At 57.4% G+C, this 57,671-nt stretch carries 40 protein-coding genes (1 of these 40 running past the window's edge); 23 read left to right on the top strand and 17 right to left on the bottom strand.

What is annotated here, in order from left to right; genetic code table 11:
• Window positions 1-108, bottom strand: partial view of a LacI family transcriptional regulator gene (locus tag ABFT80_RS26190; RefSeq protein ID WP_347974892.1) — the start only. The gene continues 912 nt to the left of window position 1, outside the view; only the first 108 of its 1,020 coding nucleotides appear in the window; its start codon is at window positions 106-108; its stop codon lies off the left edge, out of view.
• Between the two features lie 221 nt (window positions 109-329).
• On the opposite strand from ABFT80_RS26190, the gene ABFT80_RS26185 reads away from it, so the two are divergent.
• The 4 genes from ABFT80_RS26185 to ABFT80_RS26170 all read left to right on the top strand — a co-directional run bounded on the left by ABFT80_RS26185 (window position 330) and on the right by ABFT80_RS26170 (window position 4,534).
• Window positions 330-1,577: an ABC transporter substrate-binding protein gene (locus ABFT80_RS26185; protein WP_347974891.1), complete on the top strand. Its 1,248-nt coding sequence runs from the start codon at window positions 330-332 to the stop codon at window positions 1,575-1,577.
• Between the two features lie 90 nt (window positions 1,578-1,667).
• Window positions 1,668-2,570 carry a carbohydrate ABC transporter permease gene (locus ABFT80_RS26180; RefSeq protein ID WP_347974890.1) on the top strand — a complete coding sequence of 301 codons (903 nt, stop codon included), beginning with the start codon at window positions 1,668-1,670 and terminating at the stop codon, window positions 2,568-2,570.
• Window positions 2,567-3,454 carry a carbohydrate ABC transporter permease gene (locus ABFT80_RS26175; protein WP_347974889.1) on the top strand — a complete coding sequence of 296 codons (888 nt, stop codon included), beginning with the start codon at window positions 2,567-2,569 and terminating at the stop codon, window positions 3,452-3,454. Before ABFT80_RS26180 ends, ABFT80_RS26175 begins: the two co-directional genes overlap by 4 nt.
• Window positions 3,455-3,457: 3 nt before the next feature.
• Entirely contained in the window at window positions 3,458-4,534 is a 1,077-nt protein-coding gene (locus ABFT80_RS26170; protein WP_347974888.1) for an ABC transporter ATP-binding protein, read from the top strand.
• Between the two features lie 151 nt (window positions 4,535-4,685).
• On the opposite strand, the gene map is transcribed toward ABFT80_RS26170, so the two are convergent.
• Entirely contained in the window at window positions 4,686-5,456 is a 771-nt protein-coding gene (gene map, locus ABFT80_RS26165; RefSeq protein WP_347974887.1) for a type I methionyl aminopeptidase, read from the bottom strand.
• A gap of 1 nt (window position 5,457) precedes the next feature.
• The gene (locus ABFT80_RS26160; RefSeq protein ID WP_347974886.1) at window positions 5,458-5,664 is read right to left on the bottom strand and encodes a ParD-like family protein; all 207 of its coding nucleotides are present in this window, start codon (window positions 5,662-5,664) and stop codon (window positions 5,458-5,460) included.
• Between the two features lie 217 nt (window positions 5,665-5,881).
• Here ABFT80_RS26160 and ABFT80_RS26155 point away from each other — a divergent pair, with 217 nt between their 5' ends.
• From ABFT80_RS26155 to ABFT80_RS26140, 4 genes are read left to right on the top strand one after another with little or no spacing between them, the layout of a single operon-like run.
• Entirely contained in the window at window positions 5,882-8,152 is a 2,271-nt protein-coding gene (locus tag ABFT80_RS26155) for an acyl-CoA dehydrogenase (protein ID WP_347974885.1), read from the top strand.
• Window positions 8,152-9,501 carry an acetyl-CoA C-acetyltransferase gene (locus ABFT80_RS26150; protein WP_347974884.1) on the top strand — a complete coding sequence of 450 codons (1,350 nt, stop codon included), beginning with the start codon at window positions 8,152-8,154 and terminating at the stop codon, window positions 9,499-9,501. Before ABFT80_RS26155 ends, ABFT80_RS26150 begins: the two co-directional genes overlap by 1 nt.
• Entirely contained in the window at window positions 9,498-11,603 is a 2,106-nt protein-coding gene (locus ABFT80_RS26145) for a 3-hydroxyacyl-CoA dehydrogenase NAD-binding domain-containing protein (protein WP_347974883.1), read from the top strand. The genes ABFT80_RS26150 and ABFT80_RS26145 overlap by 4 nt, the downstream gene beginning before the upstream one ends.
• 2 nt (window positions 11,604-11,605) lie before the next feature.
• The gene (locus tag ABFT80_RS26140) at window positions 11,606-13,474 is read left to right on the top strand and encodes an acetyl-CoA hydrolase/transferase C-terminal domain-containing protein (RefSeq protein WP_347974882.1); all 1,869 of its coding nucleotides are present in this window, start codon (window positions 11,606-11,608) and stop codon (window positions 13,472-13,474) included.
• Between the two features lie 394 nt (window positions 13,475-13,868).
• Here the strand turns inward: ABFT80_RS26140 and ABFT80_RS26135 are convergent, their stop codons facing one another.
• The 3 genes from ABFT80_RS26135 to ABFT80_RS26125 all read right to left on the bottom strand — a co-directional run bounded on the left by ABFT80_RS26135 (window position 13,869) and on the right by ABFT80_RS26125 (window position 16,963).
• Window positions 13,869-14,546, bottom strand: coding sequence for a transposase (locus ABFT80_RS26135; protein WP_347974881.1), 678 nt, complete (start codon window positions 14,544-14,546; stop codon window positions 13,869-13,871).
• Between the two features lie 276 nt (window positions 14,547-14,822).
• Entirely contained in the window at window positions 14,823-15,518 is a 696-nt protein-coding gene (locus ABFT80_RS26130) for a response regulator transcription factor (RefSeq protein WP_347974880.1), read from the bottom strand.
• A complete protein-coding gene (locus tag ABFT80_RS26125) occupies window positions 15,515-16,963 on the bottom strand; it encodes a sensor histidine kinase (protein WP_347974879.1) in 1,449 nt (482 codons plus the stop codon). Before ABFT80_RS26125 ends, ABFT80_RS26130 begins: the two co-directional genes overlap by 4 nt.
• Window positions 16,964-17,322: 359 nt before the next feature.
• Here ABFT80_RS26125 and ABFT80_RS26120 point away from each other — a divergent pair, with 359 nt between their 5' ends.
• Complete coding sequence (locus tag ABFT80_RS26120; protein WP_347974878.1) at window positions 17,323-22,398, top strand: putative Ig domain-containing protein; 5,076 nt, start codon at window positions 17,323-17,325, stop codon at window positions 22,396-22,398.
• A 117-nt stretch (window positions 22,399-22,515) separates the two neighbouring features.
• Here the strand turns inward: ABFT80_RS26120 and ABFT80_RS26115 are convergent, their stop codons facing one another.
• Window positions 22,516-23,292 carry a DeoR/GlpR family DNA-binding transcription regulator gene (locus ABFT80_RS26115; protein WP_347974877.1) on the bottom strand — a complete coding sequence of 259 codons (777 nt, stop codon included), beginning with the start codon at window positions 23,290-23,292 and terminating at the stop codon, window positions 22,516-22,518.
• Window positions 23,293-23,301: 9 nt separating this feature from the next.
• Complete coding sequence (gene hisN / locus ABFT80_RS26110) at window positions 23,302-24,102, bottom strand: histidinol-phosphatase (protein WP_347974876.1); 801 nt, start codon at window positions 24,100-24,102, stop codon at window positions 23,302-23,304.
• A 169-nt stretch (window positions 24,103-24,271) separates the two neighbouring features.
• On the opposite strand from hisN, the gene ABFT80_RS26105 reads away from it, so the two are divergent.
• The 10 genes from ABFT80_RS26105 to ABFT80_RS26060 all read left to right on the top strand — a co-directional run bounded on the left by ABFT80_RS26105 (window position 24,272) and on the right by ABFT80_RS26060 (window position 40,723).
• A complete protein-coding gene (locus tag ABFT80_RS26105) occupies window positions 24,272-25,849 on the top strand; it encodes an ABC transporter substrate-binding protein (protein WP_347974875.1) in 1,578 nt (525 codons plus the stop codon).
• Window positions 25,850-25,934: 85 nt separating this feature from the next.
• Complete coding sequence (locus ABFT80_RS26100) at window positions 25,935-26,915, top strand: ABC transporter permease (RefSeq protein ID WP_347974874.1); 981 nt, start codon at window positions 25,935-25,937, stop codon at window positions 26,913-26,915.
• Between the two features lies 1 nt (window position 26,916).
• Window positions 26,917-27,846 carry an ABC transporter permease gene (locus ABFT80_RS26095; RefSeq protein WP_347974873.1) on the top strand — a complete coding sequence of 310 codons (930 nt, stop codon included), beginning with the start codon at window positions 26,917-26,919 and terminating at the stop codon, window positions 27,844-27,846.
• Window positions 27,843-29,678: an ABC transporter ATP-binding protein gene (locus tag ABFT80_RS26090; RefSeq protein ID WP_347974872.1), complete on the top strand. Its 1,836-nt coding sequence runs from the start codon at window positions 27,843-27,845 to the stop codon at window positions 29,676-29,678. The genes ABFT80_RS26095 and ABFT80_RS26090 overlap by 4 nt, the downstream gene beginning before the upstream one ends.
• A 23-nt stretch (window positions 29,679-29,701) precedes the next feature.
• Window positions 29,702-30,982 carry a Zn-dependent hydrolase gene (locus tag ABFT80_RS26085; protein WP_347974871.1) on the top strand — a complete coding sequence of 427 codons (1,281 nt, stop codon included), beginning with the start codon at window positions 29,702-29,704 and terminating at the stop codon, window positions 30,980-30,982.
• Window positions 30,983-30,993: 11 nt separating this feature from the next.
• The gene (locus ABFT80_RS26080; RefSeq protein WP_347974870.1) at window positions 30,994-32,370 is read left to right on the top strand and encodes an amidase; all 1,377 of its coding nucleotides are present in this window, start codon (window positions 30,994-30,996) and stop codon (window positions 32,368-32,370) included.
• A gap of 76 nt (window positions 32,371-32,446) precedes the next feature.
• Window positions 32,447-33,451: a phosphotransferase family protein gene (locus ABFT80_RS26075; RefSeq protein WP_347974869.1), complete on the top strand. Its 1,005-nt coding sequence runs from the start codon at window positions 32,447-32,449 to the stop codon at window positions 33,449-33,451.
• A 43-nt stretch (window positions 33,452-33,494) separates the two neighbouring features.
• The gene (locus ABFT80_RS26070; RefSeq protein ID WP_347974868.1) at window positions 33,495-34,400 is read left to right on the top strand and encodes a choline/ethanolamine kinase family protein; all 906 of its coding nucleotides are present in this window, start codon (window positions 33,495-33,497) and stop codon (window positions 34,398-34,400) included.
• Window positions 34,401-34,612: 212 nt separating this feature from the next.
• Window positions 34,613-36,385 carry an adenylate/guanylate cyclase domain-containing protein gene (locus ABFT80_RS26065; RefSeq protein WP_347974867.1) on the top strand — a complete coding sequence of 591 codons (1,773 nt, stop codon included), beginning with the start codon at window positions 34,613-34,615 and terminating at the stop codon, window positions 36,383-36,385.
• A gap of 81 nt (window positions 36,386-36,466) precedes the next feature.
• Window positions 36,467-40,723 (top strand): cytochrome P450, encoded by a 4,257-nt coding sequence (locus ABFT80_RS26060; RefSeq protein ID WP_347974866.1) that lies wholly within the window; start codon window positions 36,467-36,469, stop codon window positions 40,721-40,723.
• A gap of 81 nt (window positions 40,724-40,804) precedes the next feature.
• Here the strand turns inward: ABFT80_RS26060 and ABFT80_RS26055 are convergent, their stop codons facing one another.
• From ABFT80_RS26055 to ABFT80_RS26015, 9 genes are all read right to left on the bottom strand, one after another.
• Window positions 40,805-41,659 carry a Crp/Fnr family transcriptional regulator gene (locus ABFT80_RS26055; protein WP_347974865.1) on the bottom strand — a complete coding sequence of 285 codons (855 nt, stop codon included), beginning with the start codon at window positions 41,657-41,659 and terminating at the stop codon, window positions 40,805-40,807.
• 12 nt (window positions 41,660-41,671) lie between these two features.
• Window positions 41,672-41,914, bottom strand: a complete 243-nt coding sequence (locus ABFT80_RS26050; protein WP_347974864.1) for a hypothetical protein — start codon at window positions 41,912-41,914, stop codon at window positions 41,672-41,674.
• A 227-nt stretch (window positions 41,915-42,141) separates the two neighbouring features.
• Window positions 42,142-42,927 (bottom strand): hypothetical protein, encoded by a 786-nt coding sequence (locus tag ABFT80_RS26045; RefSeq protein WP_347974863.1) that lies wholly within the window; start codon window positions 42,925-42,927, stop codon window positions 42,142-42,144.
• 209 nt (window positions 42,928-43,136) lie between these two features.
• Entirely contained in the window at window positions 43,137-45,374 is a 2,238-nt protein-coding gene (locus tag ABFT80_RS26040; RefSeq protein WP_347974862.1) for a tetratricopeptide repeat protein, read from the bottom strand.
• The gene (locus tag ABFT80_RS26035; RefSeq protein ID WP_455190013.1) at window positions 45,371-46,411 is read right to left on the bottom strand and encodes a glycosyl hydrolase family 8; all 1,041 of its coding nucleotides are present in this window, start codon (window positions 46,409-46,411) and stop codon (window positions 45,371-45,373) included. The genes ABFT80_RS26040 and ABFT80_RS26035 overlap by 4 nt, the downstream gene beginning before the upstream one ends.
• The gene (locus tag ABFT80_RS26030; RefSeq protein WP_347974861.1) at window positions 46,408-48,567 is read right to left on the bottom strand and encodes a cellulose biosynthesis cyclic di-GMP-binding regulatory protein BcsB; all 2,160 of its coding nucleotides are present in this window, start codon (window positions 48,565-48,567) and stop codon (window positions 46,408-46,410) included. The genes ABFT80_RS26035 and ABFT80_RS26030 overlap by 4 nt, the downstream gene beginning before the upstream one ends.
• Window positions 48,568-48,770: 203 nt before the next feature.
• A complete protein-coding gene (gene bcsA, locus ABFT80_RS26025; RefSeq protein WP_347974860.1) occupies window positions 48,771-50,966 on the bottom strand; it encodes a UDP-forming cellulose synthase catalytic subunit in 2,196 nt (731 codons plus the stop codon).
• Between the two features lie 57 nt (window positions 50,967-51,023).
• A complete protein-coding gene (gene bcsN / locus ABFT80_RS26020; RefSeq protein ID WP_347974859.1) occupies window positions 51,024-51,935 on the bottom strand; it encodes a cellulose biosynthesis protein BcsN in 912 nt (303 codons plus the stop codon).
• Window positions 51,936-52,442: 507 nt separating this feature from the next.
• Entirely contained in the window at window positions 52,443-53,351 is a 909-nt protein-coding gene (locus ABFT80_RS26015) for a hydroxymethylglutaryl-CoA lyase (protein WP_347974858.1), read from the bottom strand.
• Window positions 53,352-53,587: 236 nt separating this feature from the next.
• Between ABFT80_RS26015 and ABFT80_RS26010 the strand changes: the two genes are divergently transcribed.
• The 4 genes from ABFT80_RS26010 to ABFT80_RS25995 all read left to right on the top strand — a co-directional run.
• Complete coding sequence (locus ABFT80_RS26010; RefSeq protein WP_347974857.1) at window positions 53,588-55,006, top strand: aldehyde dehydrogenase family protein; 1,419 nt, start codon at window positions 53,588-53,590, stop codon at window positions 55,004-55,006.
• Between the two features lie 5 nt (window positions 55,007-55,011).
• Window positions 55,012-56,124, top strand: coding sequence for an iron-containing alcohol dehydrogenase (locus tag ABFT80_RS26005; protein WP_347974856.1), 1,113 nt, complete (start codon window positions 55,012-55,014; stop codon window positions 56,122-56,124).
• A gap of 29 nt (window positions 56,125-56,153) precedes the next feature.
• The gene (locus ABFT80_RS26000; RefSeq protein ID WP_347974855.1) at window positions 56,154-56,813 is read left to right on the top strand and encodes a GntR family transcriptional regulator; all 660 of its coding nucleotides are present in this window, start codon (window positions 56,154-56,156) and stop codon (window positions 56,811-56,813) included.
• 328 nt (window positions 56,814-57,141) lie between these two features.
• Window positions 57,142-57,671 (top strand): TRAP transporter substrate-binding protein (locus tag ABFT80_RS25995; protein ID WP_347974854.1); only part of this gene is annotated, 530 nt, incomplete at its 3' end.

The raw sequence follows: 57,671 nt of genomic DNA, 5'->3' as shown, positions 1-57,671 counted from the left end.
GTCCAGCGCGATCTGCGGATCATTCGCCAGCGCGCGCGAGACGGTTGCCACGGCGAGCCCCGTCATGGAGGCGAGCGTACGTAATGTGGGCCGCTCCTCTCTGGCCATCAAAGTGCCTTTCTCTGAGGTAGTAGCCTCGATTTATAACGTTCCAAATCCAGAAATTCCCGGGAGAGTCAACCGATCAGTATCCTGTTGATACAAGCAATGATATGATTTTTAAAGGAAATAATTCTTGACCGGAGATGTTCCGAGGGATTGACAGACCTCCTATTTAAAACGTTATAAATAGAGCTTGTGGGGCTTGTCCCCAATCCAGGGAGGTAGTCATGAAAAGATTTCTGCTGGCCGGTACGGCTGCTTTTGTCATTATATCCGGAGCCGCGCATGCTGAGGAAAGCGTCGAGGTTCTGCACTGGTGGACTGCTGGCGGCGAAGCTGCTGCGCTCAATGTCCTCAAGGAAGATCTCGCCTCGAAAGACGTTGCATGGAAGGACATGCCGGTTGCTGGAGGCTCCGGCGTGCAGGCGATGACGGCGCTACGCGCGCGCGTTACCGCTGGCGATCCGCCAACTGCTGTGCAAATGCTCGGCTTCGACATCAAGGATTGGGCCGAGATGGGCGTTCTCGGCAATCTCGATGATCTTGCGGCCGAACAGAAGTGGGACGAGGTCGTTCCGGCCGCACTTCAGGAATTCTCCAAATATGACGGAAAGTGGATTGCCGCTCCGGTCAATATCCACTCGACCAACTGGCTATGGGTTAACAAGGAAGCGCTCGATAAGGCTGGCGGCAAGGCGCCGGAAAACATGGATGAGCTTTTCGCGCTGCTCGACAACTTCAAGGAGCAGGGCATCACCCCGCTCGCTCACGGTGGCCAGCCATGGCAGGATGGTACGTTGTGGGAGTCTGTCGTACTGTCCGTGGGCGGTATGGATTTCTACCGCAAGGCTGTACTCGAGGCTGATGCCGAAGCGCTTGGCGGCGACAAGATGCGCGAGGTCTTCGATGACATGTCGAAGCTGCGCACCTATTTCGACGACAGCTTCTCCGGGCGCGACTGGAATCTTGCCTCGGCAATGGTGATCGAGGGCAAGGCCGGTGCGCAGCAGATGGGCGACTGGGCCAAGGGCGAATTCCTCCGTGCAGACCAGAAGCCCGGCGAAGATTTCGTCTGCATCCGCTTTCCAGGCACGCAAGGCTCGGTGTTGTTCAACTCCGACCAGTTCGTAATGTTCGAATTGGGCGACGAGGCAAAGCGCTCGGCACAGCTCAAGATGGCGTCGGCCGTCGAGGATCCGGCATTCCAGGTCGCGTTCAACACCGTCAAGGGTTCCGTTCCGGCGCGCACCGACGTTCCGGATACGGAGTTTGACGATTGCGGCAAGAAGGGCATGGCAGATCTCGCCGAAGCTGCCACCAGCAACACGCTCGCCGGTTCGCTGGCGCACGGGCACGGCCAGCCTTCTTCGGTCAAGGAAGCGGTGTTCGACGTGGTTACCCAGCATCTCAACGGTCAGCTCACCACTGACGCCGCCGTCAAGCGCCTGCCGGAAGCTGTCGCCGCTGCGAAGTAATCGCAATCCGGTTTCCGCCGGCTTGTCATCGGCCCGGGCCGCTCGAAAGAGCAGGTCCGGGTTTCCCGATATCGCGTATCCGGAGTGACGATGTCTGTATTCTCGCCCGTTTCGCCCGGCCTGATCCGACGCTTGCAGGACTGGCTGCCTCGGCTGGTTCTCGCGCCGTCTTTCGCGCTCGTAATTGTCTTCGTCTACGGTTTCATCGTCTGGACGGCGGTGATCTCGATGACAAACTCACGTATCCTACCTGTCTATAACTGGGCCGGGTTTGATGCATATCGCCGGCTGTTTGCTCAGCCAAACTGGTATGTGGCGCTGGAAAATCTCGCCATCTTCGGCACTCTCTATATCGTCGTGTGTATCTCGCTTGGCTTGTTTCTCGCAATCCTGCTTGACCAGAAGATCCGTATCGAGGGTTTTTTGAGGCCGATCTATCTCTATCCGATGGCGCTGTCATTCGTTGTCACCGGCACGGCGTGGAAATGGTTCCTCAATCCCGGCATGGGCCTGCAAAACGCCATGCGCCAGCTAGGCTGGGAAAGCTTCACCTTCGACTGGCTCGTTAATCCCAATATGGCCATCTACACCGTGGCGATCGCGGGCATCTGGCAGGCCTCGGGTTTCGTCATGGCGATGTTCCTCGCAGGGCTTCGCGGCATCGACAGCGAGATGCTGAAGGCGGCCACTGTCGACGGTGCCTCGACCTTCACCATCTATCGCCGCATCGTCATCCCACTCCTGCGCCCGGCCTTCCTTTCGGCAGTGATCGTGCTGGCGCATATGGCGATCAAATCCTACGATCTCGTCATTGCGCTGACAGGTGGCGGGCCGGGCAACGCGACAGAGCTACCCTCCACCTTTATGTATTCCTACACCTTTACGCGCAGCCAGATGGCGGTCGGCTCGGCATCGGCGATGATCATGCTGATGGGCATCGCCGCTATCATGATCCCGTATCTGTACTCCGAGTTGCGGGAGGACCGGCGATGAGCGCGCAGGACATGGCCATCGCCACTGCCGGTTCGCGCAACCGCATGAACCGCATCGTCATTTACGGTTTGCTTCTCCTGTTTGCGGCGATCTATCTGCTGCCGCTCTTCGTGATGCTGACGACTTCGTTCAAGTCGCTGGACGAGGTGAGGGGCGGCAACATCCTCGCGCTGCCGGTCAACCCAACCGCCGACGCATGGTGGCGCGCATGGGGCTCGGCCTGCATCGGCGTGACCTGCGACGGCATCAAGGGCTATTTCTGGAACTCAATCAAAATGGTGGTTCCTGCCGTTCTGATCTCGACCTTCCTTGGCGCGCTTAACGGCTATGTGCTGACAAAGTGGCGTTTCCCCGGCCACAAGATCATTTTCGGTTTGATGCTGTTTGCCTGCTTCATCCCCTTCCAGGCGGTGCTCATACCAATGGCGCGCGTGCTGGGCATGCTGGGACTGGCCAACTCCACGACAGGGCTTGTGATGGTGCACGTGGTCTACGGCATCGGGTTTACGACGCTGTTTTTCCGCAACTATTATGACGCCTTCCCGTCGGAGCTGGTGCATTCGGCACAGATGGATGGCGCGGGCTTTTTCACCATTTTCTGGCGCATCCTGCTGCCATCCTCCGCGCCGATCGTGGTGGTGACGGTCATCTACCAGTTCACGAATATCTGGAACGACTTCCTTTTCGGCGTTTCGTTCTCGTCAGGCGAGGCAGCGCCGATGACAGTGGCGCTCAACAACCTCGTCGCCTCGTCAACGGGCGTGAAGGAATACAATGTCGACATGGCCGCCGCTGTCATCGCGGCGTTGCCCACCCTCCTCGTCTATGTCCTCGCCGGACGCTATTTCATGCGCGGGCTGATGGCGGGCGCCGTTAAAGGATAAAGCATGGCTTTCATAAACATCGACCGTGTAGAACGGCACGTCGGCCAGCTCCAGATACTCAAGGGCATCGACATTTCGCTGGAAAAAGGCGGGTTCCTTGTGTTGCTTGGCCCTTCTGGCTGCGGAAAGTCGACCCTGCTCAACGCAATTGCCGGGCTGCAACCGCTGAGCGGCGGCGACATACGCATCGACGGCCACAGCATCGTCAATCTGCATCCGTCGAAACGCGACATCGCCATGGTGTTCCAGTCATACGCGCTCTATCCCAATATGACGGTGGCACAAAACATCGCGTTTCCGCTCGAGATGGCAGGCACTTCGAAGGCGCAGCGCGAAACCGAGACGCAGACAGTGGCAAAGACACTCCAGATCGGCCATCTGCTCAACCGCCGCCCGGCGCAACTTTCCGGTGGACAGCGCCAGCGCGTGGCGATGGCGCGCGCGCTCGTGCGCAAGCCGCGCCTGTTCCTGTTCGATGAGCCTCTATCCAATCTTGATGCCAAGCTGCGCGTCGAGGTGCGGGCGGAAATCAAGCGGCTGCATCAGGATACGAATGCCACGATCATCTACGTCACTCATGACCAGATAGAAGCGATGACGCTCGCCACTCAGATCGTGGTGATGAAGGACGGCGTGATCCAGCAGGCAGGTACACCCTCGGAGATTTACAATCGGCCGGCCAACATGTTCGTTGCCGATTTCATGGGGTCGCCATCGATGAACATGTTCGAGGGCGTCGTTGCGCAGGACGGCAAAAGCCTGATCCCCAACGCGCTGCCGGATCAGACGCTGCGTCTGCCGTTGCCGCAACAGCCCGGCCGCAAGGTCGTGCTCGGCATAAGGCCGGAAAAGATAGGGGGCGAAGCGATTGGCGAAAGCACGCAGCGCCTCGATCTGCCTGTCGAGATCGTCGAACCGACCGGTTCCGACGTGTTTCTGTGGCTGCGCTTTGGCAGGCAACAGCTTTCCGCCCGCTTGCCAGCCAGCGCTCAGGTCAAGCCCGGCGAGACGATCCCGGTCTGGCTCGATCTCGCCAACAGCGTCGTCTTTGACGCCGCGACAAGGGAGCGGGTGGGGTAAACGTATTCAGGCTCTTGTGAGGGCCGGAACACGAACTGTTTCGGTTGATCCGTGACTGCACTGCGAACGTCCCATCCGGTGTTCGCCTTTGGCTGGCTTTCAATATTTTCTGATTGCCGAAAAGACCAACAAGGCAGGTGCGGATCGATGATCAAACCAGCATCGGCCTCTCGTCGCGGCGCAGGGTCAGGACTTCGACACCGGTTCTCGTGACTGCGACCGTATGCTCGAATTGGGCGGAAAGCTTTCGGTCGCTGGTCACGACCGTCCATCCGTCGTTCTCGGTCGAGACCTTGCGCGTGCCTTGGTTGACCATTGGCTCGATGGTGAAGACCATACCCTCGCGCAGCTTCAAACCTGTTCCCGGCCGTCCAAAATTGAGCACCTGCGGTTCTTCGTGCATCTCACGACCGATGCCATGCCCGCAGTATTCTCGCACAACCGAGTAACCGTGTCTTTTGGCATGCCGTTCGATCGCGAACCCTATGTCGCCCAGATGGGCTCCAGGCCGGACCTGCTTTATGCCTTTCCACATCGCCTCCCGGGCGACCCGCACAAGCCGCTTCGCAGCGGGCGGGGCATTGCCAACCAGGTAGGTTTTGCTCGAATCTGCAATGAAGCCGTTCTTTTCAAGAGTGATGTCGAAATTGATGATGTCGCCATCACAGATCATCTCGCCCTCACCCGGCACACCGTGGCACACGACATGATTGATCGAGCAATTTAGGACATATTTGAAGCCATATTGCCCTTTGCTGGCCGGACGCGCGGCGAGATCCACGGTAATGAAGCGGTCGACCAGATCATTGACCTGTAAGGTCGACATGCCGGCGAGTTCCTGCCCGTCCAGCATCTCGAAGACTGACGCCAGCATCTTGCCTGATACGCGCATGAGCGCCAGTTCGTCCGGGGTCTTTACCATGTCAGGCGACCGCTGCATCCGCGAGATGCATATACGTCGCCGCGAGCTGCATCTTCACGATTTCGTTGAAGGAAAGGGTCGGATTGGCTTCAGCCAGCATGCCGATCTTCATCCAGAATTCAGCCTGCGCATTGATGGATCGGCACATCACTGTGCTGGCCCGACGGGCCTCCTCGTGCAGATCGCTGTCGATTTTCACAATGCCCATGGACATCTCATAAAGCGAATAAACATACGGACCATATATGGTTCATATGTTGTCAGGTCAATTGCTTGCTTGAACGATGCACGAAGCAATTGCTGGAGACCTCCCACGCAAGTCAAACCCTGAGTTGAGTAAACAGCTGTTTTTGGGAGTCATCCCGCAATCAGTTACAGGAACAAACTGCAGCTAACGGCATTGTCCAAATAACATTGAGGAAACCATGGGCATACGTACGTTTCGAAGAGACTACCTGACAAAGCCAATTTTTTATTGGGCGAGCAAAGTAATGCCGCCCATTTCCGAAACCGAGCGCGATGCGATCGACGCTGGGTCTGTATGGTGGGACGGAGACTTGTTTTCCGGTAACCCGGACTGGAACAAGCTTCTGGCAACCCCTCCGGCAAAGCTTTCCGATCAGGAGCAGGCATTTATGGACGGCCCTGTCCGCCAGCTTTGCGCGATGGTTGATGATTGGAAGATCGCCTGGCAGGATCACGATCTGCCGGAAGAGGTCTGGCGCTATATGCGCGACCAGAAATTCTTCGGGATGATTATTCCGGAAAAATATGGTGGACTTGGCTTTTCCAACACAATGCACTCCGAGGTCGTGCGAACCGTCTCAACCGCGAGCGTGGTTGCAGGCGTGACTGTGATGGTTCCCAATTCACTCGGACCGGGCGAGTTGCTGCTGCATTTCGGTACGGAGGAACAGAAGGATTATTGGCTACCGCGTCTGGCAGACGGGCGCGAAATCCCCTGCTTTGGCCTTACGTCCGAGGATGCGGGCTCCGATGCCGCTGCGATGACCGATATTGGCGTGGTCGAACAGGGCGAGTTTGAGGGCAAGCCGACCCTAGGTATCCGGCTGAACTTTCACAAACGTTATATCACGCTTGGTCCGATCGCCACCGTCATGGGCCTTGCTTTCAAGCTTCGCGATCCCGACAATATGCTGGGTCAGGGTGTCGATCGCGGTATCACCGTGGCACTGATACCCACGGCGACTTCGGGCGTGAGTCATGGCGAGCGGCATGTGCCGCAATTTACGCATTTTCAAAACGGACCGCTTTACGGCAAGGACGTGTTCATCCCGCTGGACTGGATTCTCGGTGGCGAGCAGCAGATCGGTCAGGGTTGGAAAATGTTGATGACGGCCCTTGCTGCCGGGCGGGGCATCTCGCTGCCTTCGCAATCGGCTGGCTCGGCGGCAATTTGCGCGCGCGCCACGGGCGCTTATGCCCGTATCCGGCGCCAGTTCAACGTTTCCATTGGTAATTTCGAGGGCGTTCGCGAACATCTCGCCGACCTGACTGCGAACGCTTATCTGATTGACGCTGCACGCCGCCTTACGATTTCGGCACTGGATGAAGGCCACAGACCCTCGGTGATCTCGGCCATCATGAAATACCACGCCACCGAGCGCATGCGCAGTTCGGTCCAGAAGGCCATGGACATTCATGGCGGCAAGACGATTATCGACGGGCCGAAGAATTATCTTGGCGGCCAGCACCGTTCCGTACCTATCGGCATCACCGTTGAAGGCGCGAATATTCTTACCCGCAATTTGATGATCTTCGGTCAGGGCGCCATTCGTTCTCATCCCTACATGCTGAAGGAATTGACGGCACTTTCGGAAGCCGACAAGGCAGCCGGTCTCGATGCTTTCGACCGCAATTTCTGGGCGCATGCGGGGCATGCCATTGCGAATGCTTTCAGGACCTGGGGCCGCGGCTGGACCGCCGGCCGCTTCGCACCGAAGCCTGAAAACGCCGCCCTGCCACATCACTGGCAGCAACTTTCCCGGCTTTCGGCGGCATTTGCGCTTCTTGCCGATCTGTCACTTCTGACGCTTGGAGGTGCGCTCAAACGCAAGGAGATGCTGTCGGCGCGGCTGGGCGATGTCCTTGCAGAACTCTATCTGCTCGGTGCTGTACTCAAGCGATACGAGGATGAAGGCAGGCAGCAGGAAGATCAGCCGATTGTCGATTACATCATGTTTCAGGGCGTCGATCGCATAGCCGTTGCCTTTGACGGTGTGCTGGCCAACCTTCCGGCACGTTGGGCAAGCTGGCTCATCCGACTCCTCGCCTTTCCTACCGGTGTGCCCTATTCGGACCCGCCGGACAGCCTTACGGATCAGGTCGCGGCGATCCTGCTGGAGCCGTCTTCCCAGCGTGAGCGCCTGACGCCAAATCTTTATCTTGGTGAAGGCCGGGACGGTCATCCGATGCGCGATCTCGAAGAGTCGTTCCTCCTCGTCGTGGCAAACGCTCCGATCGAGCAAAAGATGCGCGATGCGAAACTTCGCGATCCTGTGGAGGCGAATGAACGCGGCGTGATCACCGATGAAGAGCTTTCGCTTCTTCGCCAGGCCGATGCCGTGACATCACGGGTAGTCTCAGTAGATGCATTCCCGATGGAAGATGTCTCGCCTTTGGCGAGCCAGCACCGCAAAAACGGGAAAGGCGAACTCCACGAGGCCGCGGAGTAATGGCGGAGAAGAAGTCAGTAGCCAAGTCGGTGACGAGACGGACGAAATCAGCAAATGCGGTCAGCGGCGCAAGGCCGGTCTATATTGTCGATGGCGCGCGCACACCATTCCTGCGCGCTCGTGGCAAACCCGGACCGTTCACGCCGGTCGATCTCGCTGTTCAATGCGGCAGGCCGCTTCTCGCGCGTCAGCCCTTCGCGCCTGAGACTTTCGACACGGTTATCCTCGGTTGCGTCAACGTGATTGCCGACGAGATGAACCCTGCCAGGGTTGCCGCCCTCCGTCTTGGCATGGGCGAGGCGATGACGGCATTCACAGTGCAGATCAATTGCGGCAGCGGCATGCAGTCGATCGACACGGCGTTTCGCACCATCGAGGCCGGAAAGGCCGATCTGATACTGGCTGGCGGGGCCGAGGCGCTCAGCCATGCACCGCTTGTTCTGGGACGCGATGCGACGGAATGGTTCGGCCGTTTCGCTACCGCAAAGAGCCTCGGTCAGCGGCTCGCGGCTCTGGGCGGCCTGCGCCCGCGTTTCTTCAAGCCTGTGATCGGACTTGAACGCGGGCTGACCGATCCAATCACCGAGCTCAACATGGGCCAGACTGCCGAGGTGCTTGCGCATCTTTTCGACATTACGCGCGAGGCGGCAGACGCCTATGCGCTGGAAAGCCATAAGCGTCTTTCGCGCGCGCAGGCGGAAGGCGATCTCGATGGCGAGGTGATACAAGCAATATCGCGCGACGGCACGCTGTACGAAACAGACGATGGCGTCAGGCCGGATTCCTCCATGGAAAAGCTTGCGAAGCTCAAGCCTGTTTTCGAGCGCCCCTATGGCAAGGTGACGCCGGGCAATTCCTCGCAAATTACCGACGGCGCATCGTGGGTCGTTCTGGCTTCGGAGGCGGCTGTGGATCGGCATGGGCTTCAGCCGCTGGCTCGCATTGTCGATAGCGAATGGGCAGCACTCGACCCGTCCATCATGGGACTAGGCCCTGTGATGTCGGTAACACCTCTCTTGAAGCGTCACCAACTGACCCGCGGGGACATCGATCTTTGGGAACTCAACGAGGCTTTCGCCGCACAGGTTCTGGCATGCCTGTCAGCATGGGAGGATGAAACTTTCTGCCGGGAGGTTTTAGGATTGGACAAGCCGTTCGGCCGGATCGAACATAGACAGCTCAACGTCGATGGCGGTGCCATCAGCCTCGGCCATCCGGTAGGAACCAGCGGAAATCGTATTGTATTGCACCTTGCCAACGCGATGCGCCGTCGCGGGGACAAACGCGGCGTCGCCACTGAATGTATTGGCGGTGGCCAAGGCGGCGCAATGCTGCTGGAGGCCGTATGACGGATACTGCGGATAAAGGCGTGCGCTACGTTATGCGGGACCGCGAGATGGAGTCCGGTCCCGAATCGATCAGACATCAGCTCAATCATTGGCGGCTCGCCGTTGGACAAGACGGTATTGCGTGGCTGACGCTCGATCGTGCCGATGAAAGTACGAATACCCTTTCCGAAGAGGTGATCAGGGAACTCGACACGATGCTCGACGTCGTGGTGGAGAGCGGTCAGCGCGCGCTGGTCATCCGCTCTGCCAAGAGAGGCGGTTTCGCCGCTGGCGCCGACATCCGTGATTTTCGAGGCGTGACCGATGCTGCGCAGATCGAGACGCGGATGCATGAGGCGCACCGCATCATCGACCGTCTCGATGCGCTGACAATTCCGACCATAGCCGTGATTCATGGCCATTGCCTGGGCGGAGGGCTGGAACTCGCGCTTGCCTGCGACTATCGGATCGCAACGCCTGACGCCAAGCTTGGTTTTCCTGAAGTGTTGTTGGGAATTCATCCGGGCCTCGGCGGAACCTTTCGGCTTCCGGCATTGATCGATCCTGTTCAAGCCATGACGATGATGCTCACCGGCAAATCCGCCTATGCAGGAAAGGCGAAGCAGCTTGGTCTGGTCGACGCCGTGGCAGAGGAACGCCACGTTCGCGCTGCAGTCGAGGCTGCGGCCAACGGGCGTCTAAAACGAGGCCCGCGTGATTGGAAAGCCAAGGCCTTCGATTTCCTGGCCGTGCGGAAATTCGCAGCGAAACGCATGCGCACAGAGGCGGAGAAGCAGGCACCATCGCAGCATTATCCTGCGCCATACAGGCTTATTGCCAATTGGCAGGAACATGCGCACGATCGGCCTGCCATGCAGGCATCAGAGGTCCGTTCGTTTTCAGAATTGCTTGCGGGCGAGACGGCCCAGAACCTGATACGCGTCTTTTTCCTCCGAGAAGGCCTGCGTGCCAGAGGAAAGGGAGATAGCAGGATCGAGCATGTCCATGTCATCGGAGCGGGCACGATGGGCGCGGAGATCGCCGCTTGGTGCGCGTCGCGCGGGTTGAGGGTAACGCTGGCAGATCTCGAACCGAAGGCTCTGGCTGCTGCCGTCGGCATCGCCAAGAAATTCTACGATAGCAGGCTTCATTCGACGATCGAGCGTCGCGATGCGCTCGACCGGCTGATACCGGATTTCAGCGGTGAGGGCGTCAGCAATGCCGATCTTGTCATTGAGGCGATTGCGGAAAAGCCAGAGGTCAAGCGCAAGGTTTTCGCGGACATTGCACCACGCATGAAACAGGGCGCGATCCTTGCCACCAACACGTCGAGCATTCCGCTTGAGATATTGGGCGAGGGGCTTCTTTTTCCTGAGCGGTTCGTCGGAATTCACTTCTTCAATCCTGTGACGAAGATGGAATTGGTGGAAATTGTCGCTCAAAATGGCGCGACCGAAGAAACGCTTGAGCGTGCGCGCGCGTTCTGCGGCTATATTGGCCGTCTGCCTGCACCGGTGAAAAGCTCGCCAGGCTTTCTCGTCAATCGCGCGCTGACGCCATATCTGGCAGAAGCTTTCCTCCTGCTTGACGAGGGGGTGAAGAAGGAGACCATCGACCGCGCCGCAGAAGATTTCGGAATGCCGATGGGGCCGATCGAACTGGCTGACCGCGTTGGTCTCGATGTGGCACTCGAAGTTGCGAAAAGCCTTCGTGAAGCTTTCCCCAATGAGGTGCCGGAGATCCCAGTCTGGCTTAAAGAGAAGGTGGAGAAAGGCGAACTTGGCCGCAAGTCGGGCAAGGGTCTGTATGATTACGACGACAAGGGCAAGCCGAGGAAATCCGATGCCGGTGATATCCCCGATGGCCTGGCCGATCGGTTGATCCTGCCTATGCTCAACACCTGCGTCCGCCTTCTGCGCGAAGGGGTCGCCGAGGATGCCGATACAGTCGATGCAGCCATGATCTTTGCCACCGGCTTTGCTCCGTTTCGCGGCGGGCCGCTGCACTACGCTTCGGCGAGAGGTATAGAAGACGTCACCTCCGCGCTGAAACGTCTTACCGCGAAGCATGGCGCGCGCTTCGAACCTGACGAGGGTTGGGACAAGCTGCGCGCAAGGGATTGAGCATGGGGCGACCGCAGATTCACGAGGATGCCGACATCCTCGCTGATCATATCATCGACAGGCTGGGCGGAAAGATCGTGCTGGGTTTGCCGCTCGGGCTTGGCAAGGCAGGCCGCATCGCAAACGCGCTTTATCGCCGTGCCGCGGCGGACAGGTCCATTTCGCTCGACATTTTCACCGCGCTTTCGCTGGAACCGCCCTCCGGCAGCTCGGACATGGAACGGCGCTTTATCGAGCCTTTTGCCGAACGGCTTTACGGACGCTACGAACGGCTTGCCTATATCGAAGCTCTGCGGCGTGGCGATATGCCGGACAACATCCGCGTCAGCGAGTTCTTTCTGATGGCGGGGCGCTGGCTCAACATGCCCGTGATGCAGCAACATTATGTCTCCGCCAATTACACCCATGCGGCGCGCATGCTGCTGGACAAGGGCGTTAATGTCATTGCGCAACTGGTCGCCATGCGTGAGATCGATGGCGATGCGACCTACAGCATTTCGAGCAACAGCGACATCACGCTGGATATTCTGCCTGCGCTGAAGGCAAGAGATGAATCCTTCATGCTCGTCGCCGAAGTGAATGCCGAACTGCCCTATATGGGCGGGAGCGCGTCTCTGTCGGCGTGCGAGTTCGACCATGTTCTTCACACGCCTGGCAATGAGCCCGGCCTGTTCGTCGTGCCAAAACAATCCGTATCGGACGCCGATCATGCAATTGGTATCCATGCAGCGTCTCTGGTGAAGGATGGTGGCACAATCCAGATCGGGATCGGCTCTCTGGGCGATGCGTTGACGGCGGCGCTCATCATGCGCCACCAGGCGTCCGAGCTGTTCGAACACACGCTTCGCGAACTCTGTGGCGGGGTTATTCCCGACGACAGGGAGACTGGTGTATTCGACAAAGGTCTCTACGCCGCGACCGAGATGTTCGTAGATGGTTTCATGGAACTCTACCGAGCCGGCATATTGAAGCGAAAAGCAGCCGATGGCGCGCTGCTTCATGCAGGCTTCTTTCTGGGAACGGAAGCGTTCTACCGCTTCCTGCGAGAACTGCCCGATGAAGAGCGTGACCTGTTCCAGATGCGCGGCATCTCTTTCGTCAATGAGCTGTATGGGGACGAGGATGCCAAGCGGCGCGATCGTGTCGATGCTCGTTTCGTCAACAGTGCGATGATGGCGACAATGCTGGGAGAGACGGTTTCGGATACGCTTGCGAATGGCAAGGTCGTGTCGGGCGTCGGCGGTCAATACAATTTCGTCGCACAGGCTTTCGCCCTAGAAGGCGCTCAATCCATCATCACGCTGAATGCGACGCGGATGTCGAAGGGCACGCGCCGCTCGAGAATTGTCGAGAGTTACGAGCACGCAACTATTCCGCGTCACCTGCGGGACATCTTCGTCACGGAATATGGCGTCGCCGATTTGCGGGGCAGAAGCGACCGCGATTGTGCCGTCGCAATGGTTGCGATAGCCGACGAAAAATTTCAGGAACAACTCCTGAATAAAGCTTTTGAGGCAGGCAAAATCGAGAAAGCCTATCGCTTGCCTCAGAAGGCTTCGGCGAACACGCCAAGGACTATTTCCAACGCACTGCGCGCGGCACGTCAGGCGGGTTACTGCACACCCTATCCGTTTGGCACAGATTTCACGCCCGTTGAACAGCGTCTGCTCACGGCCCTGTCATTTCTGAAGGAAGCGACCGCCTCCATTGGCGGCAAAGCGGCCGCGATAATCTCGGCCCTCGCAAGTCGATCCTCTCACGAGAAGCATGAGGCAGAGCTTGAAAGAATGCAGCTTCTTGAGGCTACGGATATTAAGAGACGTTTGCTCTGTTGGGCATTACAGAAAACAGGGGCGAGCGGCACGCAGTGATGCAAGAGAGTTTATACTAACGAACCCACGTTCGGGGCTAACTGCCTTGCCGGCTAAGCGGATTGCGAAATCCAGAAGGCGGGCATGGTGCGGTCTGGCATGGCCAGAAGAGTTGAAACGGCGTCGCTGTGCTGGCGAGGGGAAGGAATCCATCTCCGGACGATTCCGGCGAAACGCCGCTCATTCAAGGTGGAGCTCACGGAATCAGCGACTAAAGCAATAACTTTCGGAGCGAACCTATCCGACTTAACCTAATGCTCACCCGAGTTTTTATACCCGCATAGAGACTGCTAGGCGGCCCTTCAACAAGGCGGAGTGCAATCCTGCACTGCAGATATGCACTCCGTCGAAGCCGTTGCTCGATCAAATACAAGGCGGTGGCAATGCGTGTGGCTTAGTTGAGCCCGAGCTTTTTCTTCAACTCCGCATTCTCATTGCGCAGCCGTTCAGCCAACAGCTTCTTCAGCCGAATGTTTTCTTCCTCAAGCGCGAGTAAATCCTTCAGGTCACTGTTCGCTGGTGCCGGAGCTTTCGACCTCTTCCAGTGATAATAAGTCTGTTCCGATATGCCAGCCTGCTTTATGGCACTCTTGCTGCTGCTGCCGCTTGCAACCGCTTTCTCGATTTGGCCAAGCAATTGGGCGCGTTCCTTATCAGAGTAGATTTTGCGGCGGATTGCAGCAGGAGTGACAGCAGCAACATGTGTTGGGGCAACCGTCGTTTTAGGGGCCCGCTTTGGCTGGGCTTTGGCTGTTTTCGGTCGCGGAGCGCTTTTCTTCGTTACAGGTGTTCCCCCCGTTGTAGACGCGTCAGTGTTGGTCTGGGCTGGTTCAGCTTCCTTAAGGTCGGCCATGAGATGCTCCACTTGGGGTTTAAAACTGTTTTCAGCATCAATTGGTGTCATCTTAGAGTCAATAAGCTTGCGGTTTGGCAGCGCTATTTCCTCCGTCACGCTCTTTGTCTCGGCGTCAATCGCTGACAGATCAAGGTCGCCCCAGATCGAACGACCCCGTTTGGAAACGGTCCGCTTCCGTTTGACCTCTACGGTGAATGGCCGCGTCTGGCGCTTCATAATAATTTCCTTGATGAGAACATTTGCATAACCAATCGATGTTTCGTGTCGCTCTGGCGAGGACTAAATGTCCGTCCGCGTCACGTTATCTCGCGTGAGCTTTATCGGATGAGACCAATGATGAGCAAGCGACGTTTGACGTGCTGCCAATACTGCGTTGATCGGCGATGGCCGGTAACGGGTCATATCGGTTATCGAGGACGCACATGACGTTCCTGATAGCGGACATCGAGGCGACTACACGTGAGGTTGCGATTGCGCCGGAAACGACCACCGCTATTGTACAACGACGGAGGCCGTGAACGTATAGCCAACGCCATAGACGACCTTGATCGGTACTGTCAGATTGATATGTTCCTCTAGTTTGCGGCGGAGCCGACTGACGACGGCGTCGAGATGCCGATTATCGAAGTTCGCTCTGGGACGGGCAACGGTTTCTATCAGATCCTCGCGCTGGCAAATCTCGCCGCAATTGTTACACAGCACACTCATAAAGGCGAATTCGGTGGCCGTCAGTTTGAGCGAGCGATGATTGGGCGCAATCAGCATCCAATTCGTGCCGTCAAGCACCCACTGGTCATTGTTGCCGTTCGCAGAACCAGGCAGCTTTCCCGTTCGTCGCAGCAAGCTGCGAATCGCGGCTTCGATCTCACGCAGTGTGCTGTGCTTGACCAAGTAGATGTCAGCTCCGCTTTCAAAGCCACGGATACGATCATCGCTGTCGCCAAGCGCCGTCAACATGATGATGCCGCAGGCATGCGACTTGCGGATTTCGGCTGCCAGTTCGAATCCGTTCCCATCGGGCAGCCCGACATCTAGGATGATGACAGCAGGCGAACTGCCGTCCGCGAGGGCCTGACGCAATTCCCGCGCCGTGGCGACACCTTCGGCCGTGAAGCCTGTCAGCTCCAGGAAATCGGCTAGGTCCTTGCGCAGCCGTGGCTCGTCCTCGACGATCAGAATACGCGTCATGCGGTCAGTTCCTCCAGCGAAGATCGATCTGTCGCTTCGCTTGACAGAGGCAGTTTCACGATCGCCGTCATGCCCTGGTCGTCGTTTGCCAGCAACTGCAGCTTGCCGCCATGATAGACGAGTAATTTTCGTGAGGAGTAGAGGCCGAGGCCGGTTCCGGTTCCGGCCATTGTATTGGAGGCCCGGAAGAAGCGCCTGCCGATCTTATGAAGCTCGGCCTGCGGAATGCCTATGCCATGATCGCAAACCCGCACGACCATATTTCCAGCTTCCTTCCGCACATCGATATCGATCGATTGGTCCTCTGGCGAATATTTGAGTGCGTTGTCGATGAGATTGATAAGGACGGTCGCCAGCATTTCGGGATCGGCGAAAAGCGAAAGGGCATCGTCTTCGACGGTGAAGATCAGGCGCTCACCGCGTTCGGTCATTTCGAAATGGAGACGCACATCCGCGATCAGGGAACCGACGCGTATCATCTCCGGACGAAACCCGCTGTCGCGATCATTGGACATAAAGCGATCGATCAGGGAAAACAGGCGATTGAGCGCCTCACCAATTCCGACGATCCGTTCCTTCGTCGCATCTGGTGACCTGTTCCCGACAAGGCCGATCATGTCGACCGCGTTGCGGATAATGGCGAGCGGGGTGCGGAACTCGTGACTGACGACGCGCATGAAGTCTGCCTGCTCATCGCGAAGAGCGCGTTCGGCCTCCAGGCTTGCGTTCAATCGGCTTTCCAGCCGTCGCCGTTCCTGCACCTCTCGCGACAAGGCCGCGTTTTTCTCACGCAGGTCGGCGGAGAGCCGGGAACTGACCATGAAGAGCAGGCAAGCGAAAAATGCGATCAGGAACAGCGTGCCTTGCAGCAGATACCAGGCGTTGCGGTCGGCCAGAATCGGGTCGCTTTGAAAATCGGTAGGCAGCAGATATTCGATGACGCTCTGGATAATGCTGGCGCCCATATACTCGACAAGTATTCCAATCGTTATCCAGCGCAGGAGCGTCGGTTGAGTTCGGTCTCGCATCAGCCCGACGCACATCACCGACATGATTGCGATGGTGAAGAAGGTCGACGTGTGGATGCGGATCGCTATGTTGCCCGGGTCGATTGCAACAGCAGCGCTCCAGGCAACGACCTGGAAAATGAGTAGCGAAACACCGATCCAAGTATAGCGCGGCTGTCCTAGAAAGCGGGCCAAGCCCTCGGCGAGCAGCACCAGCCCCAGCTTGATGACCGTATTGTGCAACACGATAGCCAACGCAGCCGGTTCCGTGCCGCGAACGATCATCAAGAGAAGTCCGACAGCAATCGCGGCAAAACCTGCGGCAAGGAACTTGAGTTCGTAGAGATGTCGCCAAGCCTGCCAGACAAAAACCCAGGCAACCGCCTGAAGGCTTGCGGTTGCAAGCGTGACGACCAGAACGGTCTTTAGGTCAAGCATACCTGAATGTTCGCACGGGGTCCCCCTGCCGCACCTCTTGCCGCTTTGAAAGCTGAACCTTGCAGGACTTGCACAAACACGCAAGCGCCATGCAGCAATGTAAGAATTGGTCAGAATTCAATAGAATTGATCGGTGGAATTGTCGGTCGTCATGACCTTATCGTGACCTGGATTTCGATGCGGCACTGACAATCCCTCCGCGTGGCGATCTGGTTCGCCTGACGGAGTGTCAAGATTTGGAGAGGATTGTCCGGGCGATGCCGAGAGGGGCGTCGTGCGGGCGATCTTGCAACGCTCTCCGCCGCATGGAGAAGCGGTCGACCGCCTTGATGGTCGATCCATATCGGCGGGGGGTGAGCATGACGTTTCGCGGTGGACACCGGAACATCGTCACTGATGGCGGCAAGGCGTGTCCGGTCAGATCGCCATTGTCCCGGCTCGTGCTCTTCCTGGCGCTTCTGTTTTCTGGGCTCGGTTTTGCCGCATCGGCACAAGCGCAGACGGCCACCATCACCTGGGATGAACCGGTACCGGTCTCGGCCATTGGGGGGCCTAGCGGTATGTTGAACAGCGGCGATGCCGTGGACGTCGGCACGATTGTCACGTTCAGGATCGATATCCTCACCGGGATGACGTATCGCAGTCCGCCGAGTGGCTGCGACATCTCCCATGACGATGGGGACACGTGGCGCGCCACCATAACCGAGACATGCCACGTCACCATCCAAACCAGTGCTATTACGATGTTCGCTATCGGGCCGACCGAGGTTACGATCGGCGAAAATTACACCAACAATGTCATTGTAAGCGGCGGCAGCAGCCCGTTCACCTTTACGCTGGCGTCTGGAGAGCTGCCGGATGGCATCAGGCTTTCCGATCGCGGCACGTTGTCGGGAGCGCCAAGAGAAGAAGGACGTTTCGACTTCACAATTCGCGCGACAAATGAATATGGGCATTTCGGGACACAGTTTTTCACGCTGACGGTCCTCGGCGCGGACGCCGCGCCAACGATTACCAACGTCTCGCCGTCCACAGGTCCGGCGGCGGGTGGCACTAGCGTGGTCATCACCGGCACGAACCTGACCGATGCGACGGCGGTGACATTCGGCGGTGCCCCGGCGGCCAGCTTCGCGGTGATCACCGATACGGCGATCACCGCCACGACTGAAGCGCATGCGGAAGGCCCGGTCGACGTGGCCGTGACCACGCCCGGCGGCAGCGCTACCGCGGCGGGCGCGTTCACCTACGATGCTCCCGTGGTGCTGTCGCTGTCGATCGACGACGCCACCGTTGTCGAGGGCGATTCCGGCAGCACCTTTGTCACCTTCAACGTAACGCTCGACCGGACCGTGCCGCAGTTCAGGGAGGTGACATTCGATATCGCCACCGCCGACGGCACAGCCACAGCAGGGGTCGACTACGTGGCCCTCAGCGGCACCGGCGTCAGCATCGGTCCGGGGTCTATCGGCAGGCCTGTCACGGTACAGATACTCGGCGACACACTCAGCGAACCGAACGAAACCTTCTTCGTGAACGTGACCAATGTCGTCGGAGCGATGGTGGTCGACGGCCAGGGAGTGGGGACGATCCTCGATAACGATGCGCCGGCAGCGCCGACCGTCTCGTGGTCCGTATCGGGGGGAACGTCAACCAATGCAATCGCTACGGCGGGAGGTGCGCCGCTCTCGTCGGGCGACTCCGTAACTGCCGGTTCAATCGTCGAATTTCTGATAGCGCCGGCAAATGGGGGCACCTACCCCGAAGCCCCGACTGGCTGTGGCGTTCAGTACATCAGCAGCGGCGCCTCTGGTGATCTCTGGCGAACCGGGCCGATCACCGTGGATTGTGCGGTCTCGTTCACGGTGCGGTGGGTCGAGATTTTACCTCCTAGCCAGGACGGCCTGGCTGCCACGCGCGGCCAACCCTATAGCGTGCAGTTCACGGTCGGGAACGATTATGGCCCATTCACAGACTGGTCTTGGTTACGTACTTTGGGGGTCTTTCCGGCAGGTTTGAGCCTGGATGCCGCAACAGGTCTGCTCTCCGGAACGCCGGAGGAAACGGGAACATTTAATTTCATTGTAGACGTCAGGAATGATGTGGGACATCACAATTTCAGCGCCTACACACTGACGGTCACCGATCCTATCCCGACGATCACCGGGATCTCTCCGACCACCGGTTCGACTGAAGGCGGCACGAGCGTCGTCATCACCGGCACGGACCTGACCGGCGCGACAGCCGTGACGTTCGGCGGCACCGCGGCGACCAGCTTCACGGTCGACAGCACCACGCAGATTACCGCCACGACACAAGCGCATGCGGAAGGCGCGGTCGATGTGGTGGTGACCACGCACAGCGGCAGCGCCACCGCGACGGGCGCGTTCACCTATGAGGTGCCTGCCTCGAACGACGCCAGCCTTTCGAACCTCTCCGTCAGCGCCGGCACTCTGAATCCGGCCTTTGCTCCTGGCACCACCGGTTACACCGTATCCGTTCCGAGCGCCGTCAGTTCGCTAACCCTGACCCCGACGGCCGCGGATACCGGTGCGACGATCACCGTCAACGGCCAAAGCGTCACATCGGGATCGGCTTCATCGGGGATTTCACTCGCAACGGGCGACACAGCCATCACGGTTGTCGTGACAGCACAGGACAGGACGACGACAAGAACCTACACGGTCATTGTCACACGTGCCGAACCAACGATCATCGTCGGCCCGAACGCGCTGCCGGGCGGATCGGTGGGCAGTGGCTATGGGCCGGTGACCCTGACGGCCAATGGCGGCACAGGGCCTTACGGTTTCGAGGTGACGGCCGGCAACCTGCCTGCAGGATTGTCGCTCAGCATCGGCGGAGAGTTCAATGGCATCCCAACCGTGGCCGGAAGCTTTATCTTCACGGTAACCGCAACCGACAACAACGGATTCACCGGCACCCTCGAGTACACGCTCGCCATCGACGCGCCAACGATCACGATCGGTCCAGACACACTGCCGGGCGGATCGGCAGGCGTGGCCTATGGACCGGTCGCAATGACCGCCGATGGCGGTGAAGCACCCTATGCCTTCACCGTGACGACCGGCGATCTGCCTATGGGCCTGTCGCTCGCCACGACCGGCGAGATCAGCGGTATGCCAACCGAGGCCGGAAGCTTCACTTTCACCGTGACGGCAACCGACGATAACGGGTTCACCGGCACCCGTGAGGACACGCTAGCGATCGATGCGCCGACGATTTCGATCGATCCAGACGCGCTTGCGGGTGGTGTGGCCGGCTCGGCCTATGGACCGGTCGCAATGACCGCCGACGGTGGAACCGGGCCTTACGGTTTCGAAATAACGGCCGGGAACCTGCCCGCAGGATTGTCGCTCGCCACAACCGGTGAAATCACCGGCACACCGAACGAGACTGGCAGCTTCACCTTCACGGTAACAGCCACCGACGACAACGGATTCACCGGCACCAGAGCGTATACGCTGGCCATTGGCGCGCCTGCAATCAAGATTGATCCGGACTCGCTGGCGGACGGGACGGCCGGTTCGGCCTATGGGCCGGTGTCACTGACCGCTGACGGCGGCATCGAACCTTACAGTTTCGAGGTGACAGCCGGCGACCTGCCAGCAGGATTGTCACTCGGCACTGACGGCAAGTTCGCAGGCACCCCAACCGAGGCCGGGAGCTTTGCCTTCAACGTGACCGCAACCGACGACAACGGATTCACCGGGGCACGGGGACTCTCGCTATCGATCAGCGCCCCTGAGATCGAAATATCAGTGCCGCCATTGCCTGATGGCAGGGTCAATGCAGTCTATGAAATGGTGCAACTGTCTGCCTCAGGAGGTACCGCGCCCTACAGATTCGCCATGACCGTGGGAGACCTGCCTGACGGCATCGTCGTTACGGCTAGCGGCGCATTGTCCGGGACGCCAACGGAAGCTGGCGACTTTTCGGCCAGGGTGACGGCCACCGATGGTCTCGGCTTTACCGGAACTGCCAATCTTTCAATCAAAATCAGGAACCTCAATGTTCCGGTCGCCCGGGACATGACATTGGAGGTCATGGCAGGAACCAACGGCTCCATTGATCTCACGAAAGGAGCAACCAACGGCCCGTTCACCCGAGCCGATATCGCGGTATATCCCGGGACCGAAGCAGGCAATGCATCCGTCAGGGGCGATCGCGCTGTCTACATGCTTGATTTCGCGGCCGCCGGTACCTTCGCGGGATCGGCAAGCCTGCAATATACGCTGTCGAATGCCGATGGGCGCTCGGCCCCCGCCACGGTAACACTCAACATCATCGCCCGCCCCGATCCATCGCAGGATCCTGAAGTAATCGGCCTTTTGACGGCCCAGGCGGAGGCGGCGAAGCGCTTCGCCAGGACGCAGACGGATAATTTCAACCGCCGTCTCGAGCAGCTTCACGACGAAGGCGAGCGCCGGCGCAATTCGATGAGCGTCAATATCGGCCTTACGCAGCGCGATTCAGATCGGGCAGCCTATGCTGAGGAAGACGAACGCGATCCGGTCGCGAATGCCTTTCGCCGGTTGGACGGGGGCAAGAAGAAGAGCGAGACGCCTGCTTCCGCCGACTACGATCCTCTCGGCAACTTCGCGGTCTGGTCGGGCGGCTATGTCAATTTTGCGGAAAGCGACAATGGAAGCATTGATCTCGACAGCACGCTGGTAGGCATTTCGGGTGGCGTGGACTATCGCTTTACTCCCAAATTCGTGGGCGGCCTCGGCTTCGGTTACGGCCGTGACAAGACTGACGTTGGCGGGAACGGGACGGAAAGCCGTGGGCGGGCATGGTCTATGGCTGCTTATGGCAGCTACAAGCCGACGCCTGAGATATTCGTCGACGGCCTGATCGGCTACGGCTTCATGGATTTCGACAGCCGCCGCTATGTCACGGCAACGGGAGATTTCGCCACAGGATCGCGCGGCGGACAGCAGGTCTTCGGCTTGCTGACGGCTGGATATGAACATCGTCAAGACCACTGGCTGCTCTCGCCATATGGAAGGTTGGAAGCCTCTCGCTCCAAACTCGATGCTTTTACGGAGAACGACGGCGGAATATGGGGCCTGACCTATGGTGACCAAACCATCGACACGCTATCCGGGGTCCTTGGGCTTCGGCTCGAATATGCGTTGCCGATGGACTGGGGCGTCTTCAAACCTCGTGCCAGGCTCGAATACACCCACGATTTCGAAGGATCGAGCCGCGCGAGCCTTGGCTACGCCGATATCGGCACGCTGCCGTACTCAATTGATATCGATCAGTTCTCCAAGGACCATCTGACAATCGGGTTGGGCTTCGACGCACAGATCGGCGACGCCTGGAGCCTCGGTTTCGACTACCAGACGTCCTATGGAAGCGGCGGGCAAAGTCAGGATCACACCTTCGCCGTCAAGGTCGGGGCCCGTTTCTGAGGCTTCAGCGAGGTGCTTCTGCGCGACAGTACTAAGCGGACGTACACGCACGGATGCTTTATCCGTATGCAGATTGCGTGGATCCACTCTTTGCCAATGAACGTTCAATCAATGCTTCTATGCGACGATGACGCGAGAACTGGCAGCTTCGAGTTGGGCGAGGACTTTTGATTGCCGCGCTTTGGAGTCGACGATAATGAGATCCGCCTCTGAAGAAGCGCAAAATGATACGCGGCTCGCGACACCGAGTTTGGAGTAATCTGCCAAAATCACCCGCTGTTTCGCATTTGCAAACATTGCGCGAGCGATTTCCGCTTCATCTGGATTATAACTCGTCGCGCCCGATGCAGCGTCCAAGCCAAAAGGCGAAACGATGGCAAAATCGGCACGATAGCGGACAATTTCATTGATCGTGATCGCCCCGTATGTTGCGGGCGGATTGTCTGCAAAATCGCCTCCGAGGACGACCACCCGGTTCATTCGCTGAGCCATATCTTTGCCGGATGTCATCGACTTTGCGACGTCAAAAGAATTTGTGACAACGGTCAAACCGTTGCACTGCGCCAGACGCTCGGCAAGGATCGTCGTCGTGCTTCCCGCGTCCAGAAAAACGGTCTGACCTGCTTCAATCAAGGTGGAAGCCGCCTTGGCGATTGTCAGCTTTTCCCGGCGCCGCACGGCCGCACGTTCGAGATAGGGTGCCTCGGCGTCCTGGCTGACGGGAACCACTCCGCCACGCACCCGGCGGAGTTCGCCAGCTTCCTCCATGTCCATGAAATCTCGGCGGATTGTCTCGCGGGAGACGCCGAAATCCTCTGTTGCCTGATCGATGCTCAGTTGACCGAATGTTGCGAGCATTGACCGGATTCGACGTTGCCGCTCCTCATGCCACATCTTTTCCCCCTAGCGCGAAAGTAATCGCAGCGCTTCCTCGTGCAGCGCGGCGTTGCTGGCAGCTATAACCCGCTTGCCGGATGCCAAAGTGAGCCGCTGTCCATTCCAATCGGTTACCACACCTCCGGCTTCTTCGATAACAGGCACCACGGCCATGAAGTCATAGGGTTCCAGCTTGGATTCGATCACGAGATCAACATGACCGGAGGCAAGCAAGCCGTAATTGTAGCAGTCTCCTCCAAACCGGCACATTGCGGCGGACTGCGCGATTTCAATAACAGGTTCGCGCTCATCCTCCGAAAAATAAAACGGGGATGTGGTGTAGAAGATGGCCTCCGACAGTTTGTTGCGATCGCTGGTCTTGCAGCGTGTTTGCGTACCATCGGACGCGTTGAACCAACTGCCCGTTCCCGACACCCCCGTCCAACGCTCGTTCAACGCCGGCATTTCGATTACCCCCAACTGAGCCTGCTGGTTTTCGCTGAGCGCAAGCAGTGTGCCCCACAACGGCGATCCTGAGATGAAACTGCGGGTTCCATCGATTGGATCGATCACCCAAGTCGGCGCATCGAAGCTGCCCGCGATCCCATATTCTTCGCCAAACATGGAGTGATCCGGAAAGCGAGCCGTTATACGTGCTCGTATGGCCTCCTCGACCTGCCTGTCTGCCTCCGTAACCGGGCTGTGATCGGCTTTGACGCTGACGTCGATCGGTTGGCGAAACCAGTGCAGAGCTTGACCCCCGGCATCACGCGCGACCTCGCGGGCGAAGTTGGAAATCTCGATATAAGAGCCTGCATTGCTGTCCACTAAGTGCCTCCCAAAGTATCGGTGTTTTTTGACAACTTAAAACACAAAAACACATATTGCCATATCGCTTTTATCGCGCTAGCGTTTGTGAAAATGGCAGCAGCAAAAATGTGGCTGCCCAAAAAAATAAGAAATTTGTCAGTCAAGACGTCACCAAAAGGGGAACATTATGAGCATTAATAGGCGTGACTTCCTAAGTCGAACCGCTGCTTTGGGTGTGGGTGCAGGTCTGCTTCAACTCAATCCGAGCGCCATCGTATCGCCAGCATTTGCACAGTCGAAACCGCTGGTCTTTCTCTCGGCAGAAAACATTACGGGTAACTGGGACCCGACGGCCCACACCACACTTTCGCAGAAGAATGTCGAAGGCTTCGTGATGGGTTTCCTGGTCCGCAACCCGATGACCGTCGAAAATCCGGATGAAGTTATCTACGAGCTCGCCGAGAGCCTCAAGCTGGTTGATGCCAACACCATTGAAATCAAGCTGCGCCAAGGCGTGAAATTCCACGACGGCAAGGATTTCAAGGCCGAGGACGTCAAGGCTACGTTCGAGTATGGATCGCAACCTGATCGCCCAGCACAATGGTATCCGGGGCCGACCGAAACCCTAACCATCACCACACCGGACGACTACACAGTCGTCGTTGATACCTCGAAGGGCGGTTATCCTGCCCATCTGTTTATGTTCCTGGCTGGTTTTCTACCAATCATGTCGTCCGCCGACATCGCCAAAGGACCGCAGGGCCCGCTGTCGCAGCGTCTCAATGGCACTGGCCCGTTCAAGTTCGTTGAGCAACGCGGCAACGACACTGTGCTGGAGGCGTATGACGGCTACTTCAAAGGCAAGCCCGTCATTCCTGGCATCAATTTCAGCTTCGTCGGCGACTCCACGACCAGAATGCTATCGCTCATGAACGGACAGGCGTCCATCGTCGAGCGTCTGGAGCCGGAACAGGTTGGGACCCTCGAAGGCAACGACAAGGTTGCCATCAGCCGTGTGACGTCGGTTGAGAACAAGTATCTCTGGTTCCGTTGCTCGAAAGCGCCTTTCGACAATCCGCTCGTCCGCCGGGCTGCTTGCCACGCAATTGATCGCACGGTGCTGCTGGAGGTTCTGGGCGATGCTGGCGCTGCGTCGGCGAATTTCGTCTCGCCGGTCAAGTTCGGCTATATCGACTTGCCAAATTATCCAGAATTCGACGCTGAGAAGTGTCAGGCTCTACTGGCGGAAGCAGGGTTCCCGAATGGGGAGGGACTGCCGCCGCTGGAATATATCACCTCAGTAGGGTTTTATCCGAAGACCAAGGAATACGGCGAAGTCATCACCGCCATGCTTCAGGAGCAGGGCTTCCAGGTCGAGCTGTCAGTACTCGAAATCGCGGCTTGGAACGAGCGCCTGTACGACCGTCCCGGCGGCGGTCCTGGCCACATGATCGACTGCGGTTGGTCGACGGGGTCACCTGAACCAGACCTTATCTTGCGCACCCACTTCCACTCTTCATCGAAGAGGATCACCGGTATTGAGGACAAGGAACTCGACGCCTCGCTCGACAAGGAGCGCAGTGCCTCAACTTTGGAAGAACGCAAGTCGATCCTGCAGAACGAGACCATGCCGATGATTGCCGACAAGGTTCCGGCCTTGTCCTTGTTCACATCGGTTATGATCCACGCTCACGACAAGTCGCTGACGGGGCTGTTCATTTATCCGGACGGCTCGATGGATGCGTCGAAGGCAACCCTAGGCTAATCCCTTAAAGCCCTTCGCCATCAGGTGGCGGAGGGCTTTTGTTTTTGGCTGAGACCGCACCGCAAGGCGGTCGGAAGGATTGGGCATGGCACTGCTTAGTTTCCTTGCGCGTCGTATTTCGCAAGGCGTCGTAATCATATTTCTTGTTACGCTTTTGATATTCACGTTGCTGCGCGTGGTTCCAGGCGACCCTGTTCGCCTGATGGCCGGAGGCATGGCTCCTGAAGCTCTGATCGAAGAAATCGCCAAGGAAATGGGGCTGCGCGATCCCATTCTGGTGCAATTTGGCCGCTACATGACCGGCGTTGTGCAAGGAGATTTCGGGCAGTCTTTCACACGTCCAGCGAGCGGCGCGTCAACAGGCGGAACAGGCTTCGGCGACAGCTCTCGGGGGGATCGGGCAAACGTGCTGACGTTGATTGGCGATACTTTGCCGATGACGCTGCAGCTTGCTGCCTTAGCAGTTGTCTTTGCTCTTGTAATAACCTTTCTGATCGGGACAGCTGCCGGGCTTGCACCGAACCGATGGCCTGACAGATTGGCCTTCTACGTATCGTCGATCTTCGTCTCTTTGCCTAACTTCTGGCTAGGGATAGTGCTTGCGCTTTTATTCTCGGTCAAACTCGGCTGGTTGCCTGCGATTGGCTACAAGGGTTTTGCCTACACCATTCTTCCGGCGATTGTGCTGGCGATTGAACTCTCGCCTGTCCTGATACGAAATTTGTCGGGGTCGCTTTCCGCGGTGATGCAAAGTCCATTCATCGCATTTGGCAGAGTACGTGGTCTGGGCCACAGACGCATCGTTTTCGGTCACGCGCTCAGAAACGCCTCTGTCCCGCTGCTGAATTTGCTTGGCATCCAGATCAGCGGATTGCTTGGCGGCGTGCTCGTGGTCGAGTTCATCTTCGACTATCCGGGGCTTGGGCTGCTGACGATTAACGCCGTTCTTCAGCGCGACTTTCCGCTGATCCAGGGCATCGCAATCATCACAAGCGCGATCTTCGTTCTGATCAATATCGTGGTCGATCTCATCGCGTCCACGATCGACCCCAGACTTGAGTATTGAGATGGCAGCAATAGACGTCAACGAGATCAATGTCGCCCAGCCGCTCGCAGCGGAACGCAAGGCTGTTTCGATTACGCGACGGATTTGGCGCGCGGCATTTGCCTCCTACGAATTTCGTGTTGGCCTGGGAATATTCGTCATTCTGGTCGCAGCCGCGCTCTTCTATCCATGGCTGAGCGGTATCAATCCTACGAAGCTGAATGTCTCGGCGAAGCTCAACGCCCCTTGGTTTATCGGGGACAAATGGATGTGGTCCGCGCCGCTTGGCACCGACCAGCTCGGTCGCGATATGCTCGTGCGCAGTCTTGTCGGATTGCGGTATTCGCTGCTGATCGGCTTTTCCACCGTCGCTCTGATGCTGATTGTGGGCTGCACGATCGGAATGCTTTCGGGATATTACGGCGGAAAAGTCGATCTCATCTTGATGCGTCTCACTGATGCGCAACTGTCCATTCCAATGATTATTCTGGCCATTACGGTGCTGGGCGTTTCCCGCCCGACCATTCCCGCGATTATTCTTGTGCTCGGTCTGTCCAGTTGGCCCGTTTATGCACGTGTGACCCGCAGCGTGGTCATGACCGAACGCAAGCAGGAATATGTGCGAGCCGCTCAGGTCAGTGGCGCGTCCGACCTCCGGATCATGCTTTTCCTTTTGGCGCCTCTAATCATGCCGCCTGTCATTTTCATCTCGGTTCTCGACGTTGCCCGAATGATGATATTTGAATCGATCCTGGGCTTTATCGGATTGGGAGTTCAGCCGCCGACGCCAACCTTCGGGAACATCATCGCGGACGGTCGCAAATATCTGCTGAACGCGTGGTGGATAGCCACTATGCCCGGCATTTTCCTCTGCTTCACTCTGACCAGCGTTAATCTAATGGGCGCAACACTCGAACGGGCTCGCAACCGCATCTATGGGGGCGTCCTGTGACAAGCGCCCCAATACTTTCCGTACGCGATCTCACCATTCAATTAAAAACCGATCAAGGCAACCGACCAATCGTATCGGATGTCAGCTTCGATCTGGCGCCGCGAGAGATCGTCGGCATTATCGGCGCGAGCGGCTCTGGCAAATCAGTCCTTTCACGCGCACTGGTCAACTGGATCGATCCTCCGCTTGAGATTTCTTCCGGATCAGTGACCTACAGGAGCGAGAATATTTTCGCGCTCCCGCCTCGCCGGATGCGTACGTTGCGCAAAGAGATCGCCTATGTTGGTGCAAATCCGCAAGGTGCGCTTGATCCGACGCTCCCTGTGGGACGCCAGATCGTCGAGAAGATACGGGCATTGGTGCCTGAAATCAGTCGCTCCGATGCCGAGCGCCGCGTAATCGAGTTGCTTGCGGCAGTCCGCATTCCCTCACCGGCCTCACGTTTCCACGAGTATCCTTCGCAATTCAGTGGCGGCATGATGCAGCGCGCTCTGATCGTCGATGCGTTGGCAACAAATCCTGCTTTTCTTGTTGCCGACAATGTCACGCAGCCGCTGGACGTGACTATCGCCGCACAGGTAATGCGCCTGATGCGTGAGCTCACCGAGCGCTTCGACACGGCGGTGGTGTTTGTATCTTCATCTCTGCCGATCCTGAACGATTCCGCAGACCGGATTCTGGTTCTCTCAGAAGGCCGTATTGTGGAAAGGCAAGTGCCGGAGCAGTTGGTGAAGTCACCACAGCATCCTTACACGACCCAGCTCATTTCCGAGGTTCCGCAAATTTGGACGGATACGGCACCTGTGGTGCCGAAGGTTGCACAGCATGGAGCCCCGCTGATCAGCATCAAGAATGCATCCCGGAGTTACCATATCCGCAAGCGCGGAACATTTGCGAGCTACAGCGAGGTGCGCGCCGTCAGAGATGTCAGTTTCGACGTCTTCCCTGGTGAGAATTTCGGAATCGTTGGCGAGTCGGGCTGTGGGAAATCGACACTGATGCGGCTTCTCAGCCGGTTGGAGATGCCCGATAGAGGATCCGTCATTTGCGGGGGCCAGGATATTTCTCGTCTTTGGCGGGCCGACCTTCTCAAATTTCGCAAGGATTTTCAGCTCGTTTTGCAGGATCCGTTCAACTCGCTGCCTCCACGAACATCGATTGGCGAGATTATTGGTGGTCCGCTCAGGGTTCACGGTGTCCGAAGCGCAGACCAGAGGCGCAAACAGGTTCTTGGGGTGATGGAAGAAGTCGGACTTCCCTCATCGCTTTTCGACGAGCTTCCGCTCGGGCTGAGCGCGGGACAGCGGCAGCGGGTCAATGTTGCAAGAGCGCTGGTCCTGGACCCGAAAGTCCTGATTATGGATGAGACGCTCTCCGCGCTCGATCAAACCGAACAGTTCAAACTGCTCAAGCTTTTCTCCGAACTTCAGGCGAAGCATGGGCTCACCTACATCTTCATTTCTCACGATATGGCCATGGTAAGACGTGTCTGCAATCGGATCGCCGTAATGTATCTGGGCGAGGTGGTTGAGATAGCCGATAACACCAAGCTCTTCTTTGATCCGGGGCATCCTTACACGAAGGCGTTGCTGAGCGCGATTCCGACGCTGGAAACACGGCGTTACGATCCGGAGGAGTGCTTGCTCGACGGCGAGCCTCCAAGCCCGATCGACCTGCCGCCAGGATGTGGATTTGCCGGGCGTTGCCCAAAGGCGTTCGAAAGATGCCGCGTCGAAACTCCTGTCCTCATGCCCGATGGACCCGACGGGCAGGCGGCCTGCTTCCTGGTTCCATCCTATCCACCGCAGGGCTTGACCGCCGCCGCAGCCTGAACCATCGCAAACGGAATATAATGATGCCCAGCTTGACCGTAGATCTGAACTCACTTCCGACCGTCGATATCGACGCGCATCATCGACTTATGGAAGAGGTTTCCGCATTCGGCGGTGGTGGCGGTGGCGCGCTGACCCGCCTGACCCTTTCTGCGGAGGATGGCCAGGCGCGCGATTGGCTCGCTAACTGGATGAGGAACGCGGGTTTGCGCGTCGAGGTCGATGCAATCGGCAACATGTTCGGCTTTCTCGATTGGGCGGGGCCCAATGCGCCTAGGATCATGACGGGGTCCCACATCGACAGTCAGCCAAACGGCGGACGTTTTGACGGGAGCTATGGCGTTGTTGCAGCCTGCAGCGCGATCGAAGCGCTCCAGCGGAAGGTCGCCGAGACCGGCATCACGCCGAAGGCCAATTTCATTCTCGTCAACTGGACGAATGAGGAAGGCGCTCGCTTTCAACCCAGTCTGCTAGGAAGCGGAGTCAATTCCGGGGAACACACGCTGGAGTTCGCACTCAACCGCAAAGACGCAAATGGCATCAGCGTCGGCGAAGCGTTGACATCCATCGGGTATGCAGGATCTGCTGAGCACGTCATTCCCGACGCCTTGATCGAATTGCATATCGAGGGTGGCCCGTTTTTAGAGAAAGCTGGAAAACGCTTTGCGGCTGTCGATCGCTTCTGGGGGGCGACCAAGTACCGGGTGGCATTCATCGGGCGGCAGGCTCACACCGGTCCCACGCCCATGGCCGAGCGGCGGGACGCATTGCTGGCAGCGGCTTATCTGGTTGCGGATATTCGGGCGATCGCGGACGACGGGGGACTAGACCTTCACACCTCCGTGGGGCGCCTGGAGGTGTCTCCAAATTCACCGAATGTCGTTCCGGGCGAAGCGGTCCTTTTCATCGAGCTTCGCTCACCTGATCCCGATCTTCTCGCTGTCGCGGAAGAAAAAATGACTGCTTCTATGCGCAAGGCTGCCGAGCGCGCCTCTGTGGAGTTCGAAGTCAGAAGTATCGACCGGCGCAAGGCAGGTCGGCTTGATGCTGATCTCTACAGGCTTGCAGAGGAAACAGCCGCTGCTCTCGGAGAAGAGACAATGCGACTGGATTCCATCGCCGGGCATGACTCCATCGCCATGGCTCCCGTGACGAAGGCGCTGGTCATCAACGTCCCAAGTGTCGGCGGCGTTATTCATCATCCCACCGAATTCACGACACTGGAAGACCGCGCCTTTGGGGTGCAGGTTCTGACGGGAATGCTTTGGCGCTTCTGCGTCGATGACAATTTTCTGGCCACTTGATGCAAGGCGGGATGATGGACATCTGGCGCATGAGTGCGACGGCACTCCTGGAAGGGTTTGCAGACGGGTCGCTCTCACCGGTCGATGCGATGAGAGCCGTGTTGGACCGTGTGGATGCCGTCAATCCGGCGTTGAATGCGATCTTTGTGCTTCGTGCCGAAGAGGCAATGGCGGCTGCGCGCGCATCCGAGGCTCGATGGCACTCGAATGCGCCGACTGGGGCACTCGATGGGCTACCGGTCACCGTAAAGGACAGCATCGCATTGGCGGGCTGGCCCTACTGGCGCGGAACGCGCGGCAGGGTCGGCACGGTTTCGCAGGACGACGCGCCTCCTGCTGCTCGACTGAAGGAGGCTGGCGCGATCATATTCGGCAAGACGACGATGCCTGACTATGGTCTGTTGCCTGCCGGTGTAAGCTCCGCCCATGGCACGACCAGAAACCCTTGGAATCTTTCGATGAACACGGGCGGGTCTTCCAGCGGGGCGGCGGCTGCGATCGCCTCTGGAATGGGACCGGCGTCCATCGGCACAGATCTGGCCGGTTCAGTGCGACTGCCCGCCGCGCATTGCGGCATTTTCGCCATTAAACCATCCAGCGGAGTGGTGCCACATACTCCTGCGAGCGCGACGCGAGTTGCAGGGCCAATGACCCGCACGGTTGCTGACGCAGCCCTGATGCTGTCGGTCCTAAGCCGTCCTGACCCACAGGCAGGTGAGTTGGGCCGTCCGCTGCCTGCAGCCATTCCCGCCGCCGATCCTCGCGGCATGCGGATCGGATTACTGATGGGTAGAGGCTTCGGCGGGGAGGTCGAAGCCGGCGTTGCGGAACTAATTTTACGCGCTGCCGACCTTCTTCGAGAAGCAGGCGCTTTTGTAATCGAGGCTTGCGATCCAATCAAAGCCGACCTTCGCGGACATCTGGAAACAGTGTTTGCGGTAAAGGCTGCTATGGAGCGCGACGAACTCTCCCAATCCGCCCGCTCCAAGACGCTAGACTACATTTCCGCCGTTTGTGACGCGGGCGACGGCATTTCCGCAAAACGCTACATAGAAGCCATGGACGGGATCGAGCAAGCAAAAGCCTTTTATCGGGAAAGTTTGGCAAGCTTTGATCTGGTTATATCACCCGTGATGCCGGTTGCCGGCTTTCCTGCGGAATCGTTGGGAGCGCAACAGGACATGCCCTTACATCATCTCTCATTTACCGCGATCACAAATCAGCTTGGCTGGCCAGCGGCGTCGATCTTTTGTGGATTTGCCACCGGTGGCATTCCGGTCGGCATGCAAATCACAGGCAGCAACGGCAAGGATGCCGACATCCTCGCGCTCGCTGGCTGGTACGAACGCGCGCGGGGCTTCGATGCAGGATTTCCGATGATCCAATGAACAATCGCGACCGGCAGACTGCACTTATCTCCAACCGCTGACATGTAGCACCGAAGAAGCAAAGAGGGATCGATAGATGGGCAACGGCACGGTCGATGAACTCTGCACTGCGCGCGCTCCGCGCGAGCGCATCATTCAAACACTCGCTTCCATGCAAGATTTACAGGGTGTGGAAGCTTCGATAGGCACACCGGTTCCGTCGATCGCGATGCCTATGCATCTCAGTCTGGACTCGGTTTCAGCACCGGTCTCGGTATCGAACGGCAGGTCTGGTGTTTTCGCCAAGGCGTTTCGGGCCGGGGCGCTCGACCCCTACAGCTTCTCCGACGCAGTTGCCGCCGCGAAAGCAGCCGGTGAAGCGCAGATTGCGCCTAGGCTTATTGCGGCTGACGTTAACGAGGAAGTGCTTGTCTTCGAACTGCTCGGATCGGACTGGCGAATGGCGCTGGCGAGCGATATGCGCAAGCCAGATTTTAAATCCGCCGTCCTGTCGGCTAAGAAAGCCTGGCATCGGCAGGGCAAGCTTTCAAAGACGATTTCTCCGTTTGACGTCGTGCGAGATTATGCCGTTCGGCTTAAACCTCATCTGAACCCCAAAGGTTGCTGCCCGATACCCTTTAAAGGCGCCATACCATTTCTGTCGGCCATGCAGTGGAGTGCGCGCATCGAAGAGGCGCTCTCCGCTGCCGGAACTGATCTGGGTCCGATCCATGGCGAGAATGCGGTATCCAACATCATGGCCGGCCCGGATGGCCATATTCGTCTCGTCGATTTCGACCGAGCGGTGAATGCCGATCCGATCTTCGATCTCGGTTCTCTGTGCCTTGAGTTCTGCAACAACGACAAGGAGCGTATGGAAGCGGTTGAGATTTATCTGGGCCGACCGGACCAAGCTGTTCTTGCCAGGGTGAAGCTGTACGGCATTGTTGATGATCTCCTTTGGGCCTGCTGGGCACTGCTGGCGGAGACCAGCCAAGACATGGTTGGGCCTGAGTGGCTAAAATATGCGAGCAACAGGTTGATCCGGATGAACTATCACCTCCAGACTTTCGACATGCGGCAGCTTTTGGCGCGTGCATGACCGACCGACATTGCAAGTTTATGCCGATCAAGGGGTGCGAGCGATGATCACGATAGAACAAGCCATCGAGAAAGCGGGGATGTGGAAGGGCCGCCCGGCACGCCCGGAGAGGATCACGTCTGGTATCACCAATGTGAATTGGCGGATATGTCTCGACGATACTGACGAAATCTTCTTTTTAAAAATTCACGGGCCGGGGACTGAAAACCTAATTGATCGAGAGCTTGCTCATGAGGCTTCGATCAAGGCGGCGAAAACGGGTTACGCGCCGCAGCTGCTGTTCTACGATGAGGCGGACGGCATCGAAGTCTACGAGTTTTTGCATGGCTTCAGGAGCTGCAACGTCATCGATTTGCAGAACCCCATCGTCCGCGCGAACGTATTGAAAGCTTACAAGGAAATCCACCGAAGCCAGTCTATGTCGAGAACAAAGACGGGCTTCGACCAGTTAGACGAGCATCTTGCACGGCTGAAGAAGATCGATGCCGATCTGCCAGAGGACATGGACCATATCCTCTGGCAGGTCGGCCGTGCGAGGGACGCAATACTTGCAGCAGGAATGGAAACATGTGCCTGCTTCAATGATGGCTATGTCTACAACTACATGGTCAATGACGCGCTCGACGTTAAGATTATCGACTGGGAATACGCGTCAGGTAACGATCCCTATTGGGACATCGCCATGTTTTCGTTCGAGTCTATTTTCATTGGAAAAGGCGATATAGTAAAAACGCTGGAACTATATGACGGCGTGGCAGACGCCGCTACGGCTGCGCGTGTTTACCTTTATATTGGCGTTGCATGCGTGGTGTGGGGTTGCTGGGCCACCTATCAAAGTCGGACATCGAGCATACCATTCGATTTCGGCAAATATGCCGACATACTCTTTCTGCGAGGGCGCGCAATGATGACTGTCCCGGAATGGGATAGGGCAATAGAGTTGGTTTGATGGTTCCCTTGAAACAGGCCTACACATTCTTTGGGCCAAATTTAAACGCCTTAAACTAAGCAGTTCAGTTGCTCGATAAGAGGCGGCGCCGTTATCATGGGAACACACGTGACACAGGCGAAAATTTGGGATCAAATCAGTTAAGTCAGTAAATATCGCAATTTATGATCTTAGGCTGGCTCGCGGGGCCTCATCTTCGGAATTCTAGCTCTATGCTTGAGCAGCGTCATCCACGCCAGATCGCGACCATCGTTTCGGCAGATGCGGTCGGTTTTTCGAGACTGATGAATCTTGACGAGGAAGCAGCGCTCCGGTTGTTCGACGAGCGCCGCGCTCTTATCGTCGAGAGCGTCGAGCGTGCCGGCGGCACTATATTCGGTGCGGCTGGTGACAGCATAATGGCGCTTTTCGGCAATCCTATCGTTGCGCTGAGCGCGGTGGTTCGGTTCCAGACGGAAATTGGTAAAGTCAATGCTGGCGTGGACCGACAGCAGGTGATGCCGTTTCGCACGGGCATAAGCGCTGGCTCCGTGGTGATCCGCGATGACGGGGTTTTTGGGGATACGGTCAACATTGCCGCACGGGTTCAGGAGTTTTCGCCTCACGGGGGCGTGGCGTTGGCCGAAACCGCCTATTCCCAACTCACGGAGCAGTTCGACGTCCACTTCACGGATCTAGGCCCCTTTCAGCTGAAGAATATCTCCCTGCCGGTGCACGTTTTTATCTCCGACCCAAGCGGCCAGAACGTAACCAGTCTGCCGGATTTTCGGATCGGAAGGGACAGGTTCCACGCCCCGGCTGGAACCGACGATCTTCCGGCCTTGGCTGTCCTGCCCTTTGAAAATATGACTGGCGATCCAGCGCTTGCCTATCTGTGCGACGGCATTGCCGGAGACATCCTGTTGGGCGTCGCCAATACGAGGTCGATTCCGGTCATCGCGCGTGATTCAAGCTTTCAGTTCCGTCAACCTGCGCTTACGATAACTGCAGTCGGACACTTGCTCGGCGCGCGTTACGTGGTCTCGGGGTCCGTATCCGGCGACGCTAAAAGGATCATCCTCAACGCATCGTTGGCCGACGGTTCCAACTCGCGCGTCATCTGGGCAGGACGTTTCGAGCGCGGCCTTGAAGAGGTGCAGCGCCTGCAACACGATCTGGGCGGTGAGATAGTCTCCCGCCTTGAGCGCGAAGTCGATCATGTCGAGCAGGTCAGGACGTTCCAGGTTCCGCCGGAAACCCTGTCGACCTGGCAATTGTTGCGCCGCGGGCGCTGGCATATGCAACGGCGTTCCTCGAAAGATACGGTAAAAGCCTTCGAATATTTCGGGCAGGCCTATGGCGAGGACCCGAATTCGAGCGCGGTGCTCAACGAGTTGGCCTGGTGGCATCTGTGGAAGGCGTGGCTAAATTTCGCTGACCGCGATGAACTTAGGATCGTGGCCAACTATGCACGGCGCTCTTCGCTCATGGACAGCCTTGACGCGCGGCCCTACTGCTATCTTGGCTTTGTCGAGATACTGGAAGCGCGTCCGCAGTCGGCCATCGATCTTTTTCGCCAGGCCATCGACATTAATCCAAGCTTTTCCCTCGCACATACGGGTCTCGGGAGCGCAAGAGCTCTGCTTCTGGAACCGCGCGAGGCGATCCGCAATTTGAAGGAAGCGATAAGGCTTAGTCCCTTCGAGCCATACCTCTTTCACAATATCGGCGAACTGGCGGTCGCTCACACGATTGACAGCAACTGGCCGGCAGTGATCGAGGCCGCTGACCGTTCACTGTTGTTGGCTCCAAGCTATTTCTATACAAGCTATCTCAAGGCGGGCGCCCTGGCGCGCAGCGGACGCTTCGAAGAAGCACGGCAGGAATCGAGGCTTTTCCACGCGCGCCATCCCGAGTTCGAACGCAAATGGATCGAGTGGATTCCCTTTCGCGACAAGTCCATCAACGAGGGGATCATCGATAATTTTGAGTTGGCTGATCGATGAGGTCTGCCAATGTGAAGTTTTTCATAGAGAAGGTGTGACGGAAGACGGATTGCTGGAGTGGTTTGACTCGGAGGGGCGTCCATGGTGTTCAAGTGCAGCCCGAAATATTTCCAGGGGATAGCGAAGGCACAAGCCGAGCTTCCCATCGACGCGGAGGTTCCAGCCTTCGATATCGAGCGCATACGATCCCACGGTTGGCGCGCGCGAGCGATCGGGCATCTTTTCGAGCACCCCGACTGGTGGCTGGGCTTTTTGAGGAAATTCTGGCCGCGAGCACGCTGCGGACGCTTCGTCCTTTTGACCCGCAGCGCCGATGTGCGCGAGGTGCTGGAACGGCAAGCCGATTTTGAAACGCCTTACGGGCCTGAGATGATCGAATTCGCCGGCGGTGCCAATTTCATTCTCGGCATGCCGGACGGAGAGGAATACCGACGTCTGAAATCGGTCGTGCTGAGCGCATTCCCGCCCGGCGAGGTGGAAGAACGCGTCCGCCCTATAGCTGCAGCGCGCGCCAAGGCGATCGTCGATTCAGCGGACACACAGTTGAATGCGGCCAAGGACCTGTTCCGCATCGTCTCCTCGGCGATCTGTCGGGACTATTATGGCGTAAAGGTTGAGGATGAGGGCGAATTCGCTGACTGGAATATCGCGCTCAGTACATTGTTCTTCGGCGATCCGACTGCCAACCGGACCGCGAGGGAATTGGCGATTGCCGCTTCGCGTCATATGCAAACAGCCATCGAGCAGTCGATAGATGCGGTGCTGGCTGGCGGAGCAGTTCAGGAGAGGCCGCTCGACCGGCTGGTTGCAGCGATGCAGCAGGGCCGCATCAAGCGAGCCGACATACACGCGATCATGCTGGGCATGATCACCGGCTTCGGCCCGACCACACTTCTGGGCGGCGGCAACTGCCTCGATGTCATGCTCTCGCGCGCCGAGATTTTCGATGAGGTAAGGGCTGCCATAAATGCCGGGGACGACAGGCGTCTGGATAAGGCGATCGTGGAAGCTATGCGGTTCAAGCCGATCTGGGTCAGCCCGTGGCGCTATGCCCGGGAAGCGCACGAGATCGGTCGCGGCACCGAACGACCCTACGCGATCAAGGCAGATACGGTCATCTGGCCGGCGACACGCTCGGCCATGTTTGACGAGCGCAACGTGGCCGATCCATGGAGCTTCAAGCCGGGCCGTCCCGACCAGGAATCCCTTGTTTTCGGCCACGGCATCCACAAATGCATAGGTGCCATTTTGGCGCGCGTTCAGACTGCCGAATGCTTTCGAGCGCTGTTTTCACGGCCGGGTTTTCGTCGCGTCAAGGGAAGGCAAGGCAGGCTCGAGCGGCTTGGCCCCTATCCAGACAGGATAATGGTTGAGTTCGACCCGGTCGCGCAACAGTCGATGATAACGGTGATCATGCCGGTCAAGGATAGTGTTCGCAGGGAAACTGTTCAGGCACGCCTCGACGCATTGGGTAATCCTTCCACCGGTGAAATCAGAAGGCGTCTCGACGCTGTCCGCACAATTCATTTTGCTTCCATGTCGATCATTGAGACTGGCGCCAATTCGGATGGTAGCTCAAAGTATCATCTCCTATTGGAAATGGCGGGAGACGGAAGCAAAAATGCCGTTCTCCACGCCTTCGACCGGGCGATGGGAGACCTCGTAAGGCAGATTTTTGCGGAAGCCTCCACCGACCCGGTCGGGGATGACTTCATTGCCTTCATGGACCGGCATGCTCAGGATATATCCCCGGTTTTCGGTAGCCTTAACGGTCTGGTCTTCAGCGGTACGCCCGGCCACTCGGTTGAGCGCATCAAGCGAGAGGACAGGCTGGCCAAGACGGCGATGCGTATCGTGGAGGAGCTTTCCGCCAAGCCAGGGAGTGACGCGCCAGCCGTCCTGCACGAAGTGCGCGAAAGGATGCGTCAAAACCCGGATTTCGCCGGAGCATTCGTTCCTGTCGCCAATGCGCTGGACGATACTCCCAAGGGCGCGTGGAACGCGGTTCAGCGCACGCTTTTGGCGTGGCCGGTCTATGTCACCGGTGGCCTTATCTATGCGCTATGCTGGGCGCTTACCTATTATCTGCTCTTCTATCCCACGCAGGCTTGGCCGCATTTTCTTTTACGCGTCGGCACAGCCTTCGTGCTTTCCGGGCTTGGAATTCTAACGACGCTGTCGATCGCAATCGCGCTTGCGCTAATCTGGCTTCGCCGCATCGAAGAGGCATCCGTGCCGTCGACCCAGTCCATTCCGCTGGATCGTCTGGAGGAGCTGCAAAAGCGCGAAGATCGCGGCCTGCAGAACCATATGACAGCCGTTTCCACCCTCAAGCCCGGACTTCTCCGACGCATCCTTCTTCGGTTCACCTTTTATGTGATCTCGATCGCCGCCACCCATCTTTTTCGGCCGGGTTTTCTGTCGAACATTGGCACCATCCATTTCGCGCGTTGGGTCAGCATAGCGGGCACCGACAAGCTGGTTTTCCTCAGCAATTATGGTGGTAGCTGGGAAAGTTATCTGGAAGATTTCATCACCAAAGCCTCCAAAGGCCTTACCGGCGTGTGGAGCAATACGGAGGGTTTTCCACCAACGAAATTCCTGTTCTTCTATGGCGCACGCGATGGCGATCGCTTCAAGCGCTGGGCCCGAACCCAACAAGTCCCGACGGGCTTCTGGTACAGTGCCTATCCGCACCTTTCGACCACGCATATCCGCAAGAACGCACTGATCCGGCAAGGCATATGCTCGGCAAGACTCAGCGACGCGCGCGACTGGATCAGCCTGATCTCATCGACGGAACGCCTGCCAGGGACAAGGCTCAACAGGGTGCAGCGCCTTCTGCTTCCCGATGCGGTGCCTGAAGAGATGCTGGAGCAGGGTGAGATCCAGTCGATCGTCTTCGGTCCCATGGGCCGCCTGTCGCATGGCAGGATGCTGGCCTTTCACATACCTCCGCAATTGAACAGCGGTCGGCGCAGGGACTGGCTCGGCCATATCGCAAGCAACCTATCCTTTGGCGATTCTCCACCGCTTCACAGTGCGATGATCGCGCTTTTCGGTCCGGACGGCCTGAAACGACTCGGCTTGAACGAAATCGACGGAGAGGACCCGTTGGCCACCTTTCCTCTCGCCTTCAGGCAGGGGATGACTAACCCATACCGCAGTCGCGTGCTCGACGACACGGGTCCGAACGATCCCGGTAAATGGCTGTGGGGTGCAGATGGCAATCCGGTTGATGTCATTGTCAATTGCTATGCGGAGAGCCCTGCCGTGCTGGAAAGCATGGTTGCGACACTGGGGGCAATTTCGAGCGACGCGGGCATCCCGATCGTGCAGGAACTCGACCTGACCGTTATTCGTGCCGACCCCGGCCAGTCGGGTGCCGGCTGGTCGAAGGCGCAGGACCATTTCGGCTTCGCGGATGGCATCTCGCAACCGGTTATCCGCGGAACCGAACGTCAATCCGGCAGGTCTGCAAACGCCCTGCATCGCGTCAATGCCGGAGAATTCCTGTTCGGCTATCGGGACGAACACGGTTTTTATCCTCCGACCCCAACTGTGTCAGGAGGCGCCGACCCGCTTGGGATTCTCCGTGCTACCGACACCAACGGTGCCATTACGAATGATGCCCCGTTGCACGATTTCGGGCGCAATGGCAGTTTCGTCGTCGTCCGGCAACTCCAGCAGCATATCGACCGCTTCGACGCATATTGCCGGCACGCTGCGGACGACATCTCGAAGCTGACGCGAGATCCAGTGACACCGGATTGGGTTGCTGCCCGCATCGTCGGGCGCTGGAAGGACGGCTCATCTCTCGTTAGCAGCCCAAGCAAACCTGCAGGAGGCCAGCCGGACAATGATTTCACCTTCGGTGCCGAGGATCCGCAAGGCCTCAAATGCCCGCTGGGAGCTCATGTACGCCGGTCCAATCCGCGCGCCTCGCTGGACACCGATCTCGACACGCAGATGCGCATCACCAGGCGTCATCGAATCCTGCGCGTGGGCCGCACCTACTCTATGCCCGGCGAAAACGGCGAGCAGGAAAAGGGCCTGCTTTTCATGTGTGTCAACGCCAATATCGAGCGGCAGTATGAATTCATCCAGCAGACCTGGATGGCATCCAGCAATTTTCATGGATTGCGAGACGAGAAGGATCCCCTGATCGGCAACCAGACGGTGGACGAGGTAGGAGATCCTGTCGGGCGGTTTGCCGTTCCCAGATGGGAGGGCGCGATCGCTCTGCAGGGCATGCCTTCCTTCGTCACCACGCGGGGAGGGGGATATTTTTTTCTGCCAAGCCGATCTGCCCTGCGCTATATGTTGTCGAGAGCGTGATCCCTAAAGCGGAGCCGGTTTTTGAGAAGATCATCACTCTTGAAAAACAGACAGGGCAGTTAGAATAGACCGTTCCCAAGGTCAGCAGGTGTCACTGCCCTCGGTGGCGAGCTGGCGTAGGACACGCGAATTAATGATCTTGATGCGGCCGCGACGCACGTCGATGAGCGAACGGCTCCTCCAGCCATTGAGGAGCTTGTTAACCGATTCGCGCGTCGCGCCGAGGAACTCGGCAATCTCGCTTTGGGATATGCCGATCCATCCAGATGGATCGGCAAGGATGCTGTTCAGCAGGAGCAGCCGCTTGGCAAGACGGCCCTCTATGTTGAGGAACGCATGATCGCCCAGCGATTCCGTCACCCATCGTACTCGCTTGCAGACCAGTTGCAGAATCGAACGTGCGAGCAGCGGGTTTTCCTCAATACGTCGCAACAACTGCAGTCGATCCAGCGAAACGATAAAGCAGTCCGAGCGGCAGATCGCCGTGGCGGTACGCAAACCTCCGTCAAGCGCTCCAATCTCACCGATGATACTTGGCGCCATTTGCACATTGGCGACGAGCTTCTGACCGTCGATCGAATAAATCGATATTTCGACCGACCCTTCTATGAGCCCGAAGATCCGGTCGGACCTGTCTTCTTGCAGGAACAGGTGCTTGCCGCTCGGCATCGTGTCGGCGATACAATTGTCGAACAAAAGTGCGAAGAGATCGCTATCTGACAAGGCCTGATCCAACGCGCCGACAGTTCCTACTAGATAACTCCCGTTTGTCGTGCTCATACGCTTCGGGGCCGAGCGGCTGGCCTCCAGCAAAGCAATCTTGCACTGATGAAATTCTCTGTGCCCATCGCTGGCGCTGTCCTTGATGACCCTGCTTTCAGATTGCCAGATCATAAGGCGGGAAGACAAGCTATTATGTCCTTCGACGGGGAGCACTGCCGTCGTCGCTCATTCTGTTACCCTGCGCTCCACCGCGCTCGCGATTGTAGAAATCTCTTCGGCCGAAAGCATGATATCGTAGCGATATTGGCTGGTGGCCTGATAGCGGTTGTTTGTGTAAATTGGATCGGCAGTGATCGAGATAATGATCCCGGTACGATCCAGGCCGTCCAAATCCTCACTGGACAGTTTGCTTTCGAAAATCGTTTTCGAATTACCTGCTCGTTTTGCCGGCTTGACGATAATGCGCATGCCCCACCTTTTGTTTTTTGTGACGTGTTACTGCTTGCATGGTCCAATCGAGAGATGATGCAATCATTCCAGCATGATCACCTGGAATGAGGAGGCCCACTATGAAATGCTTCACATTGAAGTGTGGGCTTTTTGTTCCGAAAACGTGGCGGGATCAAACGGATCGGTATGGAAACCTGCCCGCTGATCCCACCTCGCTATCGCCCCCGTCAGAAGTGAAGAAGCCCCTATGCTGGGAGCTTGTCCCGCAGCTTGATGAATTTGCTCGGGGTTAGAACCTTGACTGCGCTTTCCGGAAGGGCCTTACCCTGGATGATGTCGACGAAGCGTGAAGAGTGTTTTTCTTTCAGCTCACCCAATTCATGCATGGTCAGTGGGGAAAGCAGATCTGTCCCTTCGTTCGTCTGGCCTCCGCTTGGAGGATTTTCGATCCAGACATTCGCAACGACCGGAATGGAAATGTGAGCGTCGAGTCTGGCATTCCCGCGATGATCATCGCCGCTTCCGTCGATCTTGATCCTGCACCATGAAATGATCGAGCCGGCGATGCCGGGCCGGGCCGTGATGTCGATCCAATTGTGGACTTGCCCTCGGATTGTTTCATTGTAGCTCGCTGGAGTGAACCCGGCACCGAAGGAATTGAATGTCATGCCGCTTTCAAGATAGATTGTGGCGACCGCCTGAGCCTGCAACTCGGTATAGTCTTTTGCAGCTTCTTCGACATGAAAATCGAGATATACTTGAATTTCCCGGCCGCCCGCGGCAGGTACAGGCGCCCCAGCTCTCACGGTGACATAGGTGCTTCTTCCGCTTTTCGTGTTCACATCTTCGTCGCCCGCACCGACTGAATTCATGCGATCAATGTAAATCCGGGACTGTGCGTTAAAAAATATTTGTTTGTTAGGCATGATGACCTCTCCTCTTACCAAGGTGCACTGTTTGCGCGTAACCAAGACGTCTACGCGAGGCGCATGATGGCCGAGTGATCCCGGTTTGAATGTGATGTCCTTCACGCTTCTGTTTCATATTTGATTTCATCACTTTCCCGACATCGCTGGAGCATATCGTCACCCCAATTTGTCATGAGGCGCAGGAAAGCTTGATGATCGTTTTCACGCGACCACAGATCCGGGCCGGCGTCCAAGCCGTGTGAATAGACGAGACGGACGTGGCTCGTGTCGGTAAACGATTACTGAAACCCAACTTGGTGAATTGGAAGCGGCTATTGCGCCTCGCGGGCTTGCATAACGGCGGCCAATCCACGTCGGCCTTCGCTGTTTCCGGTAGCAGCGACGGCCTCGAAAACTTTCTGCGCGTCGTTTAAGCGGCGAAGACGCAAATAAGCATATCCGCGCAACGTCATGAGATCGAGACGTTCGGCTGCAATTCTCGCCCGCTCGTCGAGCGCCAGCAAGGTTTCAACGTATCGGCCAGCCTCGAAGGAATCGAGTGCTTGGGATGATAGTAGTGAAGTTCGCAGTTCGACGGTTCTCTGCTGGTTTTGTGGCGACTTCGCCGCGGCAACAGCTGCTTCTTTGGAAAGACCCGCACGTAGATAAGCAAGGCTCTGACCATAGGCGGCATCCTCGCGGATTTTTGCCGACCCGCGCTGCAGTGCAACCTCGAATGCAGGAGCAGCTTCGAGCGGACGATTTATCTCCATCAGACACCAGCCGCGGTTGAGTGCGGCCTGCGCAGAAAGCGATTCCGGCGCAACTGTCGAGGTGCATCCGCGCGGGCTTGGGGTGTTGCGAACTGGCGCCGCAGTTTCACGAGGACGTGGCGCGACTCGAGGCAATCGCGTCACCGGTGCAGGGTCTGCTTCGGCGGTGCGAGGCGGTGAAGGCGAGCCCACTTCATTGTCGTTTGGCGCGACATAGGCCGGTGACCGTGAAACGGTGCCTGTTTCCTGCATAGGCGTATAATCGCTGGTTGGCGGCGCAGTTGTACGACCGCCCGGGCGTGCATTGGAAGCGTCTCGCAGCCTGGCTATCCGCTCGGAGCGTCCGCGCCAAGCGGCTTGAATTTCATTCACTGCCGCATTTTCGCCGAGACGGTAATTTGTCAGAGCCAGCCCGTAGGCGGAGGGCTCGTCATCCGGCTTCCATTCGAGTGCGGTGGAAAACCACCGCGCTGCGGTCTGGAACTGGTTCAGCGCAAGCGCATACCACCCAAGCTGCTGCGCATTGGCAGGGTCGCGCGCCCGCGCGACTTCAGGAACGATACGTTGCAGCACCTCTGGAGCGAGCGGCACTGGTGGCTCGACAGCCAGCAGATTAGCCGTCGCCGCAAGATAGACCGCTCGGATTTCTTCCGATGTGTCCCGCCATTGATAAAGCGTCAATTCTGCTTCTGCGAACTTTGAGAGTCCGACGAGAGCCAAAGCCAGCCCTTGCGCCGATTCGGCGGTGTTTTCAGCCGTATTTGCTCTGCGAAACCATTGCTCCGAGGCAGTGAAACTTTCGCGTCGCAAATTATACCAGCCAAGCAGCAGCGAGTCCGATGCCTTGTTTTCGGTCCGAGCGAGATTTTCTACTATGGACAGCTCCTTTTGGTCGATGATCTGAGCGGCATCCTGACCCGCGTCACTGACGCTCTTTCGCGCAAGATCATCGCGGATCGAGACGAATTCTCCGGCACCGCTAGCGTCGGTCTTCTCAGTGGCAAGCAAAGTGTCAAGTTGCGTGCGCGGCAGGAGAGGCAGCGCCTTTTGGATGGTGGCCAAACGCTCCGCTTCGCCTTCCTCACAATTGGTGAGAATATAGCGATATGCGTCCGTAGCGCGTTGATCGCGATCCGTTTTCGCAAATGCTTCCGCAAGGCGCCAGAGAACGTCCACCTCGCTGCAGATCAACAGGCTTGGATTGCCGGATGCGACGCGCACCACCGTTTCATATTGCTTGAGATTGGATGCATTGATGAGTTGTTCGCGGGCTTCAGCGACTGCGAGACGGTCGAGCAAATCGGCTGGAACCTGCCAATTAGGCTCTTTCGTTTGGCGGTCTCCGATCGCTTTTCGAACTTCGGCAAATTTGTTTTCTGAGTAAAGCCGCCACATCCTTTCAAGTTCCGGATCGCCATTTTGCTGAATAGCGAGAGGGTCGGCTGGCGGTGTCCACTGCGGATAAAGCGCCTTGAGGCGCGCAATTTCGGCCTGAAGACGTCGTGTATCGCCACGGTTCGCGAAGTAGCGGAGCGCGGTTTCGTCGACCTGAGGCAGGGAAGCGCCTCTGTGTGGCGGGATGGAAGGTGTCTGAGACGGCGCCGGGGTTGCCTGTGCAAGAATCGGAGGCGTGTTGCTTGCCGAAAAACCGCCATTGCCGTTGGATGGAGGGGCATTTGCCGCGACGAACACGTTTTCAGGTTGGTCGGTCCAGCTATCCAGATAGCCGGCCTGATAAAGTCCGAACCCGCCGATAGCGACAATGGAGGTTGTAAGGAAGAGCGGCAGCAGCCTCATGAAAGGCACTCCGGGTGCTTCTCCGCCGCAAATGACAATCCCAAGAGCTGCAAGGTCGAGGGATAGTAGAGTGTTGGCGCGAAGGTTTTCGTGTCGATCGGCAGTTTTTCGCCCTCAAGAACGCATGAAATCAACGCCGGGATTATACGATACCCTGCATCGGACAAGGTATCGCGTGGGTCCCCAGTTGCAATATCGATGGTTGCGCCCGAGTTGGTCATTGCCGCACGAAAGGGCTCGAGCAGAGCGGCATCGCGACTGCCCGCACGCAACAGGTAAAGCGGAATGCGGATCGCGTTATAGCTGAACTCCGCTGCAAAGCCGGTAGCCGGTTTCGGTCGTGTCTTTAACGAAAGCCAGTCGGGCGGTAGTTTCTTGGGACCTAACCGCGCACTGACGATCAACTGAGTGCCTTCGTCGGAAAGGCCGGCCCAATCGGTTTCTGGCGCAAGCTCGGCCAGTACTGGAAAGGCTTCGAATACCCAGTAGGAAAGATTGACTATCGGTCCATCGGAACGTTCGTCTGCGGAAAAACCTTTGGCGCCTGGCAGAAGAAGGCTTCGCCCCTGATTTTCGACAACGCTGATTTTGCCGGTCGCGCGCGCTATGCTGGTCGCGGCGCTGGTGAGATCGTTGCGCGCCCATGCTTTTCCGGCAAGCGCCAGCGCATAGGCAATCAGGATATCGCCATCGGATGCATTGTTAGCATCAGTGACATGCGGTGTTGCGCTGGGGTCCCATTTCCATACGGCTAGCCCATCGTCACGCAGCATGAATTCCGTGCGTGTAAATGACCAGATCAGATCGAAATCGGCTCGATTGTCGGCGAGATAGGAGAGCAGAAGTCCATAACCCTGTCCTTCGCTATGGCTGATATGGGCATTGGCGTCATCAATGACACGCCCGCCTTCATCGATGAAGCGAGACTTGTATGCAGCCCAATCTGCCGGATTGATCGTCCCGCTTTGCGCCGATGCGGCCGATGCTCCACCAAGAATTGCCGCAGCTGAAGCAAGTGTGATGCAGAGTTTTCTCACCGCCTCCGCCCCATCGTTGCGAGCATTGCTGCGGTGACAAGACCAAGCACCACGCAGAATATTGCGAGCAGACCCGAATAAGAGAGGATGTTCGCTGAAAGCCAATTGGAAACGATCAGCCGATAATTGGTAAACGATCCTGGCTGTGTCTCAACAAAGCTGAACATATTCACCGGCACCGTATCCACTTGGCTCGTCGCAGCATTGAAAATGGTGATGTGACCGCCGATCTGCGCCCAGTTGGACTGCGAAACGAGCAAGCGCATGCCGTCGCCAAGATTTTGCGGATTGGGCGCGGTGACGACGGTCCATGTGCCTTCGCCATTCGGGCTGCCACTTTGGGCAACAAGTAGCGTCGCGTCGCTCGATGGCACGTAGTCGATAGCAGCCCGAGGCCTAAGGCGCAGTGAATCCAGCGATATGTCGAAATTTCGGTTCAGCCAGTCTTCCAACGAACTGATTTGCCCGCGCCAGCCTTGGCCCGAAAGGCGCTCGCGCCATTCTGCGAAGGTTGCGTCGGTCGATGGCCCGCTGTCGCCTGTCCCCGGCAGTGCAGTGCCCCAGTTCACACGGCTGGCCTCTGCAATGCCCGCCTGGCTCATGATAGCCGGTGGTAGTTGCGATATGGGGGAAACGAAAATCGCACTTCGATCGCCTACGTTTTCGGCTGTAACGCTTAGATCAACCGGGATCGAGCGGCCTGCAGCAACCGACATGCGCGCCAGAAGCGTTGTCGTTGCCGAAAGCGTTGCAAGCTCGGTGTGATCGATGATCACGGGGATAGGATCGACCGTGCGACCATAAGGGAACGCTGTTCCTGCAACCGCGCCGAGATTAGGCCGTTGGCCAATGCGCGCATAGTTCGGCATGACGAATTCCGACGTATCGAAAAGCACAAAACGATTGGTCTCGCTGGTCGATGCACCGGGCGCGCAAACCTCGTCGGCTCTTGTCATCAGCACGGCCTCGATGGCAATCGTATTCGCGCCCGGCCGGAAATGCCGCATCGTGACGCTGATTGGCAGGTGCCGCAATATTTCGCCGCCTCTGGTGGTAATCGGAAGGGTGGCGGCAATATTGTCGTTTACGTAGATGTCGATATGACTTCCCGGTAGAACCTCCCCCGAATAGGCCGCATCCAGAAGGATTGTCGCTTCTCCATAAGAATCCGCATAGAAATCTGATGGAACTCCCACGGTGAAGTCGGTGCGGAAGCGTCTGCCTGAGAATTGCTGGGTCTTTGTACCCATTTCCGAAAATTTCAGCCGTGCGGCAGACAACAACAGCGGTGCATCTGGCGAGCGCCATGTCTGTGTGACAAGTGCCGAGCGCGTAACTGAAGCAGGGCGATCGGTAGGCGCCGAAATTGTTTCGACGGCCGTCGCCAGAGACTGCCAAGAGGGGCCGGTAATGACCAGCGTGGAAGTTCCGAGTTGCGGGTCGTCCACGAATGTCGCGATCGGCGCGACATCTGCGCCGGATGGGACTGAGCCCATGACCGTGCGAACTTCATTGGCTGTTCCGACGACGACATTGATCTGGCCAGGTTCCGCCGGGGGGACCGCAGTCCGCGAGATGTTGAATGTCTGGTTCGGCATACCGGCCATAATCGCTAGACCCTCGGCAAGCCTTATTAGCGACCCCGTCGATGTGCTTTGATCCGCTGCGGGCACGACCATGTTGAAGGAAGTTTGACCGGTGTCGTCTACTCCGATGGCACGTATGTCATCAACACGAGTGAGCGTCGTAGCAGCTGCATCGGCAAACGTCAGGTAGGTCGTTGCCTGGTCAATTTCGGTCCACAATTCATAGGTTGAAGGGATCCCGCAATCTGTACGATGGCGTTGCGCCGCCTGCAGTGTGATGAGATTGTATCCCGCGCGCAAAACGCCTGCCGGAATTGCGGCCGTGTGCTCCGATACGCTTTCGGAAGACTGGATGTTCTCGTTGATAACTGAACTGTTGTTTATCAGAAGTCGCAGGTGCGAAGATTCGGGTGCAACGACGATTGCGCTTTGATAGCCGAGATTTAGGTCTGCTGATGCGGCTGCCTGCTCCGGCGTCAGATAGACAGACCATGAGCGTTCTGCGGCCTCGCCGGCAAGAACGAGGCTGCTGACTGGAACAAGATAACGTCGGCCTGCAAAATTTTGCACGGGCTGCTGCGGTTGGACATTTCTTTGCGGTTCTGGGGTTTGCGGCGCCGGCTGTACAGGCTGGGGCTCGGGCGCTGGTCGCGGAGCAGGCGCGGGCATCGAAGGTTCAGATGCAGGCGGGCGCTCGGGCGTCATGTCAAAAGGCGTTTGTGCCTGCACGTAAAATGTAGAAATCGCTATAATCAGGCTGGCAAGCAATTTTTTCATCGTGCCGCCTCTTGCTCGGCTGCATCGACTGGTTTTTCGCTTTTGGGTTTCATGCTTCGGAAAAGATAATAAAGGCCGCGATAAGTCTGATAAATCGCCAGGCCGAAGAACCAGAAGGTGCCGCGCAGCAGGCCAGGATTGCCGCGCCGCGCGAGCTGGAATTTTGTCCATTGGCTGGAATTCGCAAATATCAGATCCGCGACCAGCTTATGGTCCTCGGATTTGCCGGGAACATATTGCGTGCCGACCGCAACGCCTTCGGCAGTCGGACGCATGTTGCGGATGTTAATCGGCAATGTGCCGGTTGTTCCGTCTGCGAAAGATTTGAACCGTAGTTCTCCAAGAGCACCATTTTCAGTGCCTTGCGGCAGCTTTCCGAAAACATTGACCAACGCGCCATGCACCGAAACGTCTTCGATGGTGCCGGGAAGCGTCGCGTCGCCGATCTGGAATTCGCAACGGCGGCTCACCTTTACGCGACGCGTCTGCGCGCGCTCGCCGCGCTCGGAAACCACGCCAAGTGCGCAACCGGCGATTATCAGATTGAGCAGATTCCAGCCGCCGACAACGAGCGTAACGTCGGCTTTGTAAGGTTCTGTGATAACCCGGTAGACGGTGACGACAACACCGACAAGCAGAATGCCGAAAATCACAAAGAACGGAATGCCAATTTCCGAAAGGCGGCTCTGTGTGATCGACTCATCCTTTGCCGTGACCTTGAAGGTCGGTTTGCGCGGGTTAAGGATCACTGACACCACGGCGGGAAACAGGTGGACCGTCTGCACGTATTCGTAAAGCTCTGAAATCCAGGGCCACCGGAATGCACCGTAGAGATAGTTCTGCATCATCAAATTCACGATCATGTAGCTCAGCGTGTAGGCGAGGAATTCGCCCCCAGATGCCGTGAATATTTGCAGGCCGAAGAAAAGATAGAAAAGGGGCGCCACGAGGAAGATCGCCCGCGGGAACGGGAACATCCAGAAGAGCGTCGATGACATGTAGCAAAGGCGTTGAGGGAGTGAGAGCCCGCTTTTGAATAAAGGAAAACGGAAGCGCAGGATCTGCATCATGCCCTGCGCCCAGCGGCTGCGCTGGCCGATGAAACTCGCAAATGTCGCAGGCTGCAAACCAGCGATCAGCGGCTTATCGACATAGACACTGTTCCAGCCCTTCGCATGCAGCGCGATTGCCGTTTCGCAGTCCTCGGTGATGCTGACGCCGCTAAACCCGCCTGTATCGGCCAATGCGCGACGCGAGAGCACGGCGGCCGAGCCGCAGAAGAATGCCGCGTTCCATTTGTCGAGACCACGCTGAATAATGCCGTAGAACATCTCGTTTTCGGAAGGCATCTTCTCAAATGTCTGCAGGTTCCGCTCGACAGGATCGGGATTGAGGAAGAAGTGCGGTGTCTGCACGAGGAAAAGCCGCGGATCTTCGTCGAAATACCCGACTGTTTCGCGTAGAAAATCCCGGGCAGGGGCATGATCGGCATCGAAAACGGCAATGAGATCGCCGGTCGAATGAGCCAGCCCGTTGTTGAGATTACCGGCCTTTGCATGCTCGTTGCGGTCGCGGGTCAGATAGAAAACATCAAGTTCTTCGCAGAGCTGCTTCAATTCCTTATGACGCGCTTCGGCGGCAAATGCTTCCGCGATCTTGTCGGAATTGCGTTTCTGAAGTGTGCCGCCATCATCGAGAAGCCAGACCTTGAAACGATCTGTCGGATAATCAATGGCCTTGGCGGCGGCCATCGTATTGGCCAGCAGATTAGCATCTTCATTATAGGTAGGAATAAACACGTCGACCGAGGGAAGGTTTTCTTCCGAGACTTTTCGCGCAGGACGCGGAGCCAATGGGCTCGAAACAACGAAAAGACTGAGTGCCAGCATCATCACGCTGTACATTTCGGCAAGATAAAGCAGGAAGCCGGGAATGAAATTTTCGGGCTGGTTGAGCGGCGGAAGTGTGCCGGTCGTGCGCCAGTAGACATAACGAAGCACGATTGCCGTGCCGAGAGCCAATGCAATGAGCCGCCAGATGCCGTGCGGACGCACAAGTTTCAGGATCATCATTGCTGACATGACGACCAGACCGGCGATTAGCTGAGCCTGCAGGCTGATAGGCAGCGTAACCAGAAAAATCACCACAGCCGAGACGAGAGCCCACAAGACGATAATGCTGATTTTCTGCATAACAGGCAGTCCTCTCAGTTTCGTTTTGTTTGTGGAGGCCGCATTCCAGTCATATCGCTAATTGCAGTCCGCATTCTGCCCCCCTTCACCTGCCGGGCAAGGTGGCGCGGGAACCACGGGATTGTTGCCTGGACTCACGGCATTGGGCGGCGGCGGCACGGCAGGCCCAATCGGCTGCGGCAAGGGTTCAGGCGCGCGTGCAGATGACCCTGCTTGCGGGGGCGGTGTGCGCTGGCGTGCTGGGGCAGTAGCTACGGCGACGGGCATCGTTACAGTCTCGAAACTAGTACCACCGACCGGGTAGACTGGGGTTCCGGGAACGCCGAGCGTGTCCGGCGGAGATGCTGGCTGCCCATAAGGGTTCCAACTTTCATCGTCGAACGATGCATTGATGGAAAAGCCATACATGAAGCCCAGAAGCTTCTGTTCGGTGGCTCCTGCCTCGCAAATCCGCAGCCTTATCTGAATGCTCCCGCGATTGCTGGTAATAGACGTCTTGCCTTTGCCGGCGCGAATCCGCTGCCATGCATAGAGGCAAAGATCTGCGCTTGAGCGGCCGACCGAATATCCAAACGGCCCGTAACGGTTTTGCACATAATAAGGTGATTGCTGCATCCTAATGCCCGGCAATTGCGCACGCATTTCAGCGGCAAGATTGCCGTCACGCAAGGCGGTATCCGGGAGAGCGGTATCGCCTGCTGCCGCGCGGTTGACAGGACCGAAAAACTGAACGCGAATAAGGTTTTGGCCGGAGGTTGCCGCGTTAGTCGCAACAGCTATGTCCTGCTGGGTTGCGTTTGAATAACGCCGCTCAATCACGCTAACGATAGACGGGCCGCCGGGCGGCGGCAATACAAACGCGGATTCCGCTGTCGTACTGTGCAGCGTCGAGGAAATTTCGACGCCTTCGCGCGTAGCGCAAGCCGCAAGCAGTGCGCCGGAAAGCCCAAGCAAAACAATGTGGTTCAAGTTTGCAAGCAAACGCGCCAGACACGACACGTCTTGTCGCCTGGTCGGCACTTTGGAACTTTGTGCGACCGCGTTACTTACAAACATTAAAAATCATTACGAGATTCGATGGAGTTATCGAAGCGCGTAAAAGCTTTTCCCAAACTATTTTATTTAGTGGGTCGGCGAGATCGTGGAATCTCCTGCGCACAGTTTCCGTCCGTCATAAGCACTGATGACGGCCATGGCTTTTGTTGCGACAACTGATTGGGAGTGCAAAGGCGCTATGGAATAATGAAGTGCGGCCAACCAGCAATCTGAGATTGACTGTCGCTAGAAATCTGGACGGGCTGCTGGAAAAAATTTCATTCTGCCTCTCTGGCAATCTCAGCGACACGCGTTTTCCGACGACCTTGAGCGTTATCTGGCCGAGCGTGGTCCATACTGCTTTGCGTAACCGACGGCTAGATCTAGACGAGGTCGTGAGCGCCAGCGCATGGATATGCGAAGCCTTTTCGACAGCCGACTTCAACAGGTATAGAGCCGTTCGCTGGATCCCGATTTGACGACGTAACCAGGAACTTCATGACCGAGCAACTCCGGGAGTTGCGCTGACAAGTCGATCAGCTCTTCGAGATCGACGCCAGTGCCGATTCCGCAATTATGCAGCATGTGCACGAGGTCTTCTGTGCAGATGTTCCCTGTAGCGCCTGGCGCGTAAGGACATCCACCTATACCTCCAAGCGCAGAATCGAAACTGCGGACGCCTTCGTCTACGGCGGCGAGCGCGTTTGTCAGACCCATGTCCCGTGTGTTGTGGAGATGAAGTGTCAGCGGCAAATCTTCGTGATGCTTGCGGATCAACGCCATAAGCTTGGACACCTGCCGGGGATTTGCGACGCCGATCGTGTCGGCCACAGTAACCCCGCCTATTCCGAGCGTACGATAGGCGTCGATAGCCCAAAGCACGCGTTCGGTCGGCTGTTGCCCCTCGAAAGGGCATCCGAACGCGGTGGCGATCGTGCCGTTCACGGCAATCCCGGTACCTGCAAGGGCTGACATGATCCCCTTGAATTGCGCCAGCGATTCCTCGCATGTCATGCGCAGGTTCTTCAGATTGTGCTTCTCGCCGATCGACATCACCAGGTTGACTTCATCGACATTGCATTCGATCGCCCGCTGAACGCCACGCTCGTTTGGAACAAGTGCGGTGTAAAGAACGCCTTCTACGCGTTCCAGACCCCGAAAAACATCTTCCGCGTCTCGAAGATTTGGGATTGCCTTCGGCGACACGAACGAAGAAACCTCGATCCGGTGCACCCCGGTCTTAGACAGCCTGTTGGCAAGGCGTATTTTTGCATCTGTTGGCACAAAATCGGGCTCATTTTGGAAGCCGTCGCGCAATACGACTTCATTGATCGCCACCAAATCTTTCATCTGCAGTCTCCTCCGGAATTTTTGCCCCATGTCCGGCAGATTTCGCGCGGAGGGGACATTTGACGCCAGCTATTGCGCGATCATATAAAAATATCAATAAAAATATTATCTGATGTATCAGTTGCGGCGTGCCGTGATTTTGGTTTAATGTCCGGCTTGAAAATTTTATCTGACATGATAACTGATGTATCAGTTTTCTGGTTGACCCAAGTCTTTCAGGAATGAACGGAGGAAAAATGCCCGAGACTGCAGATCACGATCACATTGCTGGCCTTGTCGCGAAAGCGCGCGCGGCGCAGGCCGTTTTGAATACCTATACCCAAGAACAGGTGGATCTGCTTGCGGGCGCTATCGTGTACACCCTCTCTCGTCTGGATTTGGCGTCGCGAATCGCAGAAATGGCTTATGACGAAACGAAGATGGGTCTGGTCGACAGCAAGCGCGCCAAGCTCACGCACAAGATGCCAGCCATCTTCCACGATGTCCGCAAGGAAAAGACTGTTGGCATCATCGACCGTGATGCGGAAAATGGCATCACCACCATTGCCAAGCCCTATGGCGTGATCGCCGCGCTTGTGCCCAGCACGAACTGCGAAGCGACCCCGATTTTTAAATCCATCCTGGGCATCCGGGCACGCAATGCGGTGATCTGTGCGCCGCACCCGGCGAGCAAGAAGACGACGCTCTTCGTTGTAGATGTCATCCGGCAGGTCCTAAAGTCGCTGGATGCGCCCGAAGATCTCGTTCAATGTATCCAGACCCCGTCAAAGGCGCTTGCCTCGGAGTTGATGGCGCAGTGCGACGTCACTATGGCAACCGGCGCTGGCGACATGGTCAAGGCAGCTTATTCTTCCGGCAAGCCTGCTTATGGCGTTGGCGTGGGTAATGCTGCGGTAATCATCGACGAGACCGTCGATTTGATCGAGACAGCCGCCAAGATCAAGACCGGCAAGACCGGTGACAATGCATCCGGCTGTTCGGCTGAGAACTCGATCATCGTTCAGGCTTCCATTTATGAAGCCTTCCTGCGTGAATTGGAAAAAACTGGCGCCTATATCGCTAGTTCGGAAGAAAAGGCGCGGCTGCAGGCGGTACTTTGGGAAAACGGCCACGTTTCACGCAAAGTCGTCGCGCGGCCTGTATCGGAAATTGCCGCACTTGCGGGGATAAGCGTTCCGGCCGATTGCAAATTTATCGTCGTCGAGGAAACCGCGGCTGGAGAGCAGCACCCGTTCTCCGGTGAAAAGCTTAGCCTGGTGCTCACGGCCTATAAATACGACTCCTTTGACGACGCGGTAGCGCTCGTAAATGCCATCACGGATTATTCCGGATCCGGCCATTCGTGCGGCATCCACTCGCAGGATCAGGGTCGCATTCTCAAGCTTGCCCTCGAAACGAAGACGTCACGCGTCATCGTTCGTCAGCCACATGGTGTGGCCAATTCCGGAAGCTGGTCGAACGGCCTCGCAAAGACTTTCTCGCTCGGCTGCGGAAGCTGGGGCGGAAACGCTGTTTCGGAGAACGTTACGCAAAAGCATTACTACAACACGACCCGGATCGCCGAACCGCTTGATCGCAGCGAGCCGGATGAAGACACGATCTACGGGCCACTGCTCGCACGGATCGCTGCCGTACGTATCGACGCCGGAGCGTAAGCAACATGAAGTTTGCTGTTCGCCCGCAGATACATGGGTACGATACCTTTGCCGAGTTCACCGAGGCCCATGGCGTCGGTGAGCGCGATCTGATTTTTACCCAGCGGTTTCTCCATGACTCGTTCATGCGGAGCACGCCGGCGCAAACGTTGTTTTACGACGACTTCTGCGGTGGTGAGCCAACCGATATAGCTGTCGACGAAATGCTCGTTGCGGTCCGACAGCTTGGCTTCGATCGGCTGATCGCGATTGGCGGCGGCTCGATCCTCGATTGCGCCAAGGTGCTGGTCCTGGATTCGCAGGAAGACGTGGCGGGATTGTTCGCAGCAGGCGTTCAACCGCAGCGGAACGCCGGATTGCTCCTGATTCCCACAACCTGTGGGACCGGCTGTGAAGTTACCTGCGTGGCCGTTCTCGACTTTCCGGGCATTGGCAGCAAAATCGGAAAAGGGTTCGATGCAGGCTTTGCCGATCATGCAATCCTTATTGACGAACTCCTGTCGAAAATTCCCTACTCGGTGTTTGCGACATCTTCGGCGGATGCTTTGGTGCATGCGCTCGAAATATATTTGGCACCGCGTGCCAATGCGTACACCGACATGTTCTGTATGACAGCGGCGCGGTCGATCCTGCAGGGATACAAGCGCATTGTCGAGCATGGCCGTGAGGTCATCCAGCAGGATGCTAAAGCCTATCTGGCAGCGAGCAACATGGCCGGCATTGCGCTCGCCAACGTGCTGGCAGGCGGTGTCCACGCAATTGCGATGCACTTCGGCAGCGCACATCATGTGGCGCACGGAGAGGCGACACGTCTGTTTCTGCCTGCTGTGTTCAAGGTCTATTTCGAGAAAGAGCCCGACGGAAAGATCGCCGACATCGCCAAGCTGATCGAGGAGATCCTCGGCGCGCCGAAGGCAGGTGAAAACCCGTTCGACACTTTGGACCGGCTTCTTGCGGAAGTCGTTCCGACCAAGCGCTTGAGCGAGTACGGCATGTCGGCAAGCGATGTCCACCAGTATGCGGACAAGGTGATTGAAACTCAGCAAAGGCTGTTGGTGAATAATTATGTTCCGCTTTCGAACGCGGACGTTGCAGGGATATATAACCAGCTCATGTAATCAAAGCATGCGGTGTGGTGAGGTAGTCAATGTCGAGAAATTATTCGGACAAGGCGTATGAATCGCTTCTGGAGCAGGTAATCAGCGGTGGTCTTCGGCCTTCGGCTCCGCTGGATATTCATCGGATTGCCAGCGAGCTGAAGATGAGCGTTACGCCGGTGCGCGACGCCATCAAGCGCCTTGAGGCGGACGGTCTGGTTGAAGTCATTCCGCGATCGGGAACCTTCGTGCGGCACTTTACCATCCAGGATCTGATCCGGGGTTACGAACTGGTCGAGGCACTCGACGGGATGGCGGGATATCTTCTCGCCGAACGCGTGAACGCAGGGGTTGTGGATGCGGGGGAGGTGGAGGCCTTGCTGACCTCACTGGTCGACGAGATGGAGGCAAATCTCGCACAGGACCAAGCAAGGAAATGGGCGGAACTGGACGCACGCTTTCACCAGATCATTTTCGACATGTGCGAGAATTCGCTCATCGCCAGCAGTTACTATTCCATCCGCAATCAGATGAAGTCGGTTCTGTCTTTCATCAGTCCGATTTACGTCGATAGAGCAAATTCGGTCCGGGAGCACCGCGCGATAATTACGGCAATTACGGCGGGAGATTGCGAGCGGGCGCGCAAGATATGTCAGGATCATCGAGGCCTCATCCGCCAGATCCTGAAGAAACTACTGCTTCAAATCTGAAGAACGTCAAATGGGAGGAGACCATGACGACGATGTCGCGATTAAGTCACAGGACAAAACGGGGGCCTGAAACCCCTGCAAATTCAATACCGGCAATCATCTGACACAGGCACGCCCTGCTCACATAGGGGCTGGCGGTCCAAGTGTGCGTAGCCGGTTTTACCGGCGAACTTCACACATGTTCTGATCACGGTTTGCTTCCTGAAGCACCGGCGGTTCGCTTGGGCGAAACATCGGGGAGGTGAGCTATTGCCGCTTCGTTCGACGTCCTTACGGGCTGGCCCGAAGGATGAACAGGGCATTTCTTGACACAAATGGGAGGATAGTCATGAAGTTTCGTCAAATTTTAGCTGCTGTATTCGTTTCGCTTTGCGCAACCCCGCTGGCTGCGCAAACCTTTCAGATTTCTCATAGTGCGGCTTCGGGTAATCCGAAGGACGTCGCCTCGCTCAAATTCGCTGAATTGGTCAAGGAACGCACTGGCGGACGCATCACTGTGAATGTGGGCACGAGCTCGCAGTTCGGCGACGACGCCGAGAGTGTCACCAACATCCGTCTGGGCACGATTGCGTTTTCCGCCAATGCACAGGGTGCTACGTCCGGTGCTGTACCGGAAATCAGCCTGCTTGGGCTTCCCTTTCTGTTCCAGAGTCTTGATCAGGCCGAGACTGTGATGGATGGTCCGGTCGGCGATAAAATTGCGACAGCGGCTGAAGCGCAGGGAATACTTATCCTTTCCTGGTGGAACAACGGCATTCGCGAGACGTCGAACTCGAAGAAGCCGATTGTGGTTCCTGGCGATCTTGCTGGCATGAAGATCCGCACACCGCCGGACCCGATGACCATCGACATCTTCGA

Origin of the sequence: Foliimonas ilicis (genome assembly GCF_039939195.1) — a bacterium.
GTDB lineage: Bacteria > Pseudomonadota > Alphaproteobacteria > Rhizobiales > Rhizobiaceae > Foliimonas > Foliimonas ilicis.
Note: the sequence above shows the minus strand (reverse complement) of the source record. Positions and strands in the feature narration are given on the sequence as shown.

Coding starts and splice junctions, on each gene's coding strand:
- ABFT80_RS26065 (WP_347974867.1), top strand. CDS start 34,613: ATGCTTGAGCAGCGTCATCCACGCCAGATCGCGACCATCGTTTCGGCA.
- ABFT80_RS26120 (WP_347974878.1), top strand. CDS start 17,323: ATGACGTTTCGCGGTGGACACCGGAACATCGTCACTGATGGCGGCAAG.
- ABFT80_RS26050 (WP_347974864.1), bottom strand. CDS start 41,914: ATGCGCATTATCGTCAAGCCGGCAAAACGAGCAGGTAATTCGAAAACG.
- ABFT80_RS26115 (WP_347974877.1), bottom strand. CDS start 23,292: ATGTGGCATGAGGAGCGGCAACGTCGAATCCGGTCAATGCTCGCAACA.
- ABFT80_RS26000 (WP_347974855.1), top strand. CDS start 56,154: ATGTCGAGAAATTATTCGGACAAGGCGTATGAATCGCTTCTGGAGCAG.
- ABFT80_RS26180 (WP_347974890.1), top strand. CDS start 1,668: ATGTCTGTATTCTCGCCCGTTTCGCCCGGCCTGATCCGACGCTTGCAG.
- ABFT80_RS26175 (WP_347974889.1), top strand. CDS start 2,567: ATGAGCGCGCAGGACATGGCCATCGCCACTGCCGGTTCGCGCAACCGC.
- ABFT80_RS26095 (WP_347974873.1), top strand. CDS start 26,917: ATGGCAGCAATAGACGTCAACGAGATCAATGTCGCCCAGCCGCTCGCA.
- ABFT80_RS26140 (WP_347974882.1), top strand. CDS start 11,606: ATGGGGCGACCGCAGATTCACGAGGATGCCGACATCCTCGCTGATCAT.
- ABFT80_RS26010 (WP_347974857.1), top strand. CDS start 53,588: ATGCCCGAGACTGCAGATCACGATCACATTGCTGGCCTTGTCGCGAAA.
- ABFT80_RS26015 (WP_347974858.1), bottom strand. CDS start 53,351: ATGAAAGATTTGGTGGCGATCAATGAAGTCGTATTGCGCGACGGCTTC.
- ABFT80_RS26040 (WP_347974862.1), bottom strand. CDS start 45,374: ATGAGGCTGCTGCCGCTCTTCCTTACAACCTCCATTGTCGCTATCGGC.
- ABFT80_RS26080 (WP_347974870.1), top strand. CDS start 30,994: ATGATGGACATCTGGCGCATGAGTGCGACGGCACTCCTGGAAGGGTTT.
- bcsA (WP_347974860.1), bottom strand. CDS start 50,966: ATGCAGAAAATCAGCATTATCGTCTTGTGGGCTCTCGTCTCGGCTGTG.
- ABFT80_RS26125 (WP_347974879.1), bottom strand. CDS start 16,963: ATGCTTGACCTAAAGACCGTTCTGGTCGTCACGCTTGCAACCGCAAGC.
- ABFT80_RS26185 (WP_347974891.1), top strand. CDS start 330: ATGAAAAGATTTCTGCTGGCCGGTACGGCTGCTTTTGTCATTATATCC.
- ABFT80_RS26005 (WP_347974856.1), top strand. CDS start 55,012: ATGAAGTTTGCTGTTCGCCCGCAGATACATGGGTACGATACCTTTGCC.
- ABFT80_RS26130 (WP_347974880.1), bottom strand. CDS start 15,518: ATGACGCGTATTCTGATCGTCGAGGACGAGCCACGGCTGCGCAAGGAC.
- ABFT80_RS26155 (WP_347974885.1), top strand. CDS start 5,882: ATGGGCATACGTACGTTTCGAAGAGACTACCTGACAAAGCCAATTTTT.
- ABFT80_RS26170 (WP_347974888.1), top strand. CDS start 3,458: ATGGCTTTCATAAACATCGACCGTGTAGAACGGCACGTCGGCCAGCTC.
- ABFT80_RS26145 (WP_347974883.1), top strand. CDS start 9,498: ATGACGGATACTGCGGATAAAGGCGTGCGCTACGTTATGCGGGACCGC.
- ABFT80_RS26060 (WP_347974866.1), top strand. CDS start 36,467: ATGGTGTTCAAGTGCAGCCCGAAATATTTCCAGGGGATAGCGAAGGCA.
- map (WP_347974887.1), bottom strand. CDS start 5,456: ATGGTAAAGACCCCGGACGAACTGGCGCTCATGCGCGTATCAGGCAAG.
- ABFT80_RS26070 (WP_347974868.1), top strand. CDS start 33,495: ATGATCACGATAGAACAAGCCATCGAGAAAGCGGGGATGTGGAAGGGC.
- ABFT80_RS26075 (WP_347974869.1), top strand. CDS start 32,447: ATGGGCAACGGCACGGTCGATGAACTCTGCACTGCGCGCGCTCCGCGC.
- ABFT80_RS26085 (WP_347974871.1), top strand. CDS start 29,702: ATGCCCAGCTTGACCGTAGATCTGAACTCACTTCCGACCGTCGATATC.
- ABFT80_RS26135 (WP_347974881.1), bottom strand. CDS start 14,546: ATGAAGCGCCAGACGCGGCCATTCACCGTAGAGGTCAAACGGAAGCGG.
- ABFT80_RS26100 (WP_347974874.1), top strand. CDS start 25,935: ATGGCACTGCTTAGTTTCCTTGCGCGTCGTATTTCGCAAGGCGTCGTA.
- ABFT80_RS26105 (WP_347974875.1), top strand. CDS start 24,272: ATGAGCATTAATAGGCGTGACTTCCTAAGTCGAACCGCTGCTTTGGGT.
- ABFT80_RS26160 (WP_347974886.1), bottom strand. CDS start 5,664: ATGGGCATTGTGAAAATCGACAGCGATCTGCACGAGGAGGCCCGTCGG.
- ABFT80_RS26150 (WP_347974884.1), top strand. CDS start 8,152: ATGGCGGAGAAGAAGTCAGTAGCCAAGTCGGTGACGAGACGGACGAAA.